Annotated in this window: 33 protein-coding genes and 1 pseudogene; 11 read left to right on the top strand and 23 right to left on the bottom strand. The window is 43.9% G+C overall.

All coding sequences use genetic code 11. The features are described 5' to 3' along the window. The 3 genes from BO26_RS13585 to lsrR form a co-directional block, all read right to left on the bottom strand. On the bottom strand, positions 1–9,487 hold a 9,487-nt coding region (locus BO26_RS13585; RefSeq protein ID WP_036772208.1), incomplete at its 3' end, for a non-ribosomal peptide synthetase. A gap of 1,263 nt (positions 9,488–10,750) precedes the next feature. Then, the gene (gene lsrK / locus BO26_RS13580) at positions 10,751–12,343 is read right to left on the bottom strand and encodes an autoinducer-2 kinase (protein ID WP_036772205.1); all 1,593 of its coding nucleotides are present in this window, start codon (positions 12,341–12,343) and stop codon (positions 10,751–10,753) included. 86 nt (positions 12,344–12,429) lie between these two features. Further along, positions 12,430–13,431 (bottom strand): transcriptional regulator LsrR, encoded by a 1,002-nt coding sequence (lsrR, locus tag BO26_RS13575; protein WP_110882769.1) that lies wholly within the window; start codon positions 13,429–13,431, stop codon positions 12,430–12,432. Positions 13,432–13,587: 156 nt separating this feature from the next. Here lsrR and BO26_RS24910 point away from each other — a divergent pair, with 156 nt between their 5' ends. From BO26_RS24910 to lsrG, 4 genes are all read left to right on the top strand, one after another. After that, positions 13,588–13,728 (top strand): hypothetical protein, encoded by a 141-nt coding sequence (locus BO26_RS24910; RefSeq protein WP_477707036.1) that lies wholly within the window; start codon positions 13,588–13,590, stop codon positions 13,726–13,728. A 13-nt stretch (positions 13,729–13,741) separates the two neighbouring features. After that, positions 13,742–13,987: a hypothetical protein gene (locus BO26_RS13570; RefSeq protein ID WP_036772200.1), complete on the top strand. Its 246-nt coding sequence runs from the start codon at positions 13,742–13,744 to the stop codon at positions 13,985–13,987. A gap of 68 nt (positions 13,988–14,055) precedes the next feature. Continuing rightward, entirely contained in the window at positions 14,056–14,931 is an 876-nt protein-coding gene (gene lsrF / locus BO26_RS13565) for a 3-hydroxy-5-phosphonooxypentane-2,4-dione thiolase (RefSeq protein WP_036772197.1), read from the top strand. A gap of 11 nt (positions 14,932–14,942) precedes the next feature. Next, entirely contained in the window at positions 14,943–15,242 is a 300-nt protein-coding gene (gene lsrG, locus BO26_RS13560) for a (4S)-4-hydroxy-5-phosphonooxypentane-2,3-dione isomerase (protein ID WP_036772196.1), read from the top strand. Between the two features lie 299 nt (positions 15,243–15,541). Here the strand turns inward: lsrG and BO26_RS23505 are convergent, their stop codons facing one another. The 3 genes from BO26_RS23505 to BO26_RS13550 all read right to left on the bottom strand — a co-directional run bounded on the left by BO26_RS23505 (position 15,542) and on the right by BO26_RS13550 (position 18,824). Then, complete coding sequence (locus BO26_RS23505) at positions 15,542–15,748, bottom strand: hypothetical protein (protein WP_157835557.1); 207 nt, start codon at positions 15,746–15,748, stop codon at positions 15,542–15,544. A 233-nt stretch (positions 15,749–15,981) separates the two neighbouring features. Next, complete coding sequence (yfcD, locus tag BO26_RS13555; RefSeq protein ID WP_036772193.1) at positions 15,982–16,527, bottom strand: NUDIX hydrolase YfcD; 546 nt, start codon at positions 16,525–16,527, stop codon at positions 15,982–15,984. Between the two features lie 410 nt (positions 16,528–16,937). Next, positions 16,938–18,824, bottom strand: coding sequence for a lipase family protein (locus BO26_RS13550; RefSeq protein WP_036772191.1), 1,887 nt, complete (start codon positions 18,822–18,824; stop codon positions 16,938–16,940). Between the two features lie 742 nt (positions 18,825–19,566). On the opposite strand from BO26_RS13550, the gene BO26_RS13545 reads away from it, so the two are divergent. Next, positions 19,567–20,187: a glutathione binding-like protein gene (locus BO26_RS13545; RefSeq protein WP_036772217.1), complete on the top strand. Its 621-nt coding sequence runs from the start codon at positions 19,567–19,569 to the stop codon at positions 20,185–20,187. A 378-nt stretch (positions 20,188–20,565) separates the two neighbouring features. Further along, complete coding sequence (locus tag BO26_RS13540) at positions 20,566–21,480, top strand: TIGR01777 family oxidoreductase (protein WP_036772189.1); 915 nt, start codon at positions 20,566–20,568, stop codon at positions 21,478–21,480. Here the strand turns inward: BO26_RS13540 and BO26_RS13535 are convergent. The 12 genes and pseudogenes from BO26_RS13535 to BO26_RS24445 form a co-directional block, all read right to left on the bottom strand. After that, entirely contained in the window at positions 21,461–22,045 is a 585-nt protein-coding gene (locus BO26_RS13535; RefSeq protein WP_036772186.1) for a UbiX family flavin prenyltransferase, read from the bottom strand. The genes BO26_RS13540 and BO26_RS13535 overlap by 20 nt on opposite strands. Before the next feature lie 46 nt (positions 22,046–22,091). Then, a complete protein-coding gene (gene purF / locus BO26_RS13530) occupies positions 22,092–23,609 on the bottom strand; it encodes an amidophosphoribosyltransferase (RefSeq protein ID WP_036772184.1) in 1,518 nt (505 codons plus the stop codon). Positions 23,610–23,623: 14 nt separating this feature from the next. Next, a complete protein-coding gene (cvpA, locus tag BO26_RS13525) occupies positions 23,624–24,130 on the bottom strand; it encodes a colicin V production protein (protein WP_036772175.1) in 507 nt (168 codons plus the stop codon). 198 nt (positions 24,131–24,328) lie between these two features. After that, complete coding sequence (gene dedD / locus BO26_RS13520) at positions 24,329–25,024, bottom strand: cell division protein DedD (protein ID WP_036772172.1); 696 nt, start codon at positions 25,022–25,024, stop codon at positions 24,329–24,331. Next, positions 25,014–26,312, bottom strand: coding sequence for a bifunctional tetrahydrofolate synthase/dihydrofolate synthase (folC, locus tag BO26_RS13515; RefSeq protein ID WP_036772164.1), 1,299 nt, complete (start codon positions 26,310–26,312; stop codon positions 25,014–25,016). The genes dedD and folC overlap by 11 nt, the downstream gene beginning before the upstream one ends. After that, on the bottom strand, positions 26,305–27,249 hold the full coding sequence (gene accD / locus BO26_RS13510) for an acetyl-CoA carboxylase, carboxyltransferase subunit beta (protein WP_036772162.1): 945 nt from the start codon (positions 27,247–27,249) through the stop codon (positions 26,305–26,307). The genes folC and accD overlap by 8 nt, the downstream gene beginning before the upstream one ends. Before the next feature lie 101 nt (positions 27,250–27,350). Then, positions 27,351–28,040, bottom strand: coding sequence for a DedA family protein (locus BO26_RS13505; protein ID WP_036772161.1), 690 nt, complete (start codon positions 28,038–28,040; stop codon positions 27,351–27,353). Between the two features lie 46 nt (positions 28,041–28,086). Continuing rightward, the gene (gene truA / locus BO26_RS13500) at positions 28,087–28,881 is read right to left on the bottom strand and encodes a tRNA pseudouridine(38-40) synthase TruA (RefSeq protein ID WP_036772216.1); all 795 of its coding nucleotides are present in this window, start codon (positions 28,879–28,881) and stop codon (positions 28,087–28,089) included. A 41-nt stretch (positions 28,882–28,922) separates the two neighbouring features. After that, complete coding sequence (locus BO26_RS13495; protein ID WP_036772159.1) at positions 28,923–29,933, bottom strand: aspartate-semialdehyde dehydrogenase; 1,011 nt, start codon at positions 29,931–29,933, stop codon at positions 28,923–28,925. 57 nt (positions 29,934–29,990) lie between these two features. Then, positions 29,991–31,118, bottom strand: a complete 1,128-nt coding sequence (gene pdxB / locus BO26_RS13490; protein ID WP_036772158.1) for a 4-phosphoerythronate dehydrogenase PdxB — start codon at positions 31,116–31,118, stop codon at positions 29,991–29,993. Positions 31,119–31,315: 197 nt separating this feature from the next. Next, positions 31,316–31,711, bottom strand: a complete 396-nt coding sequence (locus BO26_RS13485; protein WP_036772157.1) for a hypothetical protein — start codon at positions 31,709–31,711, stop codon at positions 31,316–31,318. Between the two features lie 92 nt (positions 31,712–31,803). Beyond that, positions 31,804–32,088, bottom strand: a pseudogene (locus tag BO26_RS24445) (colicin Z C-terminal domain-related protein). 459 nt (positions 32,089–32,547) lie between these two features. Here BO26_RS24445 and BO26_RS13475 point away from each other — a divergent pair. Then, a complete protein-coding gene (locus BO26_RS13475) occupies positions 32,548–33,462 on the top strand; it encodes a DMT family transporter (protein ID WP_036772155.1) in 915 nt (304 codons plus the stop codon). Here BO26_RS13475 and BO26_RS13470 read toward each other — a convergent pair. The 4 genes from BO26_RS13470 to BO26_RS13455 all read right to left on the bottom strand — a co-directional run bounded on the left by BO26_RS13470 (position 33,443) and on the right by BO26_RS13455 (position 37,922). Further along, entirely contained in the window at positions 33,443–34,864 is a 1,422-nt protein-coding gene (locus tag BO26_RS13470; RefSeq protein ID WP_036772152.1) for a sensor histidine kinase, read from the bottom strand. The two genes, BO26_RS13475 and BO26_RS13470, sit on opposite strands and share 20 nt — an antisense overlap. Next, a complete protein-coding gene (gene tctD, locus BO26_RS13465) occupies positions 34,861–35,529 on the bottom strand; it encodes a transcriptional regulator TctD (protein ID WP_036772148.1) in 669 nt (222 codons plus the stop codon). Before tctD ends, BO26_RS13470 begins: the two co-directional genes overlap by 4 nt. A 574-nt stretch (positions 35,530–36,103) precedes the next feature. Continuing rightward, the gene (locus BO26_RS13460) at positions 36,104–36,751 is read right to left on the bottom strand and encodes a DUF4431 domain-containing protein (RefSeq protein WP_036772147.1); all 648 of its coding nucleotides are present in this window, start codon (positions 36,749–36,751) and stop codon (positions 36,104–36,106) included. Positions 36,752–37,277: 526 nt separating this feature from the next. Next, positions 37,278–37,922: a DUF7424 family protein gene (locus tag BO26_RS13455; protein ID WP_236637458.1), complete on the bottom strand. Its 645-nt coding sequence runs from the start codon at positions 37,920–37,922 to the stop codon at positions 37,278–37,280. Between the two features lie 368 nt (positions 37,923–38,290). Here BO26_RS13455 and BO26_RS13450 point away from each other — a divergent pair, with 368 nt between their 5' ends. Genes BO26_RS13450 through BO26_RS13440 form a run of 3 tightly spaced genes read left to right on the top strand, consistent with a single transcriptional unit; the run spans position 38,291 to position 41,248 of the window. Then, positions 38,291–39,271 (top strand): Bug family tripartite tricarboxylate transporter substrate binding protein, encoded by a 981-nt coding sequence (locus tag BO26_RS13450; protein ID WP_036772210.1) that lies wholly within the window; start codon positions 38,291–38,293, stop codon positions 39,269–39,271. 14 nt (positions 39,272–39,285) lie between these two features. Further along, positions 39,286–39,717, top strand: coding sequence for a tripartite tricarboxylate transporter TctB family protein (locus tag BO26_RS13445; RefSeq protein WP_036772144.1), 432 nt, complete (start codon positions 39,286–39,288; stop codon positions 39,715–39,717). A 10-nt stretch (positions 39,718–39,727) separates the two neighbouring features. Further along, positions 39,728–41,248, top strand: coding sequence for a tripartite tricarboxylate transporter permease (locus BO26_RS13440; RefSeq protein WP_036772141.1), 1,521 nt, complete (start codon positions 39,728–39,730; stop codon positions 41,246–41,248). Positions 41,249–41,396: 148 nt separating this feature from the next. Here BO26_RS13440 and BO26_RS24905 read toward each other — a convergent pair whose 3' ends face one another. Further along, positions 41,397–41,546 (bottom strand): hypothetical protein, encoded by a 150-nt coding sequence (locus tag BO26_RS24905; protein WP_477707035.1) that lies wholly within the window; start codon positions 41,544–41,546, stop codon positions 41,397–41,399. Here BO26_RS24905 and BO26_RS13435 point away from each other — a divergent pair. Next, a partial coding sequence (locus tag BO26_RS13435) for an IS982 family transposase (RefSeq protein ID WP_420864703.1) occupies positions 41,496–41,985 on the top strand: 490 nt, incomplete at its 3' end. The two genes, BO26_RS24905 and BO26_RS13435, sit on opposite strands and share 51 nt — an antisense overlap.

Raw genomic sequence — 41,985 nt, 5'->3', positions numbered from 1 at the left:
CCTGCCGGGCCAACTCACTAAAGAAATGATGCTGAGGTTGCATCGGCTGTTCCCCTAAATCATGAGGCGCTGGCGTATCAATCAAGCCCAAGAAATTCACCCCCTCTCCGGCATTCAAAAGTCGCTCAACAATCGCATAAGCCAATATGCCGCCTGAGGAGTAACCGCCTATCCGATACGGACCCTCCGGCTGAACCGCTTGCATTAAAGTGATCATTCTGGCCGCCTGCGCTTCCATCGTTGCCATTGGCTCCTCATCGACTGACTGCCAGGGCAAGGCATAAATCGGGTAGCCTGATGGCAGATGGTTAGCCAGTCCGAAGACATAGGAATAGTCACCCATCCCACTGGGAACAAAGAACAATGGCGGTTCTGTTCCATCCTGTCGCACCGATATGGCACTGGTTTGCGGCTCAGACAACGAATCTGATGTGATTTTTGCGGCCAGTTCTGCCAACACCGGGAATTGGAACAGTGCATTTAATGTACAAACCAAACCCCGACCAGCAGCAAGGTTTGTCATTCGCATAGCGAGCAGTGAATGACCGCCCAACGCGAAGAAGTTGTCATATCGGCTGACCTGCTCAACCCCCAACAACTCACTCCAAATCGCCGCCAGGGCCATCTCCGTTTCCCCTTGCGGTGCTTCATAGACCTGACGAGCAAAATCTTCCTCCCCCGGCGCGGGTAATGCCCGGAGATCCAGTTTGCCATTCGGGGTCTGCGGGAAGGTATCCAACCGCACAAAAGCTGACGGCACCATATAATCAGGTAAAACTGTACTCAGGTGGGTACGCAGGCTATTAACCAGCCCCTCATTCGCTGGCGCCACCACATAGGCAACCAGATGCTTGTCCGCCCCTTCTTCCCACACCAACACAGCCGCCTCTTGTACAGCAGGATGTTCCACTAACCGGATTTCAATCTCTCCCGGTTCAATACGGAAACCGCGGATTTTAATCTGATGGTCGTTACGGCCCAGGAATGCTAATTCGCCATTCGGTAAGTAACGGGCCAAATCTCCGGTGCGATACATCCGAGCACCAGATACCGGGCTGAAGGGATCTGCAAGAAAACGTTCTGCGCTCAACTCCGGCTGGTTAAGATAACCACGAGCCACACCGACGCCACCAATATACATTTCGCCAACGCTGCCTAATGGTACAGGCTGACCATGTTTGTCCAGCAGGTAGATACAGGTATTCTTAAGTGGCCGACCAATAGAACAATCATCGGTTGGGGATAAAATCTCCTTACAGGTCGCCGTCACAGTATTTTCCGTCGGCCCATAAGCATTCAATAGTCGAGGTCGGTAGATTTCTCGCGCAAACCAGTCCTGAATTGCGCTCTTTTTCACCTCCTCACCACCAATGATGATGAATCTGAGGCAATCCGGTAGCGGTAAAGCATTATCTCTGGCAATCAGTTCAGACCAAAATAATGCCGGCAAAGACATCACCGTGATACGGTTTTGCCAGGCTAAGGAAACAAATTCCTGCATAGAAGTCAGCCAACGATCATCGCGCATGACCAACGTGGCGCCATTACACAATGACAAGCAGTATTCTTCTACTGAAACATCAAAAGCAAAAGAGGAAAATTGTAACAGCCGGTCTTGCGCAGTGACGCCATAAGTATCATTAAAACCAAAATGACGTTGATACACAGCTTGATGTTCCACCATCACCCCTTTCGGCTGCCCGGTAGAACCAGAGGTATAAATGACATAAGCCAAATGTTGTGGCGTCAGCGTGAGCACCTGTGGGTTACTGTTAGGCTGGTCTGGTGAGGTGCTCGGAGTAAGTACTGTCAACCCTGTAAGCGCTCCTTCGCCAAGTGCCGCCCGGCCAGCTTCATCAACCAGTACTACTGATGGCGCAGTATCATCCAAAATATACGCCAAACGCTCTGCCGGATAAGTCGGATCTAGAGGTACATAGGCTCCACCCGCTTTCAACACCGCCAACAGCGCTACCACGACCTCTGGCGAGCGTGCCATGCAAATCACCACTCGTTGGTCTGGCTCTACACCCAGCGCAATCAGTTGATGGGCCAGCCGGTTAGCACAGGCATTTAATTCGGCATAACTAAGACGTTGCTCTTTATACTCTAACGCAGTCGCCTCTGGGGTTTTCTCTGCCTGTTGTTCAAACAGTTGGTGAATACATAACGGGTCAGGATACGGAATTTCAGTGGTATTCCAGGTTTCCAACAACAGGGTACGTTCCGTTTCAGGTAGTACGTTCAGCACACGTACCGGCGTATTCGGGGCCTGCTCAAGCGCTTCCACCAGACTTTCCAGCGCCTGTTGCATATAGCCGCATAGCCGCTCCGGCTCAAATGGCTGTACCACCAGAGCAGTCAGTCCCAACGTAGAACCTCCATCCTCCACTGACAGCCCAAATGGATAGTTAGTCCGTTCTTGTCCTTCCAAAAATTCAATACCGCTGATAATGTCATCCGACGTTGCCGATAAGGCATTATGTCGATAGTTGAACAACGCACTAAACAGTAGTGTACCGCTGGCAATACCACTGCATCGTTGTGCCAGCGCTAATGAGGCATGCTCATGCTCCAGCAACCCGGCCAGTCGCAGATGCACCTCATGCACGCTATCCTGTACCGGGGTATCATCGATATCCAGTCGCAATGGTAAGGTATTCATAAACAGCCCCATGCCATTGTCCGCCCCTTCCCCCGCTGTCATGCGCCCAAATAGGACGGTGCCAAATACCACTTTCTCCTGACCACTGGTATGCGACAGCACCTGCGCCCAGGCCAGATGACACAGTGCCGCCAGACTGACACCCAAATGCCGGGCCTGACTACGCAGACGATCATTCAATTCAGGCTCCAGCATCTGATGAAATTCCCTCATCTGAGATCCATCACGATGCACCTCCGCCAGCCCGAATGGCAACGTTGGCTCATCCACCTCCGCCAACATATCGGTAAAGAAGCGGGTATGCTCTTCCTGACTCTTCCCTAACCGAGCCTGTGCCACCAGATTGCGGAAAGGAGCCGGTTCAGGCAAGTGCTCTCCCTGTCCTGAAAAATGCGCCTGTACTTCACGGTGCATCACTTCCAGCGTTTCATGGTCGCCAATCAAGTGATGCTGCAATTCCAGCAGGACCCAGCGGCCATCAGTTTCCTGAGCAATAATAAAATGCAGTAGTGGAGCCTGACTCAAATCAAGACGATACTGTCCCGGATCAAAACGCCGGGTTAGCTGATCAATGACTGGGCCATCAGCTGGGTCCAGCGTCAGTTCCGTCACGGGCAACTGCGCCCGGCGACAAACCACTTGTGCCGGAACTGATAATCCTTGCCAGATAAAAGCCGTCCGCAAGATGTCATGGCGATCAATCGTCTGTTGTACCGCCGCCAGATAACGTTCCAACAGAGAACGATTCGCAAAGATCAATGGATAGAGCAGCAGATACGGATCACCTGCCTGTTCCAACAGGTGGTGGAACAGGATACCGTCCTGCAACGGCGACAAGGCATAGATATCCTGAATATTGGTAACTCCGCCCGGCACCTGCCCAACGATGCGATCAATATCAGTCTGAGTCAGATCAATCAGCGGCAACATCGCTGGCGTCAACGCTGTCGTGGCCGGCGTGATAACGTTAGGAGGCACCACCACAGCCTGATGTTGTCCCAATGTTTGTGCCAATTCTGACAGTACCGGATATTGAAACAGATCACGCGCCGTCAGGGTCAATCCCAGGCGACGCAAGCGTTCAATCATGCGTACAGCGAGCAGGGAATGGCCGCCCAACACAAAGAAACTATCATGCCGGCTGATCTGCTCAATGCCCAATAACTCACGCCAAATGGTCGCCAAGGCAATCTCAGTCTCTCCTTGCGGGGCTGCGTAAACCTGACGGACAAAATCTTCCTCCCGTGGTGCCGGTAATGCCCGGCGATCCAGCTTGCCGTTCGGGGTCTGCGGGAAGGTATCCAAACGCACAAAGGCTGCCGGGACCATATAGTCCGGTAAAATGGCACTCAAGTGTTCACGTAAGCTAGCAGCCAACTCCGTATTTGCTTCCGCTGCCACATAGGCAACCAGACGTTTGCCCTGCCCACCCTCCAATGCCAGCACCGCCGCCTCCTGGACAGCCGGATGTTCCATCAATCGGGCAGCAATCTCCCCCGGTTCAATCCGGAAGCCCCGAATTTTTACCTGCTCGTCGTTACGGCCCAGGAATTTCAGATTACCGTCCGGCAAATAGCGGGCCAAATCCCCGGTACGATACATCCGCGCACCAGACACCCGACTAAATGGATCAGGTATGAAACGTTCCGCGCTCAATTCCGGCTGGTTAAGATAACCCCGTGCTACACCCACACCACCAATATACATTTCGCCAACACTGCCTAATGGCACTGGCTGACCATCTCCGTCCAACAGGTAGACACAGGTATTTTTAACCGGGCGGCCAATAGAGCTATCGTCTGTCGGGAATAATATCTCCTTACAGGTTGCCGTTACGGTATTTTCCGTCGGGCCATAAGCATTCAATAGCCGAGGACGGTGGACTTCCCGCACAAACCACTCCTGAACAGCGCTCTTTTTCACCGCCTCGCCCCCGATGATGATAAGTCTGAGGCAATCCGGTAACGGTAATCCATTGTCTCTGGCAACCAGTTCGGACCAAAACAACGCCGGCAGAGACATCACCGTGATACGATTTTGCCCGGCTAAAGCAATAAATTCCTGCATAGAAGTTAGCCAACGCTCATCGCGCATCACTAACGTGGCGCCATTACACAATGACAAGCAGCATTCTTCTACTGAAACATCAAAAGCAAAAGAAGCAAATTGCAACAACCGGTCTTGTGCAGTAACTACATAGGTCTCATTAAAACCCAAATGACGTTGATACACCGCTTGATGTTCTATCAGCACCCCTTTCGGTTGCCCGGTTGAACCAGAAGTATAGATGACATAAGCCAAATTTTGTGGCGTCAATCCGGTTACCTGTGGGTTACTGTCCGGCTGGTCTGGTAAAGCATTCGAGTCAAGTACCGTTAGCTCAGCAAGCGCTTGTTCGCCAAGCGCTGCCCGTCCAGCTTCATCAACCAGCACCACTGACGGGGTCGTATCATTTAGAATATAGGCCAGACGTTCTGCCGGATAAGTCGGGTCCAGCGGCACATAGGCCCCACCCGCTTTCAGCACCGCCAACAGCGCCACCACCATCGCCGGAGAACGAGCCACGCAAATCACTACCCGTTGATCTGGTTCTACACCCAGCGCAATCAGTTGATAGGCCAGCCGGTTAGCACGGGCATTTAATTCGGCATAACTGAGACGTTGCTCTTTATACTCTAACGCAGTCGCCTCTGGGGTTTTCTCTGCCTGTTGTTCAAACAGTTGGTGAATACATAACGGGTCAGGATACGGGGTTTCCGTGGTATTCCAGGTTTCCAACAACAGGGTACGTTCCGTTTCAGGCAGCACGTTCAGCGCACGTACCGGCGTCGCCGGAGTCTGTTCAAGTGCTTCCACCAGACTTTCCAGCGCCTGTTGCATATAACCGCATAGCCGATCTGGCTCAAATGGCTGTACCACCTGAGCTGTCAGCCCCAACGAGGAACCACCATCTTCCACCGACAATCCAAAGGGGTAGTTAGTCCGTTCCAGTTCGCCCAGAAATTCAATCCCGGCCATCGTTTCATCCAAAGTCACCGGTTGCTCATTATGGCGATAGTTAAACAGGGCACTAAATAGCGGGGCCTCACCCTGTACACCACTGCAACGCTGGGCCAGTGCCAGTGAAGCATGTTCATGCTCCATCAATTCAGCCAGTTTCAGATGCGCCGCCCGCACACTGTCGCGTACCGGGGTCTCATCGATATCCAGCCGCAATGGTAAGGTATTCATGAACAACCCCATTCCACTGTCAGCCCCTTCTCCCACGGCCATGCGCCCAAACAGGACGGTACCAAACACGACTTTTTCCTGACCACTGGTACGCGACAGCACTTGTGCCCAGGCCAAATGGCACAGCGCCGCCAAACTGACACTCAAACGCCGAGCCTGATAGCGAAGTCGGTCATTCAACTCCGTTGTCAGCATCCTGTAAGATTCCCTCATCTGAGCCCCATCACGATGCACCTCCATCAACCCGAACGGTAACGTTGGCTCATCCACCCCGGCCAACATCTCAGTAAAGAAACGGGTATGGGCTGCCTGACTCACTCCCAACCGAGCTTCAGCCACCAGATTGCGGAACGGTACCGGTGCAGACAAGCGGTCCCCCTGCCCGGCAAAATGGGCCTGCACTTCACGATGCATCATTTCCATCGTTTCATGGTCACCGATCAAGTGATGCTGCAATTCCATCAAGAACCAACGACCATCGGTTTCCTGAGCAATGACAAAGTGCAATAGCGGCGCCTGACTCAGGTCAAGACGATACCGACCCGGATCAAAACGCCGGGTCAACTGATCAATGACCGGGCCATCAACCGGGTCCAGTATCAGTTCCGTCACCGGCAACCGTGCCCGACGTAAAACCACCTGCGCCGGAATAGATAATCCTTGCCAGATAAAAGCCGTCCGCAAGATGTCATGGCGATCAATCGCCTGTTGCACCGCCGCCAGATAACGATCCAACAGAGACCGGTTAGCAAAGGCCACCGGATAGAGCAGCAGATACGGGTCGCCTTCCTGTTCCAATAGATGGTGGAACAGGATACCGTCCTGCAACGGCGACAGAGCATAGATATCCTGAATATTGGTCATCCCGCCCGGCACCTGCCCGACAATGTGATCAATGTCAGTCTGCGTCAAATCAATCAGCGGCAACATCGCCGGCGTCAGTGCCGTAGTATCCGGTGTAATCACGTTAGACGGAACTATCACCGCCTGATGTTGCCCCAGCATTTGTGCCAATTCTGACAAGACTGGAGACTGGAACAGATCACGGGCCGCTAATGTCAATCCAATGTTACGCAGACATTCAATCATCCGCACACCAAGCAGTGAATGACCACCCAAGGCAAAGAAATTATCATGTCGGCTAATCTGCTCAATCCCCAGCAACTTACACCATATAGCCGCCAGTGCGATTTCCATCTCGCCTTGCGGTGCTGCGTAAACCTGACGAGCAAAATCTTCTTCCCCCGGCGCAGGTAACGCTCGACGGTCCAGCTTGCCATTTGGGGTCTGCGGGAAGGTATCCAGACGCACAAAGGCAACCGGGACCATATAGTCAGGTAAAATCGCACTCAGGTATTTACGCAAATCCGCAGCCAAACCCGTATTCTTCTCCGCCGTTACATAGGCAACCAGCCGTTTACTTTGCCCATCATCCAATGCCAACACCGCCGCCTCTTGCACCGCCGGATGTTCCACCAGCCGGGTTTCAATTTCCCCCAGCTCAATACGGAAGCCCCGAATTTTAACCTGCTCGTCATTACGACCCAGAAATTCCAGATCTCCGTCCGGCAAGTAACGGGCCAAATCCCCGCTACGATACATCCGATCACCCGATACCGGACTAAAAGGGTCTGGCATAAAACGCTGCGCGCTCAATTCCGGTCTATCCAGATAACCCCGGGCTACCCCAACACCACCAATATACATTTCACCAACACAACCTACAGGTACCAATTCGCCATGGCTGTCCAGCAGGTAGATACGGGCATTTTTAGCCGGACGACCGATAGAACGGGCATCTTCCGGAGATAACACATCCTTGTAGGTCACTGTTACGGTATTTTCTGTCGGGCCATAACCATTCAACAACCGAGGCCGATGTCCTGCTTGCCTAAACCAGTCCTGAACAGCATTTTTTTTCACCGTCTCACCCCCAATAATGATGAGTCGGAGACAATCCGGTAGCGGTAATCCGCTGTCTCTGGCCGCCAGTTCAGACCAAAATAAAGTCGGCAACGACATCACGGTAATGCGATATTGTCGGACTAAGGCAATAAATTCCGGTATAGAAGCCAGCCAGCTATCATCCCGCATGACCAACGTGGCCCCGTTGCATAATGATGAGAAGAAATCCTCTACTGAAACATCAAACGCAAACGCGGCAAATTGCAATAGCCGATCTTGCACGGTGACATGGTAAAGCGCATTAAAACCCAGATAACGTTGATAAATAGCCTGATGTTCTACCATCACCCCTTTCGGCTGCCCGGTGGAACCGGAAGTGTAAATCACATACGCCAGATGCTGTGGTGTCAACGTGGGGACCTGAGGGTTACTGGTTGGCTGGTCAAACTGGGTATTTGGGTCAAGCACAGTCAACCCGGCCAGCGCGGTGTCACCCAATGCTGCCCGGCCAGCTTCATCCACCAGAACCACTGACGGAGCAGTATCATTCAGGATATACACCAGACGCTCCTCCGGGTAAGTTGAATCCAACGGCACATAGGCCCCACCCGCTTTCAACACGGCCAGCAGAGCCACTACCATCGCCGGGGAACGTGCTACACAAATCACTACCCGTCGGTCAGGGACAACCCCCAACGCTATTAATTGATGAGCCAGACAATTAGCACGGGCATTCAATTCCGCATAACTGAAGGTTTGTTCTTGATACTCTAACGCTATGGCTTGCGGAGCTTGCTCTGTCTGTTGCTCAAACAATTGATGAATACATAATGGGTCGGGATAGGCGGTTTCTGTAGCGTTCCAGGTTTCCAGTAGCAATGTACGCTCAGCCTGAGGCAATAAATTAAGCTGCCAAACAGGGATTTCATCACTCACTCTTTTTGACGACGCCAGCACCTGTAGATGTTCACTCATTCGCCGAATCACTTCCGCACTCAGGCGATTTTCATCATAGATCCAACGAAAATCCCCCTGTGCATTACTCTGGAGCGTCAGCAATTCACCGGGCACATTTTGATCACACAGTTTGTCACTATTCATCACAGAAACAGCAATTGACCACGGCTGGCTTGTTCTTAATGCCGGGATAGCACGCAGTGAAGGAGAACGAGAAAGGAGATCCAGACTAAATGTATAGTGCTGGGCCAATCGGGCAAGTTCATCATCAACCCAATCAGCTACCACACTCCAGGGCTTATCAAACGCTACCTCAACGGCCATCGGCACCACCGGCGCCAGATCTACCGATTTATCTGTTACCTCATCCACACACCAGCCGATTTGGAATGCAGTCTGATGAGTTAAACGAGCAATATAAATGACAAATACCTGTAACAGTGCCTGCAATGGGTCCTCTTCATCATTTTTTGGCAGTGCAGGCTGCCAGGGACTCATTACCCACCTGGGTTCTGTCTGTTTCTCAGTAATGTCGAAAGGTAACTCAAGGGGTTGTAAAGAAGCAAGACGCTCACACCAGAATAATTCATTGGATGTAAGCACCTGGGAGATATTCCTTATGTTCTGTATCTGTTGTGAAGCATTGTTTTCGCTGGTTATGTTTTCCAATGTCTGAGAGAGATGTTCAGCTTCAAGAACACTTTCGGCTTTAGCCACACTATATTTCATTTACTACCTCAACAAATCTGTTAGAAATTTAAAAACTGTCACTCTTGACAGTCATCACCAATGCTTTTCTCTTACTTCTTGCCCCCAAGAAATAAAAAAGACCGTCTGACATCATCAGATATTAGATGCCATAGCCCAATTAACCTCTGTTAATTAACCACGCTGTGACGCTAAAATTCCACAATCAAAAGGAAACTGAACCATTAGCTGTGTTTTATTAGCATGCCAGACAAAAACACAATCCCAGATTAATGATAACATCCGATATTATTTAATAACAATTAGATCATACAACCAATGGAAATATTGCAGCATTTAATATCAAGAATAAATATCATAGATTACAATTAGCTTCATTATATATTATTTTATAATAATAAAACAATGTAACCAGAATAATAACCAACATAATAAGATATTGATTACATCGAGACACACACAAGTTAACTTGTTCTTTAATATGATTTTTTTGACACTCAGAAATATTTATCGATACGAAGCTCGAACTCGGACAGAGTTTAATGTTATTCAGTTTTCGCATATCTTCAAAAATACACATTTAAACGTCCTCTATCGCTTTTTCACTCTGCCCATCTATCCCATTAGGGTTATTTTATTTGCCATTCCTTGTAATAAAGAGAATCCTGTAACAACTATGTATAATAAGACAAACCATTAATTACACGAGTTATTTAAAATAAGTCCAATGTGTACCAAAGCCAGATCATGAAATTAAATACAATTAAGTCGGTCTATATCACCACTTAGAAACATATAGCCGTTATCAATTCTTCGATTATCTTCTCCTGATTATTTATTGCAAGAAATATTTCCAACAACAACCCTACAATTAAATATATTATTTGAATATCACGAAAATCAAAAATACAAAATAAAATCAACAATAAAATTAGATTTGGATCACACAATAGAAAATAACAACAATAATAACAAAAGAACCTGAAAGATAACTTATATGTAAACCATCACTTTCCTTATTCTGTTTTAATACATAAAAAATCCGGTATAAAAATGCGTACCGGATTATCACACCAACGATAAATTATTCAATACTTCTTAATATATTCGTATTACAGTCCTTTATTCATATAGTTTTTATATATAAATATCTTATCCCGCCGTTATATATTTATACCCGTTATCTTTCAAGTTGCCTCTTTGTTGGCTGCACTCGCACACCAGCGCAAGCGCACCCAGAAAAATACCGGCTATACAGGCACCAGCAGATCAATTCATTACAAGTTATAATCCCGGCGCTTTCCACAGCGAAGTTGTTAAACCATGATCGACCAATGTTAACTGATCGGCATATATCGCCTGCCAGTCCCGCTTAGCTTTTTGGTATACCTCATAATGTTCAGGATTGGGCTGATATTCATGTTGCCAACGCACTAACTTTTCCCCTGTAGCCCCCATTGCATCATAAAGCCCAACACCGACTCCAGCCGCAATCGCACATCCCAAGGCAGTAGATTCTTTGACTATCGGAACCCGCACTGGAAGCCCTGTCACATCAGATAAAATCTGGCTCCATAATTTTCCTTTTGAACCACCACCAGCAAATACCAATGAATCTGGCTTCACTGCCGAAAATGCAGAAATTAGATCCAAATTGCAAGCCGAAACAATGGCAGCGTTTTCTTCCAATGCACGGAATAGTGTCGATTTATTGCATTTTTCAGGATCAATTGACAGGTTAATAAAGGACGGTGCTGCATGATACCAAGCTTTAAACCGCATCACATCAGAGAAAATTGGCATAACACCGTGAGCACCAGCCGGCACTCTGGCTGCCATATCTTCCAATAAACTATAGGTATCAACACCAAGACGTTCCGCCAGTAATTTTTCTTCTGCACAAAATGCATCCCTGAACCAACGCATCGTTAAGCCAGTAAAAAAACTGATGGATTCAGCCTGAACCATACCGGGAATAACATGAGGGTTAATCCGTGTATTCATATTTGGGTCAGTTATTGGCTTCGGTAGATTGACAACCTGCTGCCAGAAAGTGCCACCGATAACAGCAGTCTGTGTCGGTTTTACAACACCTAAACCAAGGCAACCAAGCTGAACATCACCGCCACCCATAATCACTGGAGTTCCAACATCAAGGCCACATTGAGATGCGGCTTTTTCAGTGACGTAACCTAACAAAGTACCTGTTTCTTTTACCGGTGAAAGAATATCTGAACGCAACCCTGCCATCTCAAGCAGATTAGCACACCAGTCACGGCTGACCAGATCCAACATTCCTGTCGTACCCGCATTGGAGGGATCTACCGCCAACTCGCCACTGAGCATATTTGCCAGCCAATCGCTAATCATTGTTAAGGCTGCCGCTTGACGATAAATATCTGGACGATGATGAGCAAGCCATAAAAGACGAGGCATAGCCCCCAATGCCAACGTTTGCCCTGAACGCTGATAAACATCATATTCAAACGTATTGTTATATAACGCTTTCAATTCACCCACTTCATGGCTGGAACGCGCGTCCACATTGGCACAGGCCCAAATCGGCTCACCATTACGGTTATAGAGAACAATACCTTCCCGCATAGAACAGGACGCAACGCCCTGAATAGCGCTGGCAGGTAATTCTGCTTTTTTCAGCGCCTGACGAATACACTGACAAGCCAGCTGCCAGTTCATTACCAAATCAAATTCCATTGAACCGGGCACATCAGGTACAGGCTGATGTACCCATTCAGCCTGTCCGGTAGCAATTTGATTCCCTTCAAGATCAAAGATTACTGCACGAACACTCCCTGTCCCTGCATCAAGCGCCATCAGATATTTTCCTGATGGATTAGCACTACGGCGTTGATTCATGATGCTATCCTCAGTTTAATTATTTTCTAAACTTATAGCCTTACCTCAGATTTTTTTATTTATTCACGGATAGATTGAATACGTGGTCAGCGCAATAAATTTAACATCACCCTGGCGGTCTGTTCTTCAGTCACCAATGCATTGATATATTGACCATTAAGTGCCGCAACGATGGCTTCCGCTTTATCTTCACCTCCCGCAACGCCAATAACTGTCGGAATTGTTTTCAGTTCCGACATGGAGATGCCAATAAGCTCATGATGAATTTGTAAATCTTCCACCAACTTGCCGTCTGCTTGCATAAAATAGCCAAGGATATCGCCAACAGCGCCTTTTCGGGCAAACATCAGTTGTTCACCACCACTGATATAACCGGAACGCATAATTGTCGCCTGCTGTTTCTGATTAATAGCGCCGATACCAACGATAGCAATATCAGCCGCACCCGCTGCCAGCAAAACATCACGGACACTATTCTCCTGACGAAATGTTTCGGCGACCTGAGCGGTCGAAGCACGTAATGGCGCGGGAATAATACTTATTGGGCAGGCTGCATCCAGTTGACCAATTCCAGTCATATAAGGACCGACACCACCGGACAATGTGACCAATCTAATGTACTGTGATGAGATAAAACCGCTCAAATGTTGTAATGTGCACATTGTGGCTTCACCAAACCCTACTGCCAGTAATTGCCTGGGTGCAATCAGTGCCATCAGCAAATGCGCCGCCCCAACACCCAACCTGATACTAAGATTCATATCAGCCAGTGCAGGTAAAATACGAACTTGTTTCAGAGAGAAATGTTTTTGCAAAGTATTTTCCAGCGCCAGGCAACCCTCATAGCGAGAGTTAATCTGTACCCGAATAACACCTGACTGCCGCCCTTTTTCCAGCAATCTGGAAACCTTTAACCGACTCAGACCAAGCAGGTCACCGATATCCCCTTGTGTCAGGCCATCGTGATAGTAAAACCATGCAATACGTGCAAGCAGCTCTTCTTCACTCATGCTATTACCCAGATAAGTGTCCTCAGACAACATCTGTTTCTCTTTAATTGATTTTTCTTTCGCTAATTTTATCGCCATAACCACTTTCTTTTATCCGCGTTCAACAGATAAGCATTAAACCGCATTACGCGCCAGAGCCTTACCGTACAATTTGAATAGATTATAATGCAGATCAAATTTTTTCATAAATTGTGATCTAAAAGGTGCTAAATCCGAAATACAACAGCTACCATATTGAATAATTGTTTTTTAAATAAAAATTTGTTCACTCTGATTACCACAACGCCTGCATCACAGGATGTCATGATGTTAGATAGCGATGCCGGCAAATCGACGCTACATGAATATTATCGCTGGTATAAAACAACTGAATAATTAAGGTCTAACAGTGAAACAATTCAGGCTTTGGGATGTTATTAATCGGGACAAAATTTCAACTCATATAACCAACAAATTACTCAAGAAAGGTAATTTAAGTATCGGTGAGAAACGAGATATTCCCCATATTGGCACTATCACAGTTGCATCAAACAGTTTTCAGGGTTACAGCTATGACGCCAAAGGGAACGATATTGTTGTTTTGCCTGAATGGGTAATTTTCACCAAAGACAATATCAATCAGTACGATTTCTAATTCTATTGCCCGGCAATCTCCGCCAGTCGCGGTTGCTGGTTCAGTGTAAGCTAGTTAGGAGAAGAAAAATGGCAGATTTAGACGATATTAAAGACGGTAAAGATTTTGGTGTTGATGTTCCACAGAAGAATAGCTTGTTTGAACTAAAAGGCTGTGGCGCTCTTGATTGGGGCATGCAATCACGACTATCACGCATTTTCAATCCCAAAACCAACCGAACTGTTATGTTGGCTTTCGATCACGGTTATTTCCAGGGGCCAACAACCGGTCTTGAACGCATTGATATCAATATCGCACCACTGTTTCCGCATACCGATGTATTGATGTGTACGCGCGGTATTCTCCGCAGTCAGGTTCCACCTGCGACGAATAAACCTGTAGTCTTGCGAGCTTCCGGCGCCAATTCTATCCTGACGGAGCTGTCCAATGAGGCAGTCGCGGTTGCGATGGAAGATGCTTTACGTCTGAATGTCTGTGCAGTAGCGGCTCAGGTGTATATCGGATCTGAACATGAACATCAATCAATCAAGAATATTATCAAGCTAGTCGATCAGGGAATGCGTTACGGTATGCCAACCATGGCCGTAACTGGTGTTGGTAAAGATATGATACGAGATCAGCGTTATTTCTCTTTGGCGACCCGTATTGCTGCCGAGATGGGCGCGCAAATTATCAAAACTTACTATGTCGATACTGGCTTTGAACGTATTGCTAGCGGATGTCCGGTTCCTATTGTGATTGCTGGTGGTAAAAAACTTCCAGAAAGAGAGGCGCTGGAGATGTGTTATCAAGCCATTGATCAAGGAGCCGCCGGTGTGGATATGGGACGTAACATTTTCCAATCCGAAGCACCGGTTGCCATGTTAAAAGCTGTTCAAGCCGTGGTACATCAGAATGAAAGCGCCAACAAAGCTTATGAGTTGTTTTTAAGTGAAAAAGAATAAAGGGGATTAAGATGCACGTAACTTTAGTTGAAATTAATATTAAACAAGACAAATTAGATAAATTCCTTGAAATATTCCGATTAAACCATCTGGGTTCAATTCAGGAAGAAGGCAATCTACGTTTTGATGTGTTACAGGATGAAAATATTCCTACCCGTTTTTATATTTATGAAGCATACGTTGATGAAAAGGCTGCTGACGCACACAAGGAAACACCTCATTATTTGAAATGTGTTGAAGAGCTTGATTCTCTGATGTCTGAACCAAGGAAGAAAACCTCTTTTATTGGTGTTATGCCAGAAATAAAATAAATAAGGCACTTCAATATAACGATAAAATACAACATTATTTAAATAATTAAATTGCCCGGGACAGAATATTCTTCCCGGGAATTTTACTCTCACGCTAATTTTAATTTCCCACAACTAAGAATAACAAGCAGAATACCCTGAGGTTTTATTACCAAATTAAACCGCCTATACATCAGGTAATTTTATTCAATACGAAAAATTACCTAACCAACTATTATTTGAACCAAACCAAACAGCCAATCCCCAAGAGGTCTTTTTATCACCAAATCTAAATATTCAGCATCTTTACCCAATAGATTTCAAGATGCATCGCGACGGCAAGGGAGCGAATCCCCGGGAGCATAGATAACTATGTGACCGGGGGTGAGTGAGTGCAGCCAACAAAGAGGCAACTTGAAAGATAACAGGTATTTATCAATCTTACGATCGATCAGTTCAGATCCACTCAATGTCTCGATTTCCACCGATTTCTTCACCTCAGCGGATGAATATATTCTGGTTGCCATAGTATATCTTCTCATAACAGCATATGGATATATTCAATATATAGGATATATAATGACTAGTCTCTATAGCACCAATAATAAATATTATTGTTACTTTATAACACTTATGTGCTGACAAATGCTTATTCAAAAGGAGGAGTATTCACTGCCGTGAGTAAGAAAGGAATTTAAGAACAGAAGCAGTAAGCTCCACCATTTGGGAGCTTAGCCATTCAACAAAACAGATAACTAAATCAATCAATCTTTTTATTCATAATAACTTCATCGAAATCATTATTACGAGTCAGCCACAGAGACAATGCTTTCAATGAATCAGGTGTAAATTCGTCACAACGAATCGTGATCTCCTCCGGTGTCATCCAGCACACCTCGTCAATTTCCGTTGCCTGTAAAGCAAACGGCCCATGACTGATGCAACTGAATAATGCGCCACAAATACGGCAATTCTCTTCTTCATAATAAAAGCTACCATGCTCAGCAAAGGGAACTCCCGCAATACCCAGCTCTTCTTCCGCTTCTCGCCGGGCTGAATCCAGCATATTTTCACCCATCAAGACAACACCACCTGCGGTCGCATCCAGTTTCCCCGGATAAAAATCTTTAGTTTCTGTACGATGCTGAACCAAAATTTTCCCCATGCCATTATGAACGACAATATAAGTGGCACGGTGCCGTAAACGTTGGGCACGCATCTGCTGACGTGTAGCCTGGGCGATGACTTCATTATCTCCATTAACGATATCGATCCATTCAACACCCACTGTATTCTCTTGTTCCATCTGCAAAAGACCTTTTTATTAGCAAGAAATCACAAAGCTATAGGATGGTTAATCTACTCAGAATAACCAAATTGGTAGGGTTCTACGAAGTTATTCGTTTCGGACGATTCATGCAACCTTTTAACCTAACCTGAAATAGAACATCTGAGGAACTATACCCTTCATCTTTCAAATTGCTACTTTGTTGGCTGCACTCACTCACCCCCGGTCACATAGTTATCTATGCTTCCGGGGATTCGCTCCCTTGCCGTCGCGATCCATCTTGAAATCTATTGGTATATAAGTCCGATAAAATTCTTATTGGCGGTAAAACTGAGTCTTATCAACCACCAACAACTAGATAAGAAAGCGTTATCCATCGTCCATCCATGTTCCTCATACTGACTATGCTGATAAGGATTTTCTTATATTTACGACATCCAATCCTCACCAATCAGTGCAAAATTATCCGTATAGCGTTTTAAAGCCAAACTACCCCGTTTATTTTGTTTAGTATAAATAAGTGCTTTATCTAACTGGCTATCCATATGTAAGAATAGAATATTACGCTGCCGAATATCGGGAACAATATCAGTCCGTTCCTGCATTGTTTTCTCAAATAATCGCGCCTTATCTCGGTAAAAATGATATTTCTTCGGAGAAGCCAATTCTGCAATGCGATCACCAATATAATGAACATATTTAAGCATACGGTGATCAGGTACACTTAAAGCATCTTTCAATGTCGGATTTGCATTACGTGGAAACCATTTATTCCTATCAGCATTACTGATATGTTTAAAGAATTCTTTCTGAATCTCCAATGCTTCCCTCATATCACTTTCTGTCTCATTATTTAGTGACGGGATTAAATACATTTTTGTTTCAACCGGCAATGTGTCCTTGATCCGTATATAGTTACTTGAACCACGCTCTTCTACCCGTTCAATAATCAGATTGGCTCTATAAAAGTGAACTATTTTTCCATGATGCAAGAAAACTTCACTACCTTTTGTCAAACCCAACAATTCAATAGTGCTGAATAAATAGCCCAGCGGCCCCCAATAATCATAAAGCCAATTATCAAGGTCTTTTTCTGGAGGCGCTGAAGGAACCAGATCATTTTCATTCACGTGACGGTAATGCGTAATATCCGCTATTTCCTCTACCGCACTACGTGTTAATGTCCGCGGCATTCCATAACTGTATAAACAAGGATGATATTTTTTCAGTTGCGCACTGTGTAATAACCCCAACGCACCACCCAAGCTATGTCCACAAATAAATAAGTTTCTGTTTTTAGCCAAATCTGTAATTCTATCAAATACACTTTTATTATCAGAGTCGGAAACTTTTAACTTGCTGATAAGACTAAATGCTTCCCAAAATCCCTTATGAACCTTACCATTCTCGATAAAACCACTACATACTCCCCCATCACCACAACCTAATTTAAGGGGCTGGTACATAATATCGGTAATAGCATTATCTATACTGGCCGTCCCACGCCAACTGACAATGATATCTTGCTGGTTAGCCGCATAAAATAATTCAGTATCTCCTAACGGACTTTTACTCGATTTTGAGTCAATAAATACAATATCAGTGTAACGTTCACGAAATGGCACATCATAAATAATAGGCGAACGAGCTATTTTTTCTACCTTATTAGGCAGTTGGGATACATCTTGCATTTGCCGATAAAAAAAATGGGCAATAGAACCTACTGTATCCGTAGTATTATTAGAATATGCCAGTATCCCCATTAATGACAAATTATAAGCATTCACCAAAGAGTAATCTTTCTGATTATGTAATAATAACGCCCAGGCTCGAAATGGGCACACTTCCAGAACATATCGACAATTTATTGAAGGCGTGTAAAATCCTTTCGGCATCGGATCTGGAAAATGATAATGTGGCGGTTTATCTTCTTTCCATTTATCAATTACAGGCAAGCCACCACTTATTTGTCCAATTGTCACATAGCAATATTGATGGCCTTCTGCTTCCGCCTTCGGTTTAACTATTGATGCCCTGATATCACGGCTCTCCCGTAATGGTCGTTGTTCCATTTCATCAGCTAATGGCTGAGCACTGATATATAATATTACTGGGTAAATTGGCAAGTTTTCTTCCCTGAGTAATCCTTGTTCATTAGTCACACCTTTACGTTCAGCACGTTGTCCTCCCTGACTTATTAAGTGATAAGGCATATTAACTAATGGGTTACCTTGTTCATCAACCAATTGGAACTCCACCCAATATTCCATTATTTTTTCGCTATCAGTATCATCTCGCAGGAATAATTTATTCATAATTGTTTTTTCCTTTTTTTATTCTTGAACATTAATTTAAGGCTTATTATCAAACTGACACTAATAATAGTGAGAGATAAAGTTCATTCTCTCAAGCATGCAGTCACAATAAAATTCAACAAATGCAAAACGAATATAATTACAAAAAATCACAGAGCAATAAATAAAAACCAGGAACAGCCCAAGTTATTGAATCACCTTATTTCACAAACATTGGTTCTACAGAAATAAAAAGTCCAGCATTAACTTATCCAGCGATAAATTATAACCACCACAAAAGAAAACAAACAACACATTGAATAATATGTGAAAAAATTTATCGATATCATTACCATCATGAATCATTAAGTTTTATTTAAAATGAATTAAATAATAAAAGATTAGAACTATCTCCTACCTAAATAAAGGTAAAAAGGTTAATAATAACATGCCAAAATATTATTAACATAAACATCATATCAATTATTTATTATATATTTTCATTTCAATATTATTAAAAGAATATGCAGTTTATTGATTCTGTTGTGTTAACGAATCAATACTGACAACATGCGTAATAGCCAATTTTCATGCAATCATTGATAAAATATCCCCTCCCCTGCGAGTAAAATGTCATTTTTCAGAATTAAGAATCATCAATTTTCCGGCTGGGAAGAGTATTAAGGTATCTTACACACTACATAAACTAACGATAATGTGTAAAATTAGTGCTATGTTCATTTTACGTTCTATCGGAGATTCTATGATCGATCTGTACTATGCACCAACACCAAACGGCCACAAAATCACCCTCTTTCTTGAAGAAACCGGCCTTCCCTATAATATTCACCGAATTGATATTGGCGCAGGAGATCAATTCAAACCCGAATTCCTTGCAATTTCTCCTAATAACAAGATTCCGGCTATTGTTGATCAACAACCCGCCGATGGTAGTAAACCTACTGCTATATTTGAATCCGGTGCCATTCTTCTCTATCTTGCAGAGAAAACCGGCAAATTGCTCAGCAAAGATATGCGAGAACGCATCCAAAGCCTGCAATGGCTGTTTTGGCAAGTTGGTGGTTTTGGCCCAATGCTGGGGCAAAACCACCATTTTAATCTTTTCGCGCCTGAAAAAGTGCCTTACGCAATTAACCGTTATCAGGAAGAAACAAAACGCCTGTATAAGGTCCTGAATACTCAATTGGAAAAAACCCCCTTCTTGGGTGGTCAAGAATACAGTATTGCTGATATCGCAACTTACCCGTGGGCACACTCCCATGAATATCAAAATATTGTTCTGGATGATTATCCAGCGGTCAAAAAATGGTTTGATATTATTAACCAACGTCCCGCTACTCAAATAGCATACAGCAAAGCCTGATTCTGTTTGCGGGGTGATTATTTCCCCGCAAAACTTGATCACGTTAACAGATAGCCGTATCTTTAACCATAAGCCCCATATATCCCTGCTATAGTTTTCTATACCCAATAGATTTCAAGATGCATCGCGACGGCAAGGGAGCGAATCCCCGGGAGCATATACCCAATAGATTTCAAGTTGCAATGCGGCGGCAAGGGAACGCATCCCCAGGAGCATAGATAACGATGTGACTGGGGTAAGTGAACGCAGCTAATAAAGCAGCAGCTTGAAAGATGAAGGGTATAGATAACTAGGTGACCGGGGTGAGTGAGTGCAGCCAACAAAGAGGCAACTTGAAAGATAGCAGGTATATATCAACTTTAGGTTACAGGAGTGGCTATGCGTATTTTAATCACCGGAGGAACGGGTCTCATTGGTAGCAGCTTGGTTTACCAACTACTTTCCCTATCCCATTCCATTACCATTCTGAGCCGCTCACCTCAGAAAGTTTATTCCCTGTTCTGTAAACAAGCTGAATGTTGGACCAGTCTGAAAGATAAAACCGATCTCAATGATTTTGATGCTGTTATTAATCTTGCTGGTGAACCCATAGCAAACAAGCTCTGGACTCCAGCGCAAAAGGAAAAACTGTGCCAAAGCCGCTGGGAATTAACAGAGCAGATCAGCAAGCTAATTAATGCCAGTCAAACACCACCCGAAGTATTTATTTCCGGCTCTGCCGTGGGCTATTACGGAGATCAAGATCAGACCATTGTTACAGAAAATGAGCCACCTCATGATGAATTCACTCATCAGCTCTGTAAACGTTGGGAACAACTTGCTCTACAGGCTGCTAGCGATAAAACCCGTGTTTGTCTTTTACGGACCGGCTTTGTACTGGCAAAAAATGGCGGCGCATTGAAAAAAATGTTACCGCTCTTTCGTCTTGGATTTGGCGGCCCTATGGGCAGCGGAAAGCAGTATATTCCCTGGATTCATATTGATGATATGGTGCATGGGATCTATTACCTGTTGATGACTGACGATTTAAGCGGCCCTTTTAATATGACCTCCCCTTACCCAGTACATAATGATCAGTTTGCCGCAACACTGGCGGAAGTGCTGAAGCGCCCTGCAATTATCCGGATACCTGCTTTTGTGCTGAAACTACTGATGGGAGAGGCTGCAGTATTGGCACTGAGCGGACAACAGGCAATACCACATAAATTAGAGCAGGCGGGATTTGGCTTCCGCTATTTTCAGCTAAAAGAAGCTTTTGAAGATCTACTTAATATTAAATCTCAACACCTTTAGCGCCTTGCCAACGGGTGAATAGATCATGAGGTAACTCAATGTCAAACTGATCGAGTACCCGATTAACCGTCTGGTCAATAATATCCTGAATTTGTTCAGGCTGATGATAAAACGCAGGAACTGGCGGCATAATTACAGCGCCAATTTCTGCCGCCTGAGTCATCAGCCTGAGATGCCCTAAATGCAATGGCGTTTCTCTCACACCGAGCACCAATTTACGGCCTTCTTTCAATACAACATCTGCGGCTCTGGTGATTAACCCATCGGTATAACTGTGAACAATACCTGAAAGAGTTTTCATTGAGCACGGCAGAATTACCATGCCTGAAGTTTTGAACGAACCGGAAGAAATAGCAGCGGCTATGTCTCTGTTGTCATACACAACATCAGCCAACGCCTGCACATCCCGTAAACTATAATTTGTTTCAAGTGCCAGCGTCTGACGAGCAGATTGACTGATAACCAGATGTGTTTCTACGCTTTCAACTGGCTGTAAAACTTGCAGTAGCCTGACGCCATAAATAGCTCCACTTGCTCCCGTAAGCCCCACGATCAATCTTTTCATTTTTGCCTCATGCTGACACCGAGCAATTATTTAAATCCGAAGGTAATCAACCTTCATTATAGATATCCAAGCCTTCGATTTCGTTCTGAATATTCAGTTTCATTTCATCGTCCTTACGCAGATTCTCCAGATAATAAAGATAAGTCTGGTCAATATCTTTGGTGACATAAATGCCATTGAAAACCGAACACTCAAACTGCTCAATATCCGGATTTTCTTCACGAACAGCCTCGACTAAATCAGTTAAATCCTGGAATATCAATGCATCTGCACCAATACACTGACGAATCTCATCAACCTCACGCCCATGGGCGATCAACTCATTTGCATTCGGCATATCAATGCCATAAACATTTGGAAAACGCACTTCTGGCGCCGCTGAAGCAAGATAAACCCTCTTAGCTCCTGCTTCACGAGCCATTTCAACAATCTGTTCTGATGTTGTACCACGAACGATAGAATCATCCACTAATAGCACATTTTTATCACGGAATTCTGCGCGATTGGCATTCAGTTTACGACGGACTGATTTCCGACGCTCCTGTTGCCCAGGCATGATAAATGTGCGACCGACATAACGGTTTTTTACAAATCCCTGACGATATGGCTTATCCAATATACGGGCAATTTCCAAAGCAATATCACAAGAAGTTTCGGGAATTGGGATAACTGCATCAATATGCAGATCTTCCCATTCACGAGCAATTTTCGCCCCCAGCTTTTGGCCCATACGTACACGGGCGTTATAAACCGAAATTTTATCAATAAAGGAGTCTGGCCGAGCCAAATAGACAAATTCAAATAAACATGGCGTTAAAGAAGGGTTTTCAGCACACTGTCGAGTGAATAACTGACCTTTCTCAGTAATATAAACCGCCTCACCTGATGCAACATCCCGCAGGAATTCAAAACCCAGCGTATCCAATGCGACACTTTCAGAAGCGATCATATATTCATTACGACCATCATCCAAAGTACGCTTGCCTAAAACTAACGGACGGATACCATGCGGATCACGGAAAGCGACCACCCCATGACCAATAATCATCGCAATACAGGCATAAGCACCACTAACTTCCTTATGCATTGCTGCTACCGCAGTAAAAATATTATCAGGCTCCAACGGGTAATGCTGAAAACGATCCAATTCATTAGCAAAAACATTGAGCAAAATTTCAGAGTCTGACGTGGTATTCACATGGCGACGGGCATTTTCAAACAGTTTTTTCTTCAACTCATGAGCATTCGTCAAATTACCATTGTGTGTCAGTGTAATACCAAATGGAGAGTTTACATAAAATGGCTGAGCTTCCGATGCACTGGAGCTGCCTGCTGTCGGATAGCGTACATGACCAATCCCAATTGTTCCCTGTAAACGCAACATATGCCGGGCTTCAAACACATCTCTCACTAAGCCATTAGCTTTTCGTAAACGAAATCCATTGTTACCATCAATAGTGGCAATACCCGCAGCATCTTGTCCACGGTGCTGAAGCACCGTCAACGCATCATAAATCGACTGGTTAACTGGTGTAAAACCGACAATACCAACAATACCGCACATGTAGTTTTTCCTCATCAGCCAAGCGGAGAGGTATATTTCTCCGGCAGGAAACTTGACGCATTTTGCAGGTAGTCAAAGAACCACCTGATAATATGACTGAACTGTGGGATCAATTGTGATTGTTTCCAATCTTCACTTTGAGCAAGTGGTGTAAATGTATCCAGAAAAAATAGAATAGCAGCAACAATCAGCACACCACGCAACGCCCCAAAGCAGATCCCCAGCACCCTATCAGTACCTGACAATCCAGTCCGTTCCACAAGAGAACCTATCACATAGTTCACCATGGAACCGACAACTAAAGTAGCAATGAACAGAACCGCAATAGCAATTCCGTTACGCACCAATTCATCTTCAAAGCGGGTAAAATAAACCGCTAAGTAAGTGTAAAAGTGGCCTGCCACAAAGAAAGCACATCCCCAAGTGACCAGTGATAAAGCTTCTCGAATAAACCCACGAATCAGGCTAACCAATGCCGAAAAGCCAATAATGGCAATAATAACGTAATCAATCCAGACCATGTTTAATTCCAAAATAGACACCCCGGCATCCGCTTCGGGCGCATTCTAACAGAAAACGAAAACGTTTGCGTAGCAGATTTCCTATCCTGCTGAAAATAATTGCGATATAGAGAAATCACCACCACCACAGTCACTTAATGTTTACTGCTTGATTTTATGATGGTTATCCCTCTTGTCATATAAGCACCGACAGTCCTATTACAGCCTATAATCTCTTACCTGCCCTTGTAATCCTGTAAGGCTTTTCAATTCTGATAACGCTGACTCGAGCTGTTGTTTGGAAACATTCGGACCAACATATATTCTGGTTAACTGCCCCTGAACTGGGGAAGAAGGTACAGTATAGACTTGATAGCCAGACAGACGCAGTCTGGCGACTATTTCATCTACCTTTCCTGCGTTTTTCAAAGCACCAAGCTGTACGATATAAGCTTGTCCTTGCGGTGCTTTTTCGGCTGGCTTCTCTGCCAGTTTTGGCTCTGGTGTGACCTCTAATTTAGCTTTAGGTTCCGATGCTGGCGATTTTTTAGGTGCTGGTTTTTGCTCAGGCCTACTCTGTGATTGAAGTTTCACTTCTGGCTGAACTGCCAGAGGTACTATCTGCGCTGGCTGTGGAGAAACCGTTACCAATGGCGTTTCCGGCTGCTCTAGTGTTTCTGGCAACAATACCTCTGTCTCATCCTCCAAAGGGACTGATAATATTGTCGTTGTCGAGTTAAGGGGAGGAATGGATTCAATTTCCTGCTCATCCCCAGGCTTTGGAACCAAGGGGATTGATGCAAACTTATCTTCGTTGTATTTCTTATTTCCGTCCAATAATGTAGGCAACACAATGACACCAAGTGCTACCAATACAATTGTACCGACCAAACGATTCTGAAATTTACTTGCCACTTCCTTTCTCCCTGTCCAGAGCTTCCATGACATGAGCCACCGTGTGGAATGAACCACAAACTACAACGATATCCTGCTCATTAGCATCTGCCATGGCCTGATACCAGGCACTTTCCACATCAGTAAATACCTGCGGCTGTTCAAGATGCTGAGCCAGCTCTTGGGCATCAGCACCACGAAATTCAGTTAAAGGAGCGCAATACCACTTATCAATTTGCTGCGACAGGCAAGCCAGTGTGCCAGCGATATCTTTATCACCAAGCATACCCACTACACCAAGAATTTTACTACCCAGTTGACGAGGCAAGAGGGCCAGTTTCTGTACCAAATAAGCCGCTGCATGTGGGTTATGTGCCACATCCAAAATCAACAATGGATTTTCACGAACTATCTGGAAGCGCCCTGGCAACTGTGCATTTTTCAGCCCTTGATGAATTGCCCGCTCATTAATAACCTGACTGACTTTATCATGCTGTCGCAATAAGCAACAAATCACTCCCATTGCGGTTGCTGCATTCATCAACGGCACATTTGGTAGAGGCAAGTTACTCAATAGAATATCATCAGATTGCCAGCACCAATTTTCCTCCTGTTGCGAGAAGCGCCAATCAGTACCACAGCGGAACAACTTAGCACCTAATTCATCGGCGACTTCCGCAATAGAAGATGGCATATCCGGTTCACCAACTACAGCAAAACTATCTTTTCGAAAAATGCCCGCTTTCTCATAGCCAATATGCTCACGATCTGCTCCTAACCAATCAGTATGATCAAGTGCAATACTGGTAATAGCCGCAATATCGGCATCCACAATATTTGTCGCATCTAACCGGCCACCTAAACCTACCTCTAAAATGACAACATCCAGACAAGCTTCTTTAAATAGTTGCAAGGCTGCTAATGTGCCATACTCAAAATAAGTCAGTGAAATCTCACCACGGCGGGATTCAATATCTGCAAATACACGGCAAAACGCCTGTTCAGGCAACTCCTTCCCCTGAATACGTACCCTTTCGGTATAACGTACAAGGTGAGGAGAACTGTAAACACCGACTCGCAACCCAGCAGCTAGCAGAACAGACTCGATAGTACAACAGGTGGTACCTTTACCGTTGGTGCCAGATACTGTGATTACCTTAGGTGCAGGATCCACTAACTCTAGCATTCGGGCAACTTTCCCTACACGCTCAAGCCCCATATCAATGGCTTTAGTATGCAGGCTGTCAAGATAGGAAAGCCACGTCGTCAATGACGACGTGGCTTGAGGAATTAGCAAAGTGTCAGACATCTTCTTTATTAGTACTTATTTGAATATCCGCATCAACGTCAGCGGGCTCTGCCACAAATTCAGCAACTATCGGCTTAGCACCTGGTTGCAGCTGATGAGTCAGTTTAGAAAGCAAACTGGCAAGAGTACTACGCATTTCAGGGCGACGAACAATCATGTCAATCGCTCCTTTTTCCAATAAAAACTCACTGCGCTGGAAACCTGGTGGCAATTTCTCACGAACTGTCTGCTCAATAACACGAGGCCCAGCAAAACCAATCAATGCTTTTGGCTCAGCAATATTAATATCACCCAACATCGCCAAACTTGCTGACACTCCCCCCATCGTTGGATCCGTCATCACAGAAATGTAAGGCAAACCACATTCCTGCAATTTTGCCAAAGCAGCACTGGTTTTTGCCATCTGCATCAGAGACATCAGAGCTTCTTGCATACGAGCGCCACCACTGGAAGAGAAACAAACCAGAGGACAACCGTCTTCTAACGCCTGTTCTACTGCTCGGACGAAACGGGCACCAACAACAGAAGCCATTGAACCACCCATAAATGCAAATTCAAAAGCAGCAGCAACAACTGGCATACCATTCAAGGTACCTTTCATCACAACCAGAGCATCTTTCTCTTGTGTTTGTTTCTGTGCTACTGATATGCGGTCTTTATACTTTTTAGAATCACGGAATTTCAAAATGTCTTTCGGTTCTAATTCACCACCTAATTCAGTTGTTGGTCCTTCATCAAGAAAAGTCTTCAACCGGTTACGTGCGGAAATACGCATGTGATGATCACATTTAGGACAAACCTCAAGATTGCGCTCTAACTCAGCACGGTAGAGCACCTGACTGCAACTATCACATTTAGTCCAAACCCCTTCTGGGATATTTGCCTTATGGGTTTGGGTAATGTTGCTTTTGTTAAGAATTCTTTCAATCCAGCTCATTAATGATCTTTCCGTCTGAATCTGGCTTATGCCAGTTTTGTTATTGTGTACCATTAAACCACAATGCTATTACAGTGTGGATAAAAAACTGCTCAAACCTGTTACGAGTTATTTGCTTTCTGTTTCGCCACCGCGCGACGATGGCGCCAGATTTCAATTACACCGGGCAGAATTGAGATAAAGATGATAGCGACAATCAACAGTTTCAAATTCTGTTGTACCACTGGCATATCACCGAATATATAACCAGAATAGGTGAATAAAAGCACCCAAACCAGTGCGCCAATCACGTTGTAAGCAGCAAAATGACGATAAGACATTTTCCCCATGCCAGCAACGAATGGCACAAATGTTCTGATAATCGGTACAAATCTCGCCAGAATAATTGCTTTCCCACCATGTTTTTCATAAAACTCGTGGGTTTTCTCCAGATAACTACGGCGGAAAATTTTTGAATCTGGGTTTGTAAACAACCTCTCACCAAAAATGCGACCAATTGCGTAATTCACTGCATCACCAATAATGGCCGCAGTAATCATCAATGCGACCATGACGTGCACATTTAGATCGTTTGAATCCAAAGCAGCTAAAGCACCCGCAACAAATAAAAGTGAATCTCCCGGCAGAAATGGAGTAACAACCAATCCTGTTTCACAGAATAAAATCAAAAACAGAATGCCATACACCCAGTTACCATATTGTGCGACAAGTTCAGCCAAGTGAATATCAACATGGATAACAAAATCAACAATAAATTTAGTAAAATCAAATATATGAGTAAAAAATTCCATAATATTCTCCGTTGTGCCAAAACATCCGTGTCGGCAACTAAAAACATTAAATCAGATTATCTGCCAGAAACAGAGGCCCCATAACAGATTCCGGCAAATTAAACTGCTCCGGATAGTCAACAGCAACTAAATATAATCCCGCCGATTTTGCTGTCGCAGCAGCTTTCGTCCGATCTTTTAAAGCAAGCAACCGGGCCATCCATTGAATATCCTGATTACCACAACCGATTTCCATCAAACTCCCAGCAATATTGCGTACCATATGGTGTACAAAAGCATTGGCTTTAATATCTATTACCACGTAATGCCCATAACGGTTGACATTAATATGCATCACATTACGCCAAGGGGTTTTGGATTGGCACTGAACGGCACGGAAAGAAGTAAAATCATTTTCCCCTAATAAACACTGCGCTGCCTGATGCATCAGCTTTTCATCCAGAGGATAGTAAAAGTGTGTCACTCCACAGGCTAGCACGGCAGGACGATAACGATGATTAAAAATAATGTAACGATACCGCCGGGCCGTAGCACTGAAACGGGCATGAAAATCCTCATCCACTGTTTTCACCCAACGAACAGCAATATCCGGTGGTAAATGTGCATTCACCCCCATTGTCCATGCTGCATCCTTGCGCTGGGCAGATGTTTCAAAATGAACAACTTGCCCTGTTGCATGTACGCCAGCATCAGTTCGACCGGCACAAAATACCGATATGGGTTCATCGGCAACTTTTGATAATGCTTGTTCAAGACATCCCTGAATACTTTTCACTTCCTGCTGGCGCTGCCAGCCATAATACTGGCTGCCATCGTACTCAATTCCCAATGCAATTTTCATTTTTGAACCTGGCACAGATTCTATTTGTTCTGTACCAAACATCAGTAAAATTGCTCCCGGATCAGTTTTTCTGCTGTCTCAATAGCCATCAGAGCACCGCCAAACCGGATATTGTCGGCCACAGACCAAAACTGCAATACTTCTGGCATACCGTAATCGCTGCGCAAGCAACCAATATTCAACGAATCATTGCCCGATGCTTCTGTCACCGGTGTTGGATAATCACCTTCATCTGAAACGTTAATATCAACTATCCGTTCCAATTCCTCACGGGCTTCTTCCACACCAACCGGACGCAATGTTTCCAAATGGACTAACTGAACATTGCCATAAAAAACAGAAGACTGAACGCAACTGACTGAAATGGGCAATCCCTCATCCTGTAAAACCTTACGCACCTGATCCACAAGACGGCGTTCTTCACTCACTGAGCCTTCAGCATCCGTCAGCAATGGCAAAAGATTAAACGCCAGTTGTTTGCTGAAGCGGCCCGGCTCTGGTGGAATACCATTCAGTAAACGGGCACTCTGTCCAGCTAATTCATCAACTGCCGCTTTACCGTGAATAGAAACAGAAAACAGATTAGTCAAATGCAAACGTGCAATTCCAGCCGCATCAACCAGCGGTTTAATCGCTGTTAGTACCTGGCTGGTCATACTATCTGCCAAAGCAATAATATTACGGTTGCGATAATCCGCCAAAGCATGAGGATTAACTCCCGGAACAACCAAAGGTACATCCGGTTCCATAGCAAACAATCCACTGCTATCAACAACCAAACAACCTTCTTCCACAGCCTTTTCAACATATTGTGCCGTAGCTTCTGCCCCAGCCACAAAAAAAGCAAGCTGTACCTGCGACCAATCAAAATCAGCAGCATCACGAACAATTAAATTTTTACCATTAAAACGCAAGTTTTCACCTGCACTGCGTTCACTGGCAAGAGGATACAATTCACCAACAGGAAACTGACGCTCCTGTAATAACGCCAGTATCGCTTCACCTACTGCACCTGTCGCACCCAACAGGGCAATATTCCAACCTTCTGACATGTTGGTTTTCTCCACATTAATTTCTCTTTCTGACATGCAGACGTATTTCTACACGAATTAAATCAGTTCTGTACTAAAACCAAGAGCAGCTAACAATTCGGCACTCTCTCTATTATCGCAACACACAGTCAAAGATGACCATTCCCGACGTTCCGAATAGTTCTTACGCAGACGATCAAATTGTCCTTTCTGACCAGCAACTTGCCGTAATGGAACATCATCGCGGCGCACATCATACACTAAATGTATCAGCCGTTTCAGTGTGCTTTGAGTCACAGGCCCATGCAGGGTGATACGGCTGAAATCTGGCTCAGGCAACAAATCAGATAAAGCAACTTTACCGGATCGACCGAGGAATTCGCAGTAAGCCTCATATACCTGAGTGGTACCACGAGCTTTACCTTCAAGCGTGTATCCGGCGATATGCGGTGTACCAATATCGACTAATTCCAGTAATGGCAGAGATAAATCAGGTTCAGGTTCCCAAACATCTAAAACAACACTGAGTTTTTTACCAGATTCCAGCTCAGCAAGCAGTGCCTGATTATCAACAACTTCACCACGGCTGCCATTAATCAATATGCGATTATCTGGCAAAGCCGACAACAATTCAGCACTCACCAGATGATGTGTTTTATACGGACCTGATTTATTAAGTGGCGTATGGAATGTAAGAATATCAGCCTCTTTAACTAGTTTTTCTAGTGGCCAAAATTCACCGGCGTCCCCTCTGTCAGCTCTGGGTGGATCACATAAGAGTACTCGGATGCCAAGGACAGATAACCGTTCTGCCAGCCTGCTACCAACATTACCAACACCGACAATTCCTACAACTTTATCTTTGAGTTCAAAATTGTTACGTTCTGCCAGCACCATTAACGCTGAGAAGACATATTCAACCACAGCAATAGCATTGCATCCCGGTGCAGCAGAAAACCCGATTCCTACCTGAGATAACCACTGCTGATCCACATGGTCAGTACCCGCCGTTGCCGTACCGATAAATTTTACGGTGCTACCTTTTAACAATTCTTCATTAACTTTAGTCACCGAGCGGACCATAAAGGCATCAGCATGATCTAATACACCTTCCGGTACCGGGCGCCCTGGAATAGCCTGCACATCCCCCAATTGCTGAAACAGCTGCTCAGCATAAGGCATATTTTCATCAACCAGAATCTTCACTTAATTCCATCCTGTGGCATCAAACGGGCGTAGCCGCTATTTTGCCACTTAATCGTAACAAAACCCATAATAACGGTTTATTTTGTTATTAACTTTTTCCAAAACACCCCGGTATAGACTTGCCAGTTGCTGAAAATAGGGCTTTAAGCCATGCCCTATGATGCTGCTGATTTTCTTAATGAAAAACTGATTACTATTTAATTTCTTAATGTATCCACAATATTCATCGCCTGCTCTGTATCTTTTATCGACATTCTGAATGAAGGACCTAAGGCAGTTTGAATGGTATTCGAAATAATAGGTATACCTTTAAACGATATTGTCACTTGGGAGCCGATATTTTTATTGATTAAAGTATCAAGGTGGGGAAAACAAGGATTATCTTTTTTCACCACTATTGCTAATTGGCTATTGCCACTTTCATCTGCCCCTAAATAATCGATTTGAGCTGTACAGGCTTGGGTTAAAATAAATTTGTCACCGGATGAAAATGCAAATTTCAGTCCTTGTTCTATTTGCCCTGGTTTATCTGGATTACTGGAGCACCCTGTTATGACAGATAGAAGTAACATAATAACCAATAAACTTCTCATAATTTTGATCCTACAATATTGAACAATTTCACATAATATAAGCCCTACTTAAAACTCAAGTAGGTCTGTAATTAGCATTACATTAAAATAAATTACCAAGTAATTCTAATGTCTTGCCCTATAGAATGACTTTTACACCTTATTCTATCTGTTCCTATCTCTCCGTTACTACGGACCAGATAATTACCAGGGCCTATAGTTTGTATATTTTTTAGTGCTGGTTCATCTACATATTATATTTCAACGGAAAAAGTAGATGGAGCCTGTGATTCTGTATCAAAAGAATATCTAACACTGTGGCTGTTGCCGAACCATCCTTGTAAATCAATCCAGGGTCCCCAAAAACCAGGTGAAGCGTAAGCTTGAGCTGCTGGCATATTTAACTCCTTAAATGTAAAAGGTTAGTTATATTGGTAAGCAACAATCTTTCAAATAGCCCCTCTATATTATAGATAAGAATTTCATTTATTATAATTTATATTTATGTTTTATATAGTATTTATAGATAACATAATATTTTTAAATGAAATATTTGTAGATAAAAATTCCCAATTTGAGAATACAGGTGCCCAGTACCTAAAAAACCTTTATACCTGTTATCTTTCAAGTTGCCTCTTTGTTGGCTGTACTCACTCACCCCGGTCACAGAGTTATCTATACCCTTCATCTTTCAAGCTGCTGCTTTGTTGGCTGCGTTCACTTACCCCAGTCACCTAGTTATCTATGCTCCTGGGGATGCGTTCCCTTGCCGCCGCACTGCAACTTGAAATCTATTGGGTATAAATCAAACACTGTTAAACTAAGCCTCCATTTTTCTCTCAATGCGACTCATCTATATGAATATGTTTTTCCCGTTTCTAGCCGTCCTAATCTGGTCGATCAATGCCGTGGTGAGTAAAGCTGCTACCACTGCTATTGAGCCTGCTGCAATTTCCTTTTACCGTTGGCTTTTGGCTTTTCTCACTCTCACCCCTTTTGTTTTACTGCCGGTTATCCGCCAATGGAAAATAATTTGTCAACATTGGTGGAAATTATTCATCCTTGGCGCACTTGGTATGGTGCTTTACCAAAGTCTGGCCTATTACGCTGCGCACAGTATCAGCGCAATGTTTATGGGAATTTTTAACTCAATGCTTCCCCTTTTAACTATCATCATCAGTATATTTGTTTTGCGTGTTATCCCCACTATAGGTATTGCCCTTGGCACTACTTTATCTCTGTTTGGTTTGATTTGGCTGGTCAGTACCGGAGATCCCTTATCATTACTGCAACACGGTTTAGGCAGAGGTGAACTGATGATGTTTCTTGCTTCCGTCTCCTATGCTCTATATGGCGTATTAACTAAACATTGGTCTATTCCGTTACCAAACTGGCAATCCCTATATATGCAAATTGCTTTTGGGGTCCTGTTATTACTGCCAAATTTCCTATTGACAAAAGATGTTCAATTAAATGCTAACAATATTCCGTTAGTCTTATTTGCAGGTATTCCAGCCTCAATCCTCGCTCCTTATTTATGGATACAAGGTGTCATAAAACTTGGCGCGAATACTACTTCCATATTTATGAATCTGGCCCCAGTATTCACAGCTATTATCGCTATTCTGGTTCTACATGAAAAAATGCACAGTTACCACCTGATAGGTGGTAGCATAACCTTGCTAGGCGTTATATTGGCACAACAATTACGTATCCCCCTTATTGGGAGTAAGACAACAAAATCTCAGGAAATTAATCATCAGAAAACCTGAAAGAAATTCTTACTAATAAACCGCCCAGCGTTTCGCTGGGTAGTAATTGGGGATGAGTACCATGATAAATACTAATATCTTTTACCAGGGCCAATCCTAATCCTGCGCCTTCATGTCCTGCGGCATTATCAAGACGATTAAAAGCCATAAGTGACAAACTAACTTCTTCTTCAGCAATTCCTGGCCCACTGTCATCCACTTCCAAATAGCAATACGTTTTACAAGGGCTAAGAATAACTCTGGCAGTAACCATTCCGCCTTCCGGAGTATATTTAATTGCATTGTCTAATAGATTAGCGCACATTTCTGTCAACAGTACAGGTTCCCCTTTTATCCACCGAGTATTTTCCCCCTCATAACCCAAATCAATATTCTTACTTTCAGCCTGCTGCAAACGAGAAAAACACGCCTGTTGCAACAATTCAACTAAATTAACCGGCTTATAATCCTGAACGGCCTCTTTTTCATGAGCTTTCAAACGAGAAAGCTGCAATAAACGGTCGGTCAGAGAAATCGTACTATCCAATGTGCTATCAATAGCCTGCAAGCTTTCTTTCCATTGTTCAGGATCTCGACTTGCAAGTGCTACCGCCACTTGAGTTTTTAATACCGTTAATGGTGTTCTGAGTTGATGAGAAGCATCTGCACTGAATCTCTCCTGTCGATTCACCATCAATTTCAGTCTCTCTATATAACGATTAAATGCATGTAATAATAGAGAAAGCTCTGACCAAGGTAATATATCTGGCAAGGGAGTGAGATCATTCGCAGGACGACGGACCATGACACCAGAAAGTTTATGTAATGGTTTAAGCAACTGTTTCAACAGAAAATAAGCCAGAATCAGGGTTAACCCAACCACTGTTCCTTGACTCATCAAAGAAGATATTAATAACTGTTGCGCAAGATAATGACGGGAAGCCACCGTTTCGGCGACTAATATTAATGCCATCCCCATCATTCCACCTTCATTAATCGGCTGATAAAACGCAGCAACCCGGATAGGTTGACCATGATATTCAGCATCATAAAAATAAACCAAAGCCGTGTATAAATTGGATCGCAACGCATGTTTGGGTATCAATGGTAAATCATCATAACCAGAAATTGTTTTCCCCTCAGGTGATAACACCTGATAGAAAAGTCGATCATTCATATTCCGCTCAAAACTATCCAGGACCACATAAGGCACATCAACAATTAATTGGTTATTTTCGACTGTCAGCCGCTCGGCTACTGTGCGGGCAGATGCTAATAAAGTGCGATCATAAGCCAATGTCGCCGCATTTTTCGCACTGAAATAATGGGTATATACAGATAAACCACCTAACAAAAACAGTGGAACACCGAAAAACAAGAGCAACTGGTGAAACAATGATTTCGGTATTTTGAACAATTTCATTGATTCTGGCACTCCAGACGATAACCTAACCCGCGTAGTGTGCTGATCCCCACACTGCTACCGGACAATTTTTTCCGAACCCGATGTACATAAAGTTCAATACTTTGTGGATTCGCTTCATCCGATAGTGCAAATACTTGTTCAAAGAGCTGTTGTTTAGAAACGGGTCTTCCCCGACGATGGAATAGGGTTATCAGGACTGAAAGCTCTCGTGGAGTTAAAGCTAATGGCTCACCATTCAGCGTAAAGTAACCTTCATCCTGATAAACAAGAGAACCAAATGTCAGAATCTCTTGCGAAATACCCGCACTGCGCCGAAGTAACGCTCGGATACGTGCTTCCAATTCCTGTAAATCAAAAGGCTTAGTCAGATAGTCATCAGCGCCAGAATTGAGTCCTTTTACCCGGTCAGCAACATCAGCCTTAGCCGTCAATAATAATACCGGCAAATTTTGCCCCCGCTTACGCAAACGAACCAATAGTGAAAGGCCATCTAGCCTTGGTAAAGAAACATCTAAAATCAACAATGCATAGTTTTCTGTCTGCAATAATTGATCGGCCACTATGCCATCACTCGCTACATCTACAGCAAACCCTGTACTGCTCAGTGCTTTTTGCAACCAATGCAATAATTCAGGGTGGTCTTCTACTAATAAGAGACGCATTTTAGAGATATCTCCATGATTTTAATAAGCATAACCAAAAATACAATTCCATATTATCCCGTTGGTTATCCTGAATAGATTTGCCAACCGAACATGTACTAAGAACGTATAAGTGCGCCATACTTGCATGAACAACTGGCATTTATTCAGTTAAGCCGTGGCGTACATGGATTGCTACAAATTAGCTACTGAACATGCTTTGGAATCCCGCACCTCATCCCGTAAAATCAAGCTGTATAGTAAATTCTACATACTTTGTGCGGTTATTTCATAACCTTCGTGACTGTGATAATTGGCTGCGTAATCAAGGCCATGCTCGAATAAGATGTGCCTCACAACCCCGTCTTTAGGAATTAGAAAACCGTTTTGAGATCAGATCATCGTAGGGTTTTATTCATTTTTGAGTATGAAAGAACAACGTGACAATCTTTCTCTCGAAGATTCATCACGGACCATCCATCTAAAAAACGGTTATTCAGCGTAGAGTTATTTCCCAAGAAATCATCAAGACCTTAGAATTTGCTCTCTATAATTATGTTCGTCAAAATGTGCTGCGTAACCCCTTATAGGATATTTAGTTAGCTGCATCAATGCGTTGGCTATCAATCATTAGTGGTGTATGGTGGTGACCAGAAACTGCATACATGATTTTCCCGGTTACGTTCACACGGTGACCAAGAAGGCTTCTGTACACATCATAAAAGTCAGACGGAACTACCAGTTGCATAAAATTGCGATCACCCCAGTCTGGTGCTCCCTTCGCGCACTTAATCGGATTATCCGGCTGTAGCACCCAATAAGTTTCAGGAGTATCCCCATTTTCCACGCTCTCGTAATTTGGTGGACCGGGGTAAGTAATCCTTAACAAAGTTCCAGCCAGAATGATTTTTTGCCCTTCTTTATAGCAATTCTCTGTAGTATTAGCGGCAATTTGCCTATACATTTCAGATGATCTCCGATACCAGTCCTGAAGACATTTAACTGTGGTGCATTTCTCGCGAAGTTTCCAATTCTGCTTCGTCAGCACTTTAAAATCTGCACTGCTATCCGTAGACTGCTTAGCACTAAGGTAATCAACATATAGATTATCGTCAGCCTGGGATAACTCAGGCGTCGCACAAATTAGCATCTCAGCTTTACTAGTCGCTTTAGCACAATCAAAACTCGCAGAATGGGCGCTGGCGGACACCAACAAAAAAATAACAGCAATTTTCTTTAACATCTTTCACCCTCTATAAGATTTATTCAAAGTAAGTTCTATACCTGTTATCTTTCAAGTTGCCTCTTTGTTGGCTGCACTCACTCACCCCGGTCACATCGTTATCTATACCCTTCATCTTTCAAGCTGCTGCTTTGTTGGCTGCGTTCACTTACCCCAGTCACATCGTTATCTATGCTCCTGGGGATGCGTTCCCTTGCCGCCGCACTGCAACTTGAAATCTATTGGGTATATGCTCCCGGGGATTCGCTCCCTTGCCGTCGCGATCCATCTTGAAATCTAATGGGTATAGAAGTAGAGACTTTCCAGTAGCCCGCAGCGATCCCACAAATAAAAAACAGCAAAGTTAATTAGAGAATTTTTTTAATTCATCTTTCTTTTAGACTAGTTACGTTTATTGTGATCCATTAACAATTTTTCCTTGTTTATCAACTATATCCTTTTTAGATTGCTATTTATTTTCCTGCTTTATGATGCTTTCTTTACAATATGATAAAACTCGCAGTAGCAAACAAAATCACCTTTCTATTCACTCAGGCATTGCCATTAGTACAGGCGTGAAATTAAAACGTTCATCTAATGCAGATGCAACAGACACATTGGACAAAGTTAATTTTATTTCACTTCCAGCTTTCAAACCGAAATTCGATATCACCATCGGATCTTTATCGTTAAGGAACACGGATAAACCTGTCATGTTTAAAACTTTATCTGTATCATTCCTAACATTAATTGAGATTTTAGTTTTTGATGCAATAGAGCTATCTGCCTTGTTAATCTTTTTCTTTATCTCTTTTGGTATACTGATCGCCAAAATATCTGCATCATTACCGTAAAGGTGAATTCCCTTAGTAGAACCACTATCATTTGAATTTCCCACGCTCACAGGGATTTTAAAATGAGCAAATGAATCCATATCTTTTCTAAAACATTCTACATATTCGGCGCTGGTGAAAATATCCGGTACTTTTGCTTGAGCTTCTAACAGAGATTTTGATGGCTGCCTTGAATCTTGATAATCACCACAGGCACTAACTTCAACCAATAAATCAGACGTCACTATTTTTACCTGTTTAGATAAAAGATCGCTAACAGATACCGAAGTACTCAGTTCTGTTTTACATCCTGTTAAAGTAAAAGCGATAACACTACAAAGAATCAATTTTTTCATCATTTCCTCAAATTTAGACGTCATCAGGGTAAAATATAATTAAATTATATTCAATAAATCGTCTATTGAACACATTGTATAAATAAATAATTGTCATCCACATCATATTTCCCTGACCAAATATAAGATTCCCTACCAGCAACATCGAACCACTAAAAACTTACAATAAACCAAAACAAAAAAGAAAGCCTATAGCCATCTGTTAGCTCATTAATGCGAAACGCTACGCAAAATTAGGAGATTGAAATCACATATCAGCAATTTTTTTTGTTAATGAAAGGTAAATGAAAGGTTTTGCTATTATCAATTGAGTTAACCGGGGGCCATTTATAATGGTTATGTCTTACACGGGTATTTATGAGAACAAGCATATGAAAACTATAACGCTTAAAACGTTAGCAGCAACCGTTTTATTATTTGGCGCAAGCAATCTTTTTGCTGCCAGTGCACCTGGCAGGACTGAGTGTATTGCTCCTGCAAAACCCGGTGGTGGTTTTGACCTGACCTGCAAACTGGTACAGGTTTCATTACTGGAAACAAAAGAGATTAGTAAACCTATGCGCGTCACCTTCATGCCTGGTGGTGTTGGCGCTGTCGCTTATAACGCCATTGTTGCACAGCGACCTGCTGAAGCGGGAACCATTGTTGCCTTCTCCGGCGGCTCTCTACTCAATCTATCTCAGGGGAAATTTGGTCGCTATAACGTTGAGGATGTTCGCTGGTTGGCAAGCGTTGGGACTGATTATGGCATGATTGCAGTCCGTGCTGATTCTCCTTATAACAGCCTGAATGATTTGATGAATGCATTCAAAAACAACCCAAATAGCATCGTATTTGGTGCCGGAGCGTCTATTGGTAGTCAGGATTGGATGAAAACAGCACTACTGGCCAAAGAGGTTGGCATTGATCCACACAAAATGCGTTATGTCGCTTTTGAGGGAGGTGGTGAACCCATCACTGCTTTGCTAGGTAATCATATTCAAGCTGTTTCCGGTGATTTGAGTGAGATGGTACCTTACCTAAATGGAGACAAAATCCGTGTCTTAGCTGTTTACGCTGATAAACGCTTAGACGGTGATTTAGCCAACATCCCTACAGCCAAAGAGCAAGGCTATGATCTGGTATGGCCGATTATCCGCGGTTTCTATATGGGACCAAAAGTTTCCGATGAAGAGTACCAATGGTGGGTTGATACTTTTAACAAGCTACAACAAACAGACGATTTTAAAAAACAACGCGACCTCCGTGGACTGTTTGAGTTCAACATGACTGGCAAAGAACTGGACAACTATGTGAAAAAACAGGTTGAACAGTATCGTGAGCAAGCCAGAGCTTTCGGATTAGCTAAATAACGGGAGCTATTATCATGAGCGATCGTATTTTTGCTACTGTCTGGCTGATACTCTGTGCCATTGGACTGGTTATCGGTTGGGGAATTCAGAGCGAATACACTTATGAACCACTGGGGCCGAGACCTTTTCCTATAGCCATTCTGTCCTTAATGGCTGTCTGTGCCTTATTACTGCTTTTCAGAAAACCAGAGCAAAGCAACTGGCCTCACGCGTCCGTTATCTATCGCCTGATGCTAATGATTGTCTCTTTGGTTATTTACAGCTGGGCGTTTGAGTGGTTGGGTTTTCCCCTGGCTACTGCCCTGCTGACATGCAGTATAGCGCTATTATTTAACGCTACACTGCTTGCAGCAATCATTTCCGGGGTGTTCCTTGGCGTCTCGCTCTATTTCGCCTTTGATCTCCTACTTGATGTAACCCTGCCTCTTGGCAACTGGCTCAACTGACGGAGGATTTATGGAAACCTGGATGTATCTCAGTCAGGGTTTTGAAGTCGCCATGGTGCCACAAAACCTAATGATTGCGTTGATTGGTTGTTTCATTGGAACAATTGTTGGATTGTTGCCGGGGCTTGGGCCAATTAATGGTGTCGCTATTCTACTACCATTAGCTTTTGCCTTAAAACTGCCTGCTGAATCTGCTCTGATATTATTAGCAACTGTTTATATCGGTTGTGAGTATGGTGGGCGAATATCATCGATTCTACTCAATGTTCCCGGTGATGCATCTGCCATTATGACCGCATTGGATGGTTATCCAATGGCCAAACAAGGTCGTGCGGGGGTGGCATTGTCCATTTCGGCGGTTAGTTCTTTCTGTGGTTCTCTGTTGGCAATTTTAGGCATTATTTTGTTCGCGCCATTACTGGCGCAATGGTCACTGGCTTTCGGTCCTGCTGAATATTTTGCACTAATGGTTTTTGCTATTGCCTGTCTGGGTAGCATGATGAGCCAGAATCCTCTGAAATCACTGCTAGCAGCACTGATAGGATTAGGTCTGGCAACTGTCGGAGTAGACGCCAACACCGGGGTTTACCGTTTTACTTTCGACAATGTTCATCTGTCAGATGGCATTCAATTTATCGTTGTGGTGATTGGCCTATTTTCCGTCAGTGAAATTCTGCTGATGTTGGAAAACACATCAACCGGTAAAACCATTATCCGCAAAACAGGCCGTTTGCTGTTTAACCGCAAGGAAGCGGCGGAATGTGCTATGCCAACTATTAGATCATCTTTCATCGGTTTCTTTGTCGGTATTTTGCCCGGCGCTGGGGCAACAATTGCCAGCGCAATTACTTATATGACAGAAAAGAGGATCAGTGGAAATAGCGATTCATTTGGTAAAGGTGATATTCGTGGCGTTGCCGCGCCAGAAGCCGCTAATAATGCTTCAGCCTGCGGCTCCTTTATCCCAATGCTAACATTAGGAGTTCCAGGCTCAGGTACGACTGCCGTTATGATGGGTGCACTAACGCTCTATAACATTACGCCAGGACCAGGAATGTTTACTGAGCAACCGGATATCGTTTGGGGATTAATTGCTGCATTACTGATTGCTAACATAATCTTGCTAATTATGAACATCCCAATGATAGGTTTGTTTACACGGATGTTAACTATTCCACTATGGTTTCTTGTTCCAGCTATTGCTACCGTTTCAGCCGTTGGGGTATATGCCGTACACAGCACTACATTCGACCTTTTGTTGATGATAGGGTTAGGCGTTTTCGGTTATATTCTGAGAAAAATGAATTTTCCTATGTCGCCATTAATCCTTGGTTTTGTTCTGGGAGAAATGCTAGAACAAAATTTGCGCCGTGCACTTTCCATCAGTAATGGTGAATTTGGAATTTTGTGGAGCAGCTCTATTGCTCAAAGCCTACTAATATTGGCAGCACTGGTTCTGATTATTCCGCCAATATTACGAATTGTCCGTAAACGTCGTATTCAACAAGCAATTGCTGAAACCAATACTTGATAAATAAAAGCCCATAATTATCATATACCCTATGGATTTCAAGATGCATCGCGACGGCAAGGGAGTGAATCCCCGGGAGCATAGGTAACTAACCTGAACTCCGTTTAAGAAAGGAAGAAAAGAAGGGAACTAAGTGCCTGAGGCACGATCAAAGTTTTTGCTTATAAAACAAAATCGTGGAGATCCTCAGGCTATGGTTACTTGAGAAGAACTTTTCTGCTGCGTCGATGATTTTTGCCAAAAATTTATCCCCCTTTGGGAACAACAGCTCATTGAGAATAATCTGCTTAAACGCCATCGTATGACTTCCTTGTCTCTGAGCGAAGTGATGACTCTCCTCATTTTATTTCACATGAGCCATTACCATCATTTTAACGCGTTTTATACTAATAAGCATGTGCAGCAATACCTTAAAACGGATTTTCCGGGCCTGGTTAGCTACAATCGAATGATAACATTGAAGAAAAGAGCCATTATTCCGTTGTGCCCTTTCCTTTCTTCACGCCAACAAAAATCACAAGGGATTGCCTTTATCGATTCCACTCAAATCGCGGTTTGCCATAATCTTCGTATTTCTCGGAATAAGGTCTTCGATGGCGTAGCACAGCGAGGAAAAACCAGCACAGGATGGTTTTATGGCTTTAAACTTCATTTGATTATCGATGATTGTGGCGAGCTTTTATCCGTTAAATTGACACCGGGAAATAGAGACGATCGCCAGCCGGTTAAAGCGTTGG

The sequence above is a fragment of the Photorhabdus australis DSM 17609 genome (assembly GCF_000711895.1).
In the GTDB taxonomy this organism is placed as follows: domain Bacteria; phylum Pseudomonadota; class Gammaproteobacteria; order Enterobacterales; family Enterobacteriaceae; genus Photorhabdus; species Photorhabdus australis.
The sequence above is the reverse complement of the archived record's forward strand: the minus strand, read 5'-3'. Positions and strand labels throughout refer to the sequence as shown.

Coding starts and splice junctions, on each gene's coding strand:
- lsrK (WP_036772205.1), bottom strand. CDS start 12,343: ATGAATCAACGCCGTAGTGCTAATCCATCAGGAAAATATCTGATGGCG.
- lsrR (WP_110882769.1), bottom strand. CDS start 13,431: ATGGCGATAAAATTAGCGAAAGAAAAATCAATTAAAGAGAAACAGATG.
- lsrF (WP_036772197.1), top strand. CDS start 14,056: ATGGCAGATTTAGACGATATTAAAGACGGTAAAGATTTTGGTGTTGAT.
- lsrG (WP_036772196.1), top strand. CDS start 14,943: ATGCACGTAACTTTAGTTGAAATTAATATTAAACAAGACAAATTAGAT.
- BO26_RS23505 (WP_157835557.1), bottom strand. CDS start 15,748: ATGGCAACCAGAATATATTCATCCGCTGAGGTGAAGAAATCGGTGGAA.
- yfcD (WP_036772193.1), bottom strand. CDS start 16,527: ATGGAACAAGAGAATACAGTGGGTGTTGAATGGATCGATATCGTTAAT.
- BO26_RS13550 (WP_036772191.1), bottom strand. CDS start 18,824: ATGAATAAATTATTCCTGCGAGATGATACTGATAGCGAAAAAATAATG.
- BO26_RS13545 (WP_036772217.1), top strand. CDS start 19,567: ATGATCGATCTGTACTATGCACCAACACCAAACGGCCACAAAATCACC.
- BO26_RS13540 (WP_036772189.1), top strand. CDS start 20,566: ATGCGTATTTTAATCACCGGAGGAACGGGTCTCATTGGTAGCAGCTTG.
- BO26_RS13535 (WP_036772186.1), bottom strand. CDS start 22,045: ATGAAAAGATTGATCGTGGGGCTTACGGGAGCAAGTGGAGCTATTTAT.
- purF (WP_036772184.1), bottom strand. CDS start 23,609: ATGTGCGGTATTGTTGGTATTGTCGGTTTTACACCAGTTAACCAGTCG.
- cvpA (WP_036772175.1), bottom strand. CDS start 24,130: ATGGTCTGGATTGATTACGTTATTATTGCCATTATTGGCTTTTCGGCA.
- folC (WP_036772164.1), bottom strand. CDS start 26,312: ATGTCTGACACTTTGCTAATTCCTCAAGCCACGTCGTCATTGACGACG.
- accD (WP_036772162.1), bottom strand. CDS start 27,249: ATGAGCTGGATTGAAAGAATTCTTAACAAAAGCAACATTACCCAAACC.
- BO26_RS13505 (WP_036772161.1), bottom strand. CDS start 28,040: ATGGAATTTTTTACTCATATATTTGATTTTACTAAATTTATTGTTGAT.
- truA (WP_036772216.1), bottom strand. CDS start 28,881: ATGAAAATTGCATTGGGAATTGAGTACGATGGCAGCCAGTATTATGGC.
- BO26_RS13495 (WP_036772159.1), bottom strand. CDS start 29,933: ATGTCAGAAGGTTGGAATATTGCCCTGTTGGGTGCGACAGGTGCAGTA.
- BO26_RS13485 (WP_036772157.1), bottom strand. CDS start 31,711: ATGAGAAGTTTATTGGTTATTATGTTACTTCTATCTGTCATAACAGGG.
- BO26_RS13475 (WP_036772155.1), top strand. CDS start 32,548: ATGAATATGTTTTTCCCGTTTCTAGCCGTCCTAATCTGGTCGATCAAT.
- BO26_RS13470 (WP_036772152.1), bottom strand. CDS start 34,864: ATGAAATTGTTCAAAATACCGAAATCATTGTTTCACCAGTTGCTCTTG.
- tctD (WP_036772148.1), bottom strand. CDS start 35,529: ATGCGTCTCTTATTAGTAGAAGACCACCCTGAATTATTGCATTGGTTG.
- BO26_RS13460 (WP_036772147.1), bottom strand. CDS start 36,751: ATGTTAAAGAAAATTGCTGTTATTTTTTTGTTGGTGTCCGCCAGCGCC.
- BO26_RS13455 (WP_236637458.1), bottom strand. CDS start 37,922: ATGATGAAAAAATTGATTCTTTGTAGTGTTATCGCTTTTACTTTAACA.
- BO26_RS13450 (WP_036772210.1), top strand. CDS start 38,291: ATGAAAACTATAACGCTTAAAACGTTAGCAGCAACCGTTTTATTATTT.
- BO26_RS13445 (WP_036772144.1), top strand. CDS start 39,286: ATGAGCGATCGTATTTTTGCTACTGTCTGGCTGATACTCTGTGCCATT.
- BO26_RS13440 (WP_036772141.1), top strand. CDS start 39,728: ATGGAAACCTGGATGTATCTCAGTCAGGGTTTTGAAGTCGCCATGGTG.
- BO26_RS24905 (WP_477707035.1), bottom strand. CDS start 41,546: ATGGCGTTTAAGCAGATTATTCTCAATGAGCTGTTGTTCCCAAAGGGG.